Origin of the sequence: Marinobacter mangrovi, assembly GCF_016798325.1 — a bacterium.
Taxonomy (GTDB): domain Bacteria; phylum Pseudomonadota; class Gammaproteobacteria; order Pseudomonadales; family Oleiphilaceae; genus Marinobacter_A; species Marinobacter_A mangrovi.
Map to the genome: position 1 here is coordinate 1 of NZ_JAERVO010000002.1, position 57,161 is coordinate 57,161.

Genomic DNA, 57,161 nt, shown 5'->3' on the forward strand with positions numbered 1-57,161 from the left:
CAGAGCATTGGGCCGTCATCTTGTCCGAGTGATCTGGCAGATGATGAAAACAGGTCGGGGATATGAGCTCAGAGATCGCCAGAGTGAGTAATCTGGCTTGAAAATCCTAGAGGGATGTTCAGAGTGCATAGTTAGTGATCAACTCTGACTCCATAGCCTCGTAGACAGAAAACCGAGTCTGATCGTTTTTTCGCCACTGATCATTGAAGCAGCAGAGCTTCACTCTGCTGCTTCCGACTCATAATTTTCCTCATCTTGCTCTTTAGCAGACTGCCTCTTTTCGATCTTCGGAGGCGGCGGTGTCCAGGCCTTCAACCACTGGCCGGCTTCTTGATAGAAATGCGGCACCGCCTTCTCAAGCTCTTCAACGAATACCTTTCGCCCACTGAACTTCCCTGCCAAGTCGACCTCATACACCACTTCGAATGTTGTGGCGGTGGTGTTTGATGTTTCGGATTCGATGAGTTCTGGGGCTTCTCGAAGATCCTTTAACGGCTGGTATGTGGCTTCGGCTTTCCCTGGGCGAGTTGCCCTAATGAAGAACCCAGCCGGATTGGTCTTCTTTAGCTGGCGTAGAAGCCAGTTGGCTCGAGCTTTGGTGCTTTGTTTGTCTTTAGGGGCAGCGAGTCGCATGGAGCAATAGATCATCCGCCGTTGGAGATCGGCGGTCACTTCGAGATCCGCAGCCGTGTTGATGATGCTGAGTGCACATTGGAGAGAAGGGGCTTTGCTGAACGCTTCTGCGTCATCTTTAACGCGCTTTGCAGGATCAAGGCGGTGATCGTTCTTCAGTTTTAGCGAGACATCGCTACCGGTAAGTCGAGACATGATTAGGCACAAATCACGCTGCTCCTGATGCCAGGCCGCGATGGTGTTTTGTACTTCGTCGCTCGTTTTGGCCAGCGAGGCGTTGCTTTTGACCTTGTTGACCACGTCCTTCCACTCTGCATTCATTTGATCGAAGTGGCTGATGCCGGAGCGATCGCTCTCGAAGTAACGCTGGATTTCGTTGAGGATGAAAATCTGATCCTCGTCTTCAACGCCATCGTTTTTCAGGAGCAGGGCGCATTGGGTTCTCACAAAGGCCCAGGACCAGTGGAACAGACTGACCGATTTCGTGGCGTTCTTCGGTAATGAGACCGGGTGATGCGTTGGCAGGGCAGAGAACTGATTGGTGATGGTAATAACGGCATCGATTTTGTGAGCCTTCGCCTGCTGAAGATATCGAGAGATCTGCTCTTCAGTAACGGACTCGTTCCCGATTTTCGCTTCAATGAGCGCTCGCCATTCCTTCTTACCGGTTCTGAGAATCAAAAGCCCGTCGGGGCGATCTTTGGGTTTGGGGGCCTTCTTGTCAGAGCTCTCGAAGACGACTTCGGTCCATGCCTCCAGCGTTGCCCTTGACCCGACTCGAATGCCAATCGACTTCAGCAAAGCCTGCCGGAGCTCGTAGACGGCTCGCATGCCTGCCAACAGCACGGAAGCGGATTTTTGTTCCCGTGCGCTATCGGCAACGATGGGGATAAGACGGGCGGGTTCTCCACTTGCGAGAAATTCGGGACGGTCAGACACAGCATGCTCCTTTTTGTTATTGATACCTTCCTAGTCTGTAGCCTAGTACGGCATTTGAGCGTTTGCTTGGATTTTGAGCTGTTCAGTGAAAAAGGATGTAAAACCGCGAAATGAGGTTTCTCCTGCTTCTAGGAGGATAAAAGCCTCAAAGTTCTGAACTGTTGAGGCTTAATTCATGGCCAGACCCCGAGGTTACTTACCAACGGCATAGGTCGTTGCTGCAACGGCCGCAGTCGCGGCGACCAGTGTCCAGAACCAGTTCCCGTCGGTGGCTTTATACGTAAAGTAAGCAGCGGTTGGAGCAGTGATGCCGCAGGCCGCAATTTGATGGCTCTTGGGCTCCAATCCAGCTACTCGACGAGCAAATGCTTCACAGTTTGAGCTGAACAAACAGTACTTCAACTTGCCGATGTGTTGCCGTGCTCTGAGAACAATGATTTCGGGGGGCAGCATTGATTGGAAAGAAGCTCTGGATACCGGCTTGTTTCCAACTGCTTCATTCCAAGTGCGTTCTTGTACTAAACCCTTCGCAGCGGAGTTGTCAATAACCATCGGTGCACCAGTCTCGTCATACCTATCCGACACGATACCGTAGTGTGTGTAGGTTGAATGTCGAACGGCGATGATAGAGCCCGGTTTGTGCGAATTTTGAGTCATGTTTTTTTACCTTTTTTGCTGTAAAATATGCCTATTAAGTTAATACGCGCCAATTTTCCAAAGATGCCTCACAGGCAAAAATGCCTGTGAGGTTGGGTTGATTGTGTATCAATTGGAGGTTACGTGCAAGCAGGATCTACATACGCGGCTGTGGTCGGCGCAGTAATTGGGAAACTTAGGTCCGAACGAGCAATTGGTCAGGGGGATTTAGCGGCTGCTGTAGGGGTGGGGCAGCCAGCTTGGTCACGTATCGAAAAGGGAGGCAGTGCATTGACGGTTGACCAGTTGGCTAGGGCGGCAGCGGCGTTGAACTGTTCACCTTCTTATATCCTCGAAATGGCCGACAAAACTGTCTCGGAGATGAGGAATCAGAACTTCCAAGTTTCCTATGAAAAACCAAAAAGGGAGTCTCCCGAGAAGGACAATACTGGCCTGCTGTTATTGGGGGGAGCTGCGCTTGCTGCTTTGATAATTGCCGCAAATAAGAACAATTAAAGGTGTGTAGTTGAGTGCGAAAAAACCGGAACAGATTTATTTTTCGTAGCTCGCGTCCGGGTCACCGCCTCCTTTGGTATTGCTCAGGGCCAGCCGACGAGCGTGACACCTAATCCCTGTTCTGAATGGCTCGCCGACCGCGCAAATTCTGGCTGGCCGGGCCCGCTAAATCCGGTACCCTTGGGGCATAACCCATTCCCCGCCAGGGACGACGTCGAGCCATGTGCGAACTGCTGGCCATGAGCGCCAACCATACGCGGGGTCAAGTCTTGCGTTTTGCCCCGCCTTGCCATTTCGTTGTGATGACCGCAGTCTATTCTCGCCCAAAGTAGAACCACGGAAGGAGCCAAGGAATGGCCAGACCGTTGCGACTGGAGTTTGCCGGCGCGTTGTATCACGTGACGTCTCGCGGAAACCGTCGGGAGATGATTTACGAATCAGACGGCGACCGCCGCGCCTGGTTGTCGATCCTCGATGAGGTTTGCGAGATCTTCAACTGGGTATGTCACGCCTATTGTTTGATGGGCAATCACTACCACCTGCTAATCGAAACGCCGGAAGGCAATCTATCGAAAGGCATGCGCCAACTGAACGGCGTCTATACGCAGGTTTTCAATCGGCACCATGGCCGGGTAGGGCACGTTTTCCAGGGGCGTTATAAAGCGATTCTGGTCGAGAAGGACAGCTACCTGTTGGAGCTGTGCCGCTATATCGTGTTGAACCCTGTTCGTGCTGCGATGGTTCGGTCGGCAGTGGAATGGCCTTGGAGCAGTTACCGCGCGACGGCGGGTTATGAGCGGGATTTAAAGGCACTCAATGTTGATTGGATTCTTGCTGCCTTTGCTGAACGGCGGGATAGAGCCGTTGAGAGTTACGAGCAATTTGTTGCTGACGGCAAGAACCAGCCGTCTCCTTGGGAAAGCTTGAAGAACCAGGTCTATCTAGGGAGCGATCAATTCGTTGATGACATGCAGAGGCGAATTGAGGGGGCTGAACGTCTCAGCGAAATACCCACGAGTCAGCGCCGCCCCCTGGCCAAACCACTACAGTTCTATGTGGACTCTGCGTCGTCCCGAAACGAAGCTATCCGTTTGGCGTATGCAAGTGGCGGGTACGGCCTGAAAGACATAGGTGATTTCTTTGGGCTTCACTATTCGCGCGTCAGCCGAATTATCCGTGAGGCAAAACGCAAGACCTGACCCCGGCATGGACCCCATGGCCAGATTACCGGCTTCCGACCGGCGCCGGGTTACTACGAGCCGGTCGGCAGCACCGACAGCGAGGCGCTGTTCTGCGATATTCTGAATGACCTGCGACGTGACTGCGACCGTGATACCGCCACCGAGGTGATTGTCGGCCGGCTGGTCGAGCTGGCTCGTGGGTATGCCCGTCAGGGGGTGTTCAATCTCCTGCTCAGCAACGGGGACTGGCTCTTTACCTTCTGCAGCACCAAGATGGCGAGTATCACCCGCCGCGCGCCCTTTGGCCCGGCGCGACTGAAAGACGCCGATGTCATCGTCGATTTCGAATCGGAAACCACCCCTGACGACGTGGTCAGTGTGATTGTGACCGAGCCCCTGACCACGGACGAGGTCTGGGACATCTACCAGCCCGGTGAGTGGCGACTCTGGCGCCAGGGTGAAGTCATCATGCAGGGAAGCGCAGGCCCCAACTAATAGAGCGCCTGTGCATCGGCGGAGAATGATTTACGAATTAGCAGCGAGAATTTGCCTGAATTTTTGGAGGGTATGGACATAGACTTCAGGTACCATGACCAAGAAAATTTATGGATGAGCTTGTGCCCTTCTAAATTTGTAAAATTCCAAATTATTAGTTTTCCAGAACAAGGATCGTTCGATGCAGACATATGCAAGCACAGCTTGGTGCGGCGATAGACCTTTCAGTTGTGAATTTGCAGTTAGGCCTCCTCACGAAGAACGTTTGCCGGTTCCGGGTAAAGCCTGGCGGGTTACCAAAACGCTTCTCATGATTCTTCTAATCGCTGCACTGGTTGCCAGCATCATCCTCTTTGGTATGGCTGCGTTCGGTTCAGGTCTGAGGCTTTCTGTGATGATTGAAGACCCGCTATTTTCGGCGCTCTACGTGCTAATTGCCGCCATCGTCATGGTTGATGTTGTCGTCAGAATTGACGACAAAAAACAGAGCCAGTTACAGGCTAACGGGTTTCAGAGGCGTGCCAGTCATCGCCTTAAGTCGGAAGCAGCGAGATTGGAAATTCTTGATTTCGAGTGCCGGCCTAGCTCTAGATCTGCTTTGTTGTTTTTTCGTAGTGGTGATGTTAGGCCAAGCAAATGGCGAAAGTATATCAGTGGATTGTCCAACTTTAAGGGCGTGAAGTGGGATGAGGAGGAGCTCGCATATTTCTCACCTTCTTCCTTCCAAGGGAAGATGACTGGAGTACTATTCGTATGTTGGCCGATTATTGTTTTGGGTTGGCCGATCATCGTCCTGCATTTATTTTATCTCGATGTGGATGACATTAACGTTATCGGTTATGCCATTTTCTTTCTTCTGAGCGGAGGAGGGGTTTTTCATTCATTAATTTTCAAGAAACACTATCATGATCATGGTGGCACTAAGAAATTCGCGCTGAATCGGCGAACGGGACTGGTTACTTTATATGAGAGCGGTGAAGAGGTTTTTTGTCATCGATTCATTGATTTTAACTGCTATTTTAAACAAGAGTATTTCGGTGGCCGAACTGGGTGGGTGAGAAGTTTACATATGGCTTATCGAAATGAAGATTATCCCTATGACCATGTCGTGAATTTGGCGACATTCGTGAGCAATACGTCGGCCCGTGCCTATTTGGAGGTTTGGGAGATCATCAAGTGCTACATGAATACAGCGCTTCCACTTCCGGAGTCTCTGTTTCTGGCCTCAAGAAGACCGTTTGATCCCACGACCGCCGCTTACGATTCAGAGCATGAGACTTCCCCGCTCGTCACTTCAAATATGAGTGATAGCGAGTTTCAGCACCTTCTCCGTAAAGTTGATGATGTAGATAATGAATGTCGTCAGACCGCATATTAATTGACTAGTCTGACGCCTAGTTCCGCTACATTAGAATCCAGAATCCGCGCAAATGATAAAGGTGTCAGAACGCATATTTATTGCGGTATCAGAAACAGACAAAAGCCCCTCCTTTTGGAAGGGCTCACGGAGTGTGTGACTGCCAGTCGTCAATTCCCGAAAAAGCCTGCCAGTTGGCTGGCGACCGTGTCGGGGGCCTCTTCCGGCGGGAAGTGCCCGCACTGCTCGATCACGCCGCCCTCAACCCGGTCGGCGATATCCCGCATCGTGGTGTAGAGCCGGTTTCCGACTCCGCCGTCTGCACCCCAGGCCATCACCGGCATGGCCAGCTTTTTGTCGGCGCGCAGCCGGTTCTGTTCGAGTCCCCCGGCATTGAACAGCGTGCGGTAGTAGGCAAACGCGGCCCGCATGGCGCCCGGCGCGCTGAATAGGCGGGTGTATTCATCCAGGTCCGCCGGGGTGATGGCGGCGGGGTTGCGTGTCTTGGTTCTGAACAGCCAGTCGAGATAGGGCCGCTCGCGCCCACGGATCAACAGTTCCGGGAGGTCGTCCAGCCGGTTGAAGCCGAAGTGCCAGGTCCGCACGTTGGTGGTCTCATCGGGAATGCCGCCGGGGCCGGCCGGGCTGATGCCGGGCAGGGCTGCATCGTAGAGCGCCAGCCGGCGGATATCGTCCGGCCAGTCCGCGGCCCAGGCGTAGGCGATCCAGGCGCCGATATCGTGTCCGGCCACGTTCAGGGCGCCGTTGTCGGTCAGTCCCAGGTGCCCGGCAAACCGGTGCAGGTCGCGGGCGACCGTCGCCAGGTCATAGCCGCCGAGTGGTTTGTCCGAGTCACCGATACCCCGCGGGTCGACGGCAATCACCCGGTGGCCGCTTGTCGCCAGCCGTTCCATGACGTGTCGCCAGGTGTACCAGCTCTGCGGCCAGCCGGGGATCAGCAGGATGGGATCGCCCGCCCCGCCTTCGACATAGTGCAAGCGGATATCATCCAGAACGGCGTAGTTGCGGCTGAAGCGGTTCCAGAAAGAACCGGGGTCAAACGCAGGTAAGGGGGCCGTGGCGTGCGCGTTTTGCTGAATCTGTTCAGTCATGGGTAAAAGCCTCTGTTCTTCAAAGGTGAATCAAACGGGGGATGGCGCCCGGCGCCGAAGACGCCACAGGGCGAGCAGGGCGAAGGCAATCAACACCATGATGGCCGCCGTAAAGGTAATGCCGGCGTCCCGCAATCCAAATGCCTCGACGGCGAGCCCGAGGCTCACAATCGGTACCGAGATGGCCACGTAGGCAATCACGAACAGCAGCGAGGTCACCTCCGCCTTTTTCCCCGACGGGCTGGCGCCGGCCAACGCCGCGATACTGGCGGCAAAAATGGCGCCCTGGCCGGCACCGGCAATCAGCGCGGCGGCGATCAGTGCCAGCAGGGCGCTGCAGGCAATCGACAGCCCGAGCAGCCCGACGCCGACGAGCAGTGCCACGCAGGCCAGGGGCAGGCGCATCGAGTCCGGTATGCGACGCTGCACCGTCTGGCCGGCGAGGGAGGCGGCAAAGACGGTGAAGACCACCACGCCGATACCGGCCCGATTGGTCAGGCCCAGAACCTGACCCATGACCGCCGGAGCCAGCGAGGTAAACAGGCCAAGCACCGCGAAGCCGGCAAAGCAGCCCACGGCGGCCGGCAAGAACAGCGGGCGAACTTCCGGCGGCAACCCCAGGGGCTGGCGTCGCAATTGCAACCGGGGCGGCGGTGTCACGGTTTCGGGCAGCCGCCACAGCAGCACTGCGGCGACCAGGATCAAGGCCAGGTGCAGCAGGTAGGGGAGGTGAAGCGGCCAAAACGCATATTGGGAAAGGAGGCCCGAGATCAATGGCCCCATTCCCAGGCCGCCCATATTCGCGGCGCCGGCGGCCAGTGTTGCCCTGCCGCGTTGTTGCAGGGGCGCCAGCTCGATCACCGCGATGGTCGCCGTCGCAGTGAACAGGCCCGCAGAGATGCCTGACAGCAAGCGGGCCAGCAGCAGGACCGGGAGCGAGCCCTGGTACAGGAACAGCAGGGCGCTCAGGGCGGACGCGATCAGACCGGCGAAGAGTACCGGACGGCGCCCGACCTGGTCCGACCAGGGGCCGGTGGTCACCAGCGCGCCCAGAACACCCACGGCGTAGGTGGCAAAGATGATCGAGACGGTGAGATTGCTGAAGCCGAAGGCTTCCTGGTAGAGCGGATACAGCGGCGCCGGCACGGTGGTGCCCGCCATGTTGATGGCGAATATCAGCGCCATCAACAGAAAATAATGCGATGGGAGTGGCTGCGACTCTGTGTCGTCGGTGTGTCTGTTATCGACGGGCATACGGCCTGTTTCCTGTCAGGAGATCATCGTTGGTTCGATGGTCTGGTGTGCCACCGGTCAGGTGGCTGTTCGGGTGAGGTGAAGTGTCACCGATGCGCTACCTTGCCGGTAGACGGCTGACGGGAAAGACTGTTATACATCTGGTGTATGAGCGAACTGAATAGTCTGACAATAGACCGTATAGAGCTGATGCGGACATTCGTACGGATCGTCGATAGCGGCAGTCTCTCGGCGGCTGCCCGGCAGCTCGGCACGACCCAGCCCACCATCAGCCGCCGCCTGAAGACCCTGGAGAAACTGCTGGGAACCGAGCTGATCCTGCGCAGTACCCACGGCCGGAAGCTGACCGATGATGGTGAGCGCTGCTATGCCCACGCGAGAACGCTGATCGAGCAGTGGTCCGAGCTTGAAGACGGCCTGCGGGGTGCTGGAGAGGAACCGATGGGGCGCCTGCGGGTGCGCGCTCCCCATGCCTTTGGCCAGGATCAAATGATCCGGCCACTGAGCCGTTACCTGCAACGCTATCCCAGGGTGTCCATCGACTGGATGCTGAACGATCATTCGCCCGATTTTATCGCCGACAACATCGACTGCGCGATCCATGTGGGCAGCGTGACGGACCCGTCGGTGATCGCGGTCCTGCTGGCGGAGGTGCCGCGTATTGTGGTTGCGGCGCCGGGGTTGCTCGAGCAATCCCCGCCCATAGAACAGGTGCGGGACCTGGAACGGCTTCCCTGGGTTGCCTTGAGCACCTATTACCGCAACGAGGTGACCCTGGTCGATCGGCGGGCTGACCGCTCACAGCAACTCAATATCCGGCCCCGGGTCAGTACCGACAGCCTCTATGCCCTGCGCCAGAGTGCGCTCGAAGGATTGGGGGTCGCGATCGTGTCGACGTGGATTGTGCAGGAAGACCTGGAGGCCGGGCGCCTTGTCCGTATCCAGCCCCAGTGGTGTGCGCATCCGCTGCCCATTTATCTGCTGTACCCCTACGCCGCCTATTACCCGGCCCGGCTGCGCACCTTTATCGACCTGATGCGCGAGGTCATGCCAACGATGGCGGGCACACGCCCACCGGGTGTGTAGAGGCGGTTTTTGGCAAGAAGCCAATCATCGAGTGACGACTGGCTTCTTACCCCTGCGCGATGTCCAGAACCTGATGACGAAACCATTGGTGAGCCGGGTCGTCCTTCATGCGTGGGTGCCATAACGCGTAAAGCTCAATGGCTTCCATCTCGAGCGGCGGCGTAAACAAATCCAGCGTTGACTCGAAACGGCGTAGAAACCGGCCGGGCAACGTACAGAGGTGATCGCTGTTGGCGATGATCGCGGGAGCGAGCGCGTAGCTCTGTACGGAAAGGCTGACTCGTCGGGAACGACCCAGTTCGTCAAGGGAGCGATCCACGCTACCCGCATAGCCATGGCCGCTGTTTGACACCACGACGTGTTCGTAGCGGCAGAACTCGTCCAGCGAGATCGGGTGAGTGCCTCGAGGGTGATGGCGGCGCTGGGCGGTGACGAACCGATCCGTAAACAGCTTTCGAGCGATCAGCCCTTCATCCGCCATACCAGGCGATCCGATGACCAGGTCGATGTCGCCCCGGTCGAGCTTTTGCGCCATGGTCTCTGGATCGGGCAGTACGAACGTCGTCCGGATGTTCGGTGCCGTGCGGGTTAGAGCGGGGACCAGGTCCGGCCCCAGCATGATCGCCGGGTTGTCATAGCCGGCGATGACAAATTCGCGGTTGCTTTCAGCCGGGTTGAACGTTGGAGCATGGCCAACGAAATCGCGCAGATCGCTCAGCAGTTGGGGCAGCGTTCTCCCCAGCTCCTCGGCGCGAGGCGTCGGCACCACACCGCGGCCAGCCACCGGGACAAACAGCTGATCATCAAAGAGCCTGCGCAGACGGGTCAGCCGTCCGGAAAGAGCTGGCTGCGTGATACTGAGCCTTTCTGCGGCGTGGCTGACATTGCGTTCCTCCATCAGGGCTTCGAACGCTTTCAACAGGCCAATATCCATTTCATTCAGGCGATCGGGCATGTCGATGCTCTCTCCGTTTGTGGCCATGACAGGCCCGTCCTGAGGCTATCAATCCAGGTGATGCAAGGTATAACGCGGGTTGTTTTCTCAGCAAGCTCAGTCGTCTCTATGATCGGTTGCTGACATGCACCCAAATCAGGAAACGGAAAAATGGTAGTACGTTCGTTCATGCTTCTCACATTGGTGTTGGGCCTTTTTGCAACCGGGTCGGTTTTTGCGACGGAACCATTTTCGCCGGGAATAGCGCAGCAACGCCAAGGTGTCAACACCTACGCTTTCAAAATCGGTGATGTTCGCGTCACGGCATTGTCGGATGGCTCAGTGCCTCAGGACCTTCACAAGCTCCTGCATGGTCTCTCCGATGACGGGATTGATTCACGACTGGCGTATGCGTACCAGAGCAACCCGGTCGAAGTGTCAATCAATGCATTCCTGCTGGAGATCGGCGACAGACTTGCTCTTGTGGATACCGGTTCCGGTGAGCTGTTCGGCCCCGGTTTCGGAGGCAACCTGATTGATAGCCTGCATTCCGCGGGATTCAAGGCCGATGACGTGACGGATATTCTGCTCACTCATGTCCATTCCGATCACATGGGCGGGCTCACCCGAGAGGGTCAGATGGTCTTTCGTAACGCGACCGTTCATGTCGGCAAGCCGGATATGGACTTCTTTCTGGATCGCAAGAACGCGGAGCGGTCCGGCTATGACATGCACTACTTCAACCAGGCCATCCAGATCATGACGCCCTATGTGGATGCCGGGAAAATTAATGCCTTCGACAAGAGCACCGAAATCCTTCCCGGGGTCACCGCCGTTTTGCATCCGGGGCATACCCCGGGCAGCGCGTTCTTCAGGTTGGAGAGCAAAGGGCAGAGCGTGACATTCATTGGCGACATCATTCATGTGGCCGCGGTGCAGTTCCCGGATCCCTCGGTGACTATTGCCTACGATGTCGATCCGGATAAGGCCATTGCCGTGCGCTCCAAAGCGTTCTCAACTTTCGCCAAGCAGTCTGAATTGGTCGCTGTGCCCCATATGCCCTTTCCGGGTGTTGGCCACATTCGAAAAGCACGGGAAGGCTACGATTGGGTGCCCATCAATTATGGCAACCGTGATTCCAGGTAGTCGATCGAACCGGATTCCCCTGTTTGGCGGGGGACATCCAGGACGCCGGGTCATCTGACCCGGCGTCGGATGGAGCAACTCCGGGCGGCAACCCCGGCGAAGCCATCATGCCCGAATCCCTGCCGCCTTGGGGGTGTTGGGGCGGTCTTTGAGGTCGACCAGCGGTGCGGTGAAAGGTTGACCGTTCTTCGTGATGACATGCCAGAAGGTTCCCGTGACGATCACACTCTCGTGGTCGGATACGTGAGGCGTCATCACGTCAGATGTGGTCTCTGTGGGAAACCCGGACCAGCGGTTATTCAGCTTAGACCTTCTTCATCAAGTGCACGGGCTACGGAGGGCAATCGCTTCATGCGTGAATAATAGCGTTGCAGCCCTTGCGAGAGTTCGAGCCCCGTTCTCGACGATGCCATCAGGATCCAGAAAAGGTAGAAATCGGCAATCGTAAGCTGCTCGCCTATGAGATAGTTTTTATCGCCCAGTTGGTGGTCTAGCAGGGAGAACGCTTTTGCCAGCTTTTCTCGAGCCCGCTCTTTTTCCGTATCCGGAAAGTTCCTGAAGAAGGGGGCATAGCTGCCATGGATTTCGGAAGACATAAAAGCCAGTGCTTCCAACGTTCGCCATCTTAAGAGGTTTGTTTGGGGAAGAAGCTTGCCGCTGATCTCCGCAATATATTGAAGGATAACCATATTCTCCGTGAGTATTTCTCCATCGTCGAGCTCAAGGGCCGGGATGTAGCCTTTGGGGTTGATTGACAGAAAATCACGGTGGTCTTCGGTTTGTTTCTCAGGGGTAATGCTGATCAGCGTGTAGTCCAGGCCCGCTTCGATAAGTGCCATATGATCGGCAAGGCTGCAGGCGCCCGGGAAGTAGTAAAGAATCATCGTGGTCTCCATATCATGGTCGTCGTCCCCATCGGTTCAATTTGAGGACGCTTCGTGAGTGGGAAGCTCAAACGTATGGAGAGCCATAAATCCCGTCAAAGCATATATTTAGGAGTAAGTCAGATGAATATGACTACCTCAAAAGCGGGTGCTGAATGCAACGGTATAAAAGAAATGCTCAGCCGGGTCGGAGAGAGATGGACCGTTCAAGTGGTGGCGACCCTTCATACCGGCCCGCAACGCTTTAACGAGATCGTGCGGAAGGTTAATGGCATCTCACAACAGATGCTGACGAGAACGCTTAAATCCCTGGAGCGTGATGGCCTCCTGGATCGAGTCGTTCTTACAGGCTCGCCACCCGGGGTCGAATATTCCCTCACTTCACTCGGCTATTCCTTGGCCGAGCACTTGCGGCAACTGGCCGAATGGACGATCACGCATCAGGAAAGGATCGAGAGGAATCGTCTTCAGTACGACAACTGCGGGCAGGCGTAGCTGGGCTCGTTGACCAGGGGCCAAGACTGCAGAACTGGGGCGGATTTGTTTTTCACCAAAGGCGTCACTTCGTCGTTGCCCCCGCCTGTCCCTCCCTCCAGCTGAATTCCACCTGAACCCCAACATCTGTCGGGTACCGACGTGTTCCGGACATCGTTATGTTTGGCGGAATAACGAATGCTGTCAGGGAATACTCGAGAATGTTGTTGTCGCAAGCGTGGTTCAGGGGTTTTTACGTGGTGTTGTTGGCCGCGGTATTGAGTGCGTGTGGCGGTGGTGGATCGGGCGGCTCGTCGGATGCGTCCACGTCGACCCCGCAAGCTGCACCGACCGTGAGTTTTAGCATTGAGTCGGTCAAGACTTTCCGGTTTGACTGGGCGGATGTGGCGGGTGCGACGGAGTACCGGTTGCTGGAAAATCCGGACGGCATGTCCGGGTTTACGCAGGTGGGCGCGGCGATCGAGCCTGGCACGGAGACGCTGGGGCTGACGGTGCCGCTGTATGCCCGGGTCAATGCGCAGTACATCCTGCAGGCCTGTAATGCCGGGGGATGTGTGGATTCGGACACGCTGTCGGTCAGTGGTCACCTGGTGTCAGGGATTGGCTATGTCAAGGCGAGTAATACCGATGCCGGTGATCTCTTTGGCGTTGCGGTCAGCTTGAGCGCGGATGGCACCACGCTGGCGGTGGGCGCCTATTTTGAGGACAGCGCAGCGAAAGGCGTGAATCAGGATCAGGACGACAACTCGGCCGATAACTCCGGTGCCGTGTATGTGTTTGCGCGCGAAGCCGGCACCTGGTCGCAGCAAGCCTATCTGAAGGCCTCGAATACGGACGCCGGTGATGGCTTTGGCTACGCGGTCAGTTTGAGTGCGGATGGCGCCACACTGGCGGTTAGCGCGATGGGTGAGGCCAGCGCTGCGCAGGGCGTGAATCAGGATCAGGACGACAACTCGGCCGATGACGCCGGTGCTGTCTACGTGTTTACCCGGGAATCCGGCACCTGGTCCCAGCAGGCCTACCTGAAAGCCAGCAATGCGGATGCCTCCGATGCCTTTGGCAATTCGGTCAGTCTGAGTGCGGATGGCAGTACGCTGGCGGTCGGGGCCTTTCATGAGCGCAGTGCCGATCGCGGTGTGAACGCGGATGGGAGTGACAACTCGGCCGCCGAAGCGGGCGCCGCGTACGTCTTTATCCGTGATGGCGACACATGGTCTCAGCAGGACTACCTGAAGCCCAGCAATATGGATGCCCATGATGCCTTCGGCGCGGCTGTCAGTCTGAGTGCGGATGGCAATACGCTGGCGGTTGGAGCGGAGCAGGAGGCCAGCGCTGATCGAGGCGTGAATGCCGATCAGAGCGACAATTCGGCCGAGAGGGCCGGTGCCGTGTATGTGTTTGTCCGCGAGGCCGACACCTGGTCGCAGCAGGCTTATCTCAAGGCCAGCAATGCGGATACCTACGATTACTATGGCACGGCGGTTAGCCTGAGTGCGGATGGCAACACGCTGGCAGTTGGTGCGAATTGGGAAGATGGCGGCACGACCGGTGTGAATGCTGATGAGAGCGACAATTCCGCTGACTCATCGGGCGCCGTGTACGTCTTTATCCGTGATGGCGACACATGGACCCAGCAGGCCTACCTGAAGGCGAGTAATACGGACGCCGATGACGAATTTGGCGATGCGATCAGTTTGAGTGCGGATGGCGACACACTGGCGGTCGGGGCGAATCAAGAGGCCAGCGTCGCGACAGGCGTTGATAACGACCAGAACGACAACTCGGCCCACTATGCTGGCGCCGTGTACGTCTTTACCCGAGAAGCGGGCACCTGGTCGCAGCAGGTTTACCTGAAGGCGAGCAATACGGATGCGGGGGATTCCTTTGGCAGGGCGGTCAGCCTGAATTCGGATGGCACCACGCTGGCGGTAGGCGCGTACAGTGAAAGCAGCGCCACGACGGGCGTGAATGACGACCAGAGCGATAACTCGGCAGGCGGAGCCGGTGCGGCTTATCTGTTCTGAAAATGGGGTAGGCCCGGTAGCGGCTGCCCGGTAGCAATGAGTCTGACTCGGGAAAACTTTGGCCCTCACGCTTTGCGTTGAGGGCTTTTTTGTGGGCCATGAGTGGGCTCGGGTTGCTGGCCCCCATGCGCCTTTTACAGGCAGGTACCGGCACCTTTACCCTTCCCGGAGATCATGGCGCGTTCGCCTGTGGTGAGCTCCACGGCAAACATGAAGCGGTTACTGGAGGCGGCATTTACCACCAGCGCCCGGTGGCGGTTCGCATCAACAATGAGGGAAAGTGGGTCTATGATGTCATGACGATGTGTTGACTGCGCCAGTTCAGGAACGTCGTATCGCTGGACAACAAAAACAGGGTGGCCGATCTCCGGGCCGCCAACCGCGAGATAAGGAGAACGTGATGCCATCAGCCGAAGCCTTCAAAGCCGCACGCCAGCAGTTGCTGGACCTGCGCGAAGATTACGACCGCGCCTACGAGACCTTCAAATGGCCAGAGCTGGACCAGTTTAACTGGGCACTGGACTGGTTTGATGATTACGCGAAAGACAACGACAAGATAGCGCTCTGGCTGGTGGATGCCGACGGCACCGATCAACGCTACAGCTTCGAACAGATGCGGCAACGCTCCAACCAGGTGGCGAATTTCCTGCGCGGTAATGGGCTCGGTCGGGGCGATACGTTGCTGATCATGCTCGATAACGTCATCGAACTCTGGGAAACCATGCTGGCCGCCATCAAGCTGGGTGCGGTGGTCATTCCTGCCAGTACGCTGCTGTCGCAAAAGGATCTCGGAGACCGCCTCGCGCGCGGCGGCGTCACCCACATCCTCTCCGCCGACGACTACGTGCAAAAATTCGAGGGCGTGGCCAAGGGCCTGACCCGTATCGTGGCCGGTGAGGCCAGCGGATCCTGGATTGGCTACGACGCCTCGTATCAGTCGCCCGTCACATTCCAGCCAGACGGCGTGACCCTCGCTACGGACCCGATGCTGCTTTATTTCACGTCGGGCACAACGTCGCAGCCCAAGCTTGTGTTGCATACCCACCAGAGCTACCCCGTGGGGTCGTTGTCCACGATGTACTGGCTGGGCCTGCAGCCGGACGACATCCACTTCAACATCAGTTCCCCCGGCTGGGCCAAGCATGCCTGGTCCAATCTGTTCGCGCCGTGGGACGCCGGCTGTACGGTCTTTATCTACCGGCAGCCACGCTTTGACGCGCCCGCCACGCTGCAGGTGATCGCCGACAAGGGCGTGACCTCCCTGTGTGCACCGCCCACGGTCTGGCGTATGCTGATTCAGGAGGATTTGTCAGCCTACGACGTCAAGCTCCGGAGTCTGGTGGGCGCGGGCGAGCCGCTCAACCCGGAAGTCATTGCACGGGTTGAGAATTACTGGGGACTGAGAATCCGGGACGGCTATGGCCAGACGGAGACCACGGCCCAGATCGGTAATCCGCCCGCCCAGAAGATGAAGTCCGGCTCAATGGGCCGGCCATTGCCCGGCTATAAGATTGCCCTGCTCGATGCCGACGACAACGAGCAGAACGAAGGTGAGATTGCCATTGATGTGCGCCAGCAGCGTCCGCTTGGCCTGATGCAGGAGTACCGCGACGACCCGGCACGCATGGCAAAAGCGCTGCACGACGGCTTTTATCGCACCGGCGACGTGGCCAGCCGTGACGAGGATGGCTACTACTGGTACGTCGGCCGAGCGGACGATGTGTTCAAGAGCTCGGACTATCGGGTCAGTCCCTTCGAACTGGAGTCCATCCTCATTGAACACGAATCCGTGGCCGAGGCGGCGGTCGTGCCCGCACCCGATGAGGTGCGGCTGAGCGTGCCCAAAGCCTATGTCGTGTTGCGCCGCGACTACGAGCCCGGCCCGGAGGCGGCAAAGGCCCTGTTCGCGTTCGCCCGCGAGCGCATGGCGCCGTATATGCGGATCCGGGAGCTGGAGTTCGCGGAATTGCCCAAGACCATCTCCGGCAAGATCCGTCGTGTTGAGCTGCGCGCCCATGCCGCGAGCGGGGACCGCGGAGACTATGCCTATACCGAAGCCGATTTCCCGGATTTGAAGGGCTGATCCGCGAGAATCAAGGCCCCGAGTCCCCTTCGAAAGAGGGGCCGGGGCGCTTCGCCGGATAGTCCTGTGTAGACTGGCGGCTCAGGACAGAACCTGCCCGCCATCCACCACCAAGGTCTGGCCGGTCATCCACCGCGCCATATCGGAAGCCAGGAACAGCGCCACGTCGGCGACTTCCTCTGGCGTGCCGAGGCGACCGAAGGGAATCCCCTTGCGAATATTCTCGTAGAGCTCCGGATTGTGCTGGCGGGCCTGATCCCAGACGCCACCGGGAAACTCGATCGAGCCCGGGGCAATGCCATTCACCCGCACTTTATGCGGGGCCATGGCCACCGCCAGACTGCCCGTGTAGTGGGCGACGGCGGCCTTGATAGCGGCGTAGGGGGCGGTGCGTGTCGAGGCGTGTAAGGCAGCGATGGAGGCAATGTTGATGATCGTGCCTCCGGATTCCTTGAGCGCGGGCAGGCAAGTGTGGCCAGCGCGCACCGTGCCCATCAGATCCACCTCAACACTGCTCAGCCAGCCCTCCTCGTTGTCTTCCCGGCCAAACGCGGAGGCGCAATTGACCAGCACGTCCAGGCCGCCCAATTCGCTTATGGCGTTTTGTAGATAGGTCTCCAACGCGGTCTTGTCGCCAATGTCGCAGGGCGCCACATGCAGCGCCAGCCCTTCGTCGGCCGCTTCTTTCGCCAGAGCATCCAGGGACGCCTGCCCGCGGGCACACACGGAAACGGTGGCACCAGCGCGGGCAAATCCCAACGCGATGGCCCGGCCAATACCCTTGCTGCCGCCGGCGACGATGACGCGCCGGCCCTGGAAATCAAACGTCATTGGATGCTCCTGTTGTTCGCTAAGTTGGGGCTCGCCTCTGGACGTGCCAGCGGCTCGAATCTCCAGCTACTTTACGACAAACCGGTTGTCACAGTGCGGCAGAATTCGCAAGGCTAAAGGATTTGGCTTCAACGTGGATCAGGATTTCACAGCCACTGCGCGCCTTCGACGGGCCGGGGATGCAGAGGATTCCCGGGGCATCAGTGTGGGTAATGTGCGCTGGATAAGCTCGGCAGGCGGTTGAGGGGCCAGCAATAATTCAATAGCTTGCATGGCGATGTAGTCGAACGGCACCCGGACCGATGTCAGTGGTACCGGCAAGCGGCTTACCAGCGGGATGTCGTTGTAACCAACGAGCGACAGATCCTTCGGGATGATCAGCTTCAATCGATGGGCCGCTGACATGACGCCGATCGCCAGGTTATCGTTGACGGCAAAGATGGCACTTGGACGATCCGCCCCCGACAGCAGCCGCATCCCGGCCTCTTCGCCGGATTCTATCCCGAACCCGGACTCGCAGATCCACTCTTCGCGACAGGGCAGGCCGGCTTCTTCCAGGGCTCGTCGATAACCCCGTTGCCGGTCACGGGCACTGGAGGTAAAGCTGGGACCTGCCACCAGGCCGATCTCCCGGTGGCCCAAATCAATCAGGTGGCGAGTCGCGAGATAACCACCCTGTTCATCGTCACCCAGGGAAGAGCGACTGACACCATCGGTCCTCAGAACCAGGGTGTGGGCAATCTCCTGCTGGCGGAGCTGACTGGGAAGTTCGTCATCAAGTCGGCTGGTGGCCAGGATGAGACCGTCGACCCTTCGACCCAGCAACGATTCCGCCGCTTTCTTCTCTTCCTCTGGATCGTCACCGCTGCTGGCCACAATCGTAAAGTAGCCCATGCGATGCGCGGCCCGGGAAATGGCTTCATACATCAATGCCATCACGGTATCGCTTAAGCGGGGTACCAGCACGCCGATGGTCCCGGTGCCGCCCCTGCGCAAGCTGGACGCGACGATGTCACGCCGGTAGCCCAGTTCCCTGGCGACCTGCCGGACCCGTTCTGCCGATTTGCTGCGAGACGGAGGGAAGCGTTCGTCCAGCACCCGCGACACGGTCGAAATGCTCACGCCGGCCGCCTTGGCCACATCGTGCATGGACACCGGTTTGTCAGCAGTCCTGCGACTAACGGCTGGTTTCTGCGGCGATTTATTGGGCATGACGTCCTTGATCGTTGGGCTTCAGATGGGAATTGAGTGTAATGGCGGCCCTGCGACCCGGCAACTGTGGAAGTGGTGAGCCGATCCGGATTGCCGGGCTCCCACGTTGCCCCGAGAGAGGCGGTTTTCATTGGGATGAGCGTCCTGGTCAGAATTTATGGCACCCACGCCTGATTTTTATTTCTTTAGTGATCAATCACTTTGGGGATTTCTGCCGGATTCGATGACGTCGCTTTCTGGAAATTCCGGCCATTCGGTTTGACAGCTCAAAGAGGTGAGGCATATATTGTGAAAACGTTTGCAGAAACGATTGCATGAACGTTTTCAAATTGAGCCGATCTTTTGAGGTGAACAAGATGAACAATATTGATCTGAAAGGCTTGGTGCCTGCGCCCGTAACCCCGTTTACCCGCGATGGTGAAGTTGACCATGACGCGATTCAGCGTCTGGGCCGCTGGTTAGGGGGGATTGAGGGTGTAAAGGGCCTGGTGGTTCTGGGGCATGCCGGTGAAGGGACCTTCCTGACATCCGACGAGCAAACCGCCGTTATCGAGAGTTTTGCGGAATCCGTCAGTGGGTCTATTCCCATCATTGCGGGCATCACCGGTGAAGGAACCCATGTGGCGGCGAAAGAGGCTCAGCGGGCGGTCAAGGCCGGAGCCTCAGCCGGTCTGCTTTATCCTTCCCACGGTTGGTTGCGGTTTGGCTACCAGAAGGGGGCGCCCCAGGACCGGTATCGAGCGATCCACGAGGAAAGTGGCTTACCGCTGATCCTGTTCCAGTATCCAGATGTGACCAAGGCCACCTACGATCTTGAAACCCAACTTGAAATTGCCGCCCAGCCGGGTGTATTTGCCATGAAGAACGGCGTACGCAATATGCGCCGCTGGGACACCGAGATCCCTGTGATCCGTCGCGAGAATCCCGAGCTGCAGGTGCTGACCTGTCACGACGAGTACCTGCTGCACACAATGTTTGATGTGGATGGTGCCCTGGTCGGCTATGGCGGTATCGCGCCGGAGCCCCTGATCGAGCTCATCGCGGCCGGAAAGGCACGGGATTACGAAGCGGCCCGCGCTATCCATGACCGCCTGATGCCGGTGACCAAGAGCGTCTATCACCGCGGTTCCCATATGGAAGGTACCGTGGCGCTGAAGCATGCCCTGGTTGCGCGTGGCATCCTGGATCATGCCACCGTGCGGTCGCCATTGCTGCCGCTGGCCGACGGGGCCGACCAGGAAATTGCCGACGCCCTGCGCTCCGCCGGGTTGGTTTAGAGGCGGGTTACGCCATGCCCCGGTCCTTTGGGGCGGGGCATGGCGGATCCGGAACGCGCATGTTGCAGTGAGAAAGAGGCATCAACAAGACTCAGGCCCAAACTTCATCAACCGGATTCGGGACACTTGCCTGACGGCCAGGACCGGCATTCGGGACGCGACATGACGTGACTGCTGTATTGCATACAACAACAATTTGCGCCAGATACAGGAGAACACCATGAAAACCTCGCCGGAAGAGAGCGTGGCAACCTCGCTCGCGGAAAACAAGATGGCCGGACCACCCAAAAACAGATTGGGGTTAACCATTCCTCAGTCCCTTGCCCTGATTGGCCCTGCTTTCGTGGCCGGGGCGTGGCGATTTGGCCCCGGCGCCCTGACGTCTGCGGTTCAGGCCGGCAGTCAGTTTGGCTATGCCCTGTTATGGGTGCTGGTGGTATCGACCATCCTGATGTTTATCTTCAACGACATGGCAGTCCGTATCGGGCTGGCCACCGATGATTCCCTTGTTCAGACCACCAAGCGGACGCTAGGTCGCCCCGTCGGGGTGCTGGCCGGTTTCGCCGTATTCGGTATCACCCTGATGTTCGCGGTGGGTAACGCTGTGGGCTCCGGCCTTGCACTGAAAATGCTGTTTGGCGGCTCGATGGTGGGGTGGACATTGGCCTGCACCGTGGCCGTCGCCATCCTGATCGCCCTGCCCAACACCTATAAAATAATGGAACGTCTGCTCGTTGCCCTGATCGGGTTGATGTCTGTGGGGTTCCTGGCATCTGCCGTGCTCACGGATCCGGACTGGTCTCTTGCGGCGTCCGGTTTTATTCCCCGGATTCCGCCGGAAGCTGGTTTCCTGCTGATCGCCATCGTGGGGACGAATTTCTCGATTAATTCGGCGTTCTACACCGGCTATGCCATCCGCGAGCGGGGACTGAAGCCATCTCAATATCGCAGCATTACCCTGGCCGACACCATTCCCGGTAACGTGGCGACCGGCGTGATGGCCATGTTGATCATTATCGTCTCTGCCGCCGTGTTCAATGCCTCCGGCGTTGTGGTGCACACCTTCCCGCAGTTGGCCCAGGTCCTGGAGCCGGTTGCCGGTAAAATCGGCTCGGTCCTTTTCGGGATGGGCTTCTTTGCGGCCGCTTTCTCGTCCATGGCGGCCAACGCCTCCGCGGGTGGCACCCTGTTGGCTGATGGCCTGGGATGGGACAACACGCTGTCATCGCCCCGGGTCAAGGCGCTGGTCTACGTGATACTGGCCTGGGGGGCGGCAGTGACCATTCTGGCCAAGGGTTCCCCGATACAGCTCATCATCGTGGCCCAGGCGATGACGGTGCTGGCGGCTCCCTTCCTCGGCATTCTGCTGTTTGTCCTGTCATCGCGGCGCGATGTCGTTGGCAAGCTCTCTAATCGCCCCTGGCAGAAAGTGCTGGGGCTGATCGGGCTGATTGCCATCTTCTCGCTCTCTATCCGCTTGATCGTGAAGCTCTTCAGTTAACCGAAGCGGCCTGCTTCCAGGCGGGCCGGCTCTCCGTTTAGCAAAAACAGATCACAACAAGAATCAGAGGTTTCTATGACTATTTATCGGTTTGCATGCCGCGCGGCGGCTGCAATGGCTTCGCTCGGCCTGGTGATGACCGCCCAGGCCGCCCACGCCCTGAACTTGGGGGAACTGGACACCAAGGCTGCTTTGTACGGCTACGCCAAACTGGACATGCTGTATGACATTGGCGATGTCAGCGGCGGTAGTCAGGGTGTCGGCGACAGTATCAAGTTCTCGAACATTGCTGTTGATGGACAGCAAAGCCGCAGCGGTTTTTCCAACCTCACGGCCAACGAATCCCGTCTTGGCCTGAAGACCACGACAGACACGGGCAAAGGCGACCTGACGACGGTGATCGAAGGGGACTTCTGGGGCGGCGCGTTTCGTCTCCGGCAGGCCTACGGGCGCTGGAACGGCATTACCGCCGGCCAGACCTGGAGTAACTTCCACACTTTCGTGGGCACGACGGAAACCCTGGATTTCACCGGTCCCATTGGTCGCGACTCGGTGCTGCGCCAGGCCCAGTTGCGATACAGCACCGGTGACCTTCATGTGGCCCTGGAGGATCCCAGCGGCGCCTCATCCGGCAAGTCGTTCACCGGGGGCTATACCGGAACAGCAAACGGCCAATCCATTGCCGGTCTGGATGTCGATCGCAAGGACTCGCTGCCGGATCTCTCCATTCGGTATGAGACCCGCTACGGCGACTTGCGTTTCTCATCGGCTGCCCTCGTTCGTGAGGTCGGCTTCGACGACGGTACGCATAGCGACTCGGCAATAGGGTGGGGCGGCTTTGTTGCCGGCAGCTATCCGTTGACGTCATCCCTGGTGTTGCGCGCGCAGCTTACCGGCGGTGAAGGGATCGGTGGCTATATGAAAGGCAACCCGGCTCCGGCGGCCTATCGCCTTGGCGATAACCTGCACGCATTGCCCGCATGGGGCGGGACGCTGGGTGCCACCCTGAAGGTCGGACCAGGCGCGTTCAACGTCGCATACTCCTACACCCATACGGATTGGGGCGACGCCATCGATGATGGGTTGGTGGTGGTCAATAACGACGCCAGCGACAACTTCGTCAACGCCTATGACGAGACTTACCAACTGGTCCATCTCAACTATCTGTGGCATCCCGTCGAGCAGGTGACATACGGGATCGAGATCGCCCACGCCCAGCGTAAGACAGTGGACGGTCGGGACGGTGCGATCACCCGGTTTCAGGGCAGTGCGATCTATAAATTCTAGAGAAAATACGAAGTGTTTGTTGAGGTGGTGCTTGCCCGCGGAATGCGGGCTTTTTTATGGAATCCGGAAGGGTGAGACCATCTTCTAGCCGTTCAATACACAGGGCCAGTCGTTGATCCAGCCAGACGAGACCGTCAGCGATTCATCGGCTTGGCGGAGCGACAATTACCCCGCCAAGCTGACGTTCCTCAGGCCCAGTCACCCAGCCACTTCTTCTTGGCCTTTTCCACCAGATCCCGGGCGTCGTGGTTCCAGGGGTGGAAGTTGCGGCTGTAGAACCGGAAGTAGGAGGGCAGCAACTTGCGGAACACGCCGGGTTTGCCCCACATGTAATTCACGGCGCCCAACCAGGATTTCACGTTGCCCAGTTGGCCGTCTTCTTTCATCAGTTGCACCACGTGCAGGGTGCTGAACAACGGGAACATGATGCTGACCTGCATCATCTCCGTCACCCGGACAAACTCGCTGCCGCCAATGGCCTTGTAAACGTCAAAGGCGACGGCCTTGTGCTCGGATTCCTCGATGGCATGCCAGGCCCAGATGGGGGCCATGCGCGGGTCCATCTGGTCCAGGGCGTCGTACTTGAGCAGGAATTCCTCGGCCATCAGGGCGGTGAAGTGCTCCACCGCCACCGTGTGGGCCAGCTGGCGTTCCGGGCTCAGGTTCTTGCGCATCCAGTTCATGAAGGCCTGGATTTCCCGGTCCAGCCGGGCCAGGTTCACGCCACGCTCCTGCAGGAAGCCGTTCATCTGGTCGTGCTCCCGGGAGTGGTGCGCTTCCTGGCCGATAAAGCCTTTCACGGCCTTTTTCAGTTCCGGGTCGGTGATGCGGTCCTGGTAGTGGCGCACTGAATCAATGAAGAAGCGCTCCCCCGCCGGGAAGCTGGCGGACAGGGCCGCCAGCAACAGGGTTTTTACCGGGTCGTTGTCCCACCAGTAGCGCGGCACGCTGTCGCCACTGCCGGCAAAGTCGAAACCGGGACGGCGGACCTTGGGAATGTGGACCTTGGGCGATGTGGGCGCGGGGCGGGGGGAATCGGCCTGGCGTTTATCGGCGGTTTTCTTGAGGTGTGGGGGAACCACGGCATTCATATCGGTGCTCCTTTCTCAAGCCCGGTAACGGGTTGTCACTCAATATGGCCTCTACGGTACTGGTGAATGCCCGGTCAGCGTGAGATTCTGCACGGACATTGTACTTATCATTGGTGGCCAAGTGATGGCTAACACTCTGTTAACGCAGACCAAGGAACAGATGGCCGCTCTGCCGGCCTGGGCGCGCCAGCGCAATCAGGCGTCCACGTATCCCCGTGCGTTTCTGGATGTCGCCAACGCTTACGGGGTGGCCCGGGAAGATCTGCTGGCGCTGGCGGGGGTCTCGGCGGAACGGGTGGATGATCCCGGCGGCAAGGTGTCGCTGCAGGATGTCTGGTGCATCGCCGCGGCGGTAGTGGTGCGGACTGGCGACGAGTCGCTGGGGTTTGCCACCGGCGACCGCATGCCGCTCACCGCTCACGGCAGTCTGGGATATGCGCTGTTGTGTGCCGGTACGCCCCGGGAAGCCATCCGCATTCTCGAGCGTTTCTGGCATCTGCGTGGGCGCGGAGCGCTGTTATCCGTGGAAGAACGCGATGACGGCGGGTTTCTGGAGCTGATGCCGGAATTCGCCGTGCCGGCCCGGATCAATCAGGTGATGTTCAGCTCCATGCTGACCAGTGTCTACCGTGGCATGGCGTTTCTGCTGCCGGGCATGCCGGTGACCGTGTCGATCTGGTTGCGTGGCTCCCAACCGGCCGGCTTTGAACGCTGGCAGTCCCGTTTGCCGGAAGTACGTTTCAACATGCCGCGGGCAGGGCTTTCCCTGCTGGGTGACACCCGCGTGCTGGACCGGCCCCAGCCTACCGCAGACCCGGAGGCGCTGAGCGCAGCACTGCTGCAATGTGAACGGGAAAGTGCCCTCAGCGAGGAGGCCGACAATACGTTGCGCAGCACCCGCGCGGCCCTGGTACCAGGGCTGGCGGGTTATCCATCGCCGGAGGATCTGGCTGAGACCCTGCACCTGACCCAGCGCACCCTACGCCGCCGATTGCACGAACAGGGTTACAGCTATCAGCAACTGCTGGAAGAAGCGCGCCGGCGCGACAGCTGCCAGCTGTTGCAGGACCCGGAACTGGAAATTCGCCGCATCGGCGAAACCCTGGGCTATCTCAACCCGGCCAACTTCACCCGGGCCTTCAAGGGCTGGACGGGGCTGTCGCCGCGGGAATGGCGCAAGCGATACGCGGGGGGGTGAGTGGGGTGCCTGTTCAGCCAGGTGGTTTCGTCAGACACGGCGCTGTCGGTTCAGGTGGGCTATGGGGTGTTTATAGTACTGGCGCACGTCGCCTGGTTCTCTTTGCTCAGTCGATTGATGGCGACCCGGGGGATGCAGCGGCGTCTGCAGTCGTTCGGGCGTTTACTTGATAAGGTCGTTGGTGCCTGCCTTGTTGGGCTGGGGATACGCATGGCGGTGGTTGGCTGAGGGAGTAACGTGATTGAGGGTTTGGAAAGAGCCGTCTCGCCCGCTCCACTTCAAATGGACAAGGCCCCGGGCAGAGGCCAAAAGTATCAGCTCTCATATCATGTCGCTCAAACTATTGACTCTTCATGCCGAGAGTATGCGAACGCATATTTTTTGGGGTGGGCGTGTCTCCACGAGCCTTTAAAATATCCGCTCGCATATAAAATTGACAAATGGTCGTCTTTAGCCAAAAAATATATCAGTTCTAATATTTTTGGGTGGCTGCTGTGAAGGTAAACATCTCAAGTGTTAAAGAAGCTGGCATGCTGGTCCGCGCCGTCCGTAAGAGTGAACGAGTTCGGATGGATGACTTGGCCGGGGCCGCGGGTGTTGGTTATGTCTTTGTAAGTGACGCCGAACGCGGAAAAGAGACGATTCAATTTGGTCGATTCCTCCGGCTCTTGGATGAACTTGGCATTCGAATGGAGTTTGATGTGCCCGAATCGGCCATGCCCATCTACCGCAAGCTACAGGAAAAAGGTCGGAAGGCGCCGGCCATCGAAGAGAAAGGGCCGGCCAGCAGGTCCGGTATATGAGACAGCTCAACGTTTTCTTCAACACGTTGTTGGTGGGTATCCTTAAGGAAGAGAACGACCTTTGGCAGTTCCAATACGCAGAGGCGTGGTGCGACTACCCCGACGCATTTGATCTCTCTCCGGCTCTCCAGAGGACCCAGGGGCTCATAAGGGATGGTGCTTCGGATCGGCCGGTCCAGTGGTATTTTGATAATCTCCTGCCTGAAGAAAGGCTGCGGGATATTGTGGCCAGGGAAGCTAATATTCCCTGGGAAGATTCATTTGGCCTGTTATCGCACTACGGTGCTGAATCCGCCGGGGCTTTGGTTCTCTTACCGCCGGATGTGGATAACGCCCTGCCAACCGGCAAAAATCGGTTGACCTACGAGGCGCTCAGTCAGCGCATTCGATCCTTGCCCCAGGCTTCGCTTCAGAGGGATTCACCTAAGCGGATGTCGTTGGCGGGTGCGCAGCACAAGATGCTCGTCGTTGTTGAGGGTGAGGCCATCTACGAGCCTGAGGCGGGTACGCCTTCCACTCACATTCTCAAACCCGATCATCCTGATCAGGATGGATACCCTGCCTCCGTCTTGAATGAGTATTTCACCATGCGTTTGGCGGGGAAGTTGGGCCTTGATGTGCCCCCCGTTAAACTGCTTTGCGTGCCGGAACCGGTATATATTGTCGAGCGCTTTGATCGGCAGAGGGGAGCGCAAGAATCAATAGAACGGGTTCACGTCATCGATACATGCCAACTCCTGAACCGCGCTCGCACATTCAAGTACAGTGGAGCGAATATCGAGTCTCTGCAGCGCTCAATATCACGATGCCGTTCAAAAGTTGCCGCGCGCAGGAATGTCTTCCGATGGCTCATTTTCAACGTATTAACCGGCAACAGCGATAACCATCTCAAGAACCTTTCCTATATCGTGGATCAGGAAGGAATCAGGCTTGCTCCAGGGTATGACCTGTTGGCAACTTCGGTCTATGACACACTCTCGATCGCCGACGACCGGGCTCGATGGCCAAATACAGAGCTCGCACTCCAAATCAGCACCGCTCACCGCACATTTGCGCAATTAACGCGAGAAGACGTATTGGATGCGGGCGAGGCCATAGGATTGGCCCGCAAAACAGTCGAAAGAGAGCTGGATCGGCAATTGGATGCCGTTTTACCCAGCGCAGATCGACTTTTGGAAGAGATTGAAGCTGAATATAGCCATTTGGCGACACAGTCGCCGGATCCCGAGATGGCTCGCAGGCACTGGGGCATACAGGAAAAAGTTCTGCGTAGTATCCGTCACATTATTATTAAGGACATGCACGGGCGGTTAAGTTGAACCATTCATGAACGCTCCTTTCAAGCTGCGTCCTTACCAACAGGAAGCGGTCGATGCCACGTTGCGGCATTTCCGCCAATCCGACGAGTCAGCCGTGATTGTGCTGCCGACCGGCGCAGGGAAGAGCCTGGTGATTGCCGAGCTGGCCCGCCTCGCCAAACGCAAGATTCTGGTGCTGACCCACGTCAAGGAGCTGGTGGAGCAGAATCACGCCAAATACGAGAGCTATGGGTTAACGGGCGGCATCTTCTCGGCCGGGCTGAAGCGCAAGGAAAGCCGGCATCAAGTGACCTTTGCCAGTGTGCAGTCGGTGGCGGCGAACCTGGATCAGTTCCGGGATGAGTATTCATTGATCATCATCGATGAGTGCCACCGGGTCAGCGGGGATGACACCAGTCAGTATCAACGGATCATCGAACTGCTGCGGCAACAGAACGACGCCCTCAAAGTGCTCGGGCTGACGGCCACACCCTATCGTCTGGCCATGGGCTGGATCTATCGCTATCACTACCGGGGCTTTGTCCGCGGCAGCGGTGATGACCAGGAAAAGCCCTTTCAGCATTGCATCTACGAACTGCCGTTGCGCTACATGATCAACCGGGGGTATCTCACCAAACCCGAGCTGGTGAACGCGGCAGTGGCGCAATACGATTTCTCCGCACTGCCCCAGGACCGTTTTGGCGAATACGCCGAGAAGGACGTCAACCAGTTGCTGAGCAAACATCAGCGCGTGACCCGGGCCATCATCGAGCAGGTGATGGAGCTGGCCGAGGCACGCCAGGGGGTGATGATCTTTGCAGCCACGGTCGATCATGCGCGGGAGATCACCGGCTACCTGCCGGAACACCAGACCGCCCTGGTGACCGGCGCGACCGACCTGACCGAACGGGCGTCGCTGATCCAGTGCTTCAAACAACGGCAGTTGAAGTACCTGGTGAACGTGTCGGTACTGACCACGGGCTTTGATGCGCCCCATGTGGACTTTATCGCCATCCTTCGCCCGACCCAGTCCGTCAGCCTGTATCAGCAGATCGTGGGCCGTGGTCTGCGTCTGGATGAGGGCAAGCAGGATTGTCTGGTGATCGATTACGCGGGCAACCACGTGAACCTGCATCACCCGGAGGTGGGGGAGCCGAAACCGAACCCCGACAGCGAGCCGGTGCAGGTGTTCTGCCCGAGCTGTGGTTTTGCCAATATCTTCTGGGGAAAGACGGACAGCGAAGGCCATGTGATCGAACACTACGGTCGTCGGTGTCAGGGGCTGCTGGAGCCTCAGGAAAATGAGAGTGATACCGCGCAGAACCGCCGTCCGCAACAGTGCGATTACCGTTTCCGCTTCAAGGAATGCCCCCACTGCGGTGGCGAGAACGACATCGCGGCCCGCAAATGCCAGCATTGCCAGAACGCCATCATCGACCCGGATGATCAGCTGCGGGATGCCCTGAAACTCAAGGATGCCATGGTGATCCGCTGCGCCGGGATCTCGTTGAGTGTCCACAGCGGGAACCTCGATGGCAACAACGAGAGCAAGCTGAAGATCACCTATCACGGTGAAGATGGGGAAGAGCTCAGCGAGTCGTTCGACTTTAGCAAGCCACCCCAGCGCCATATCTTCAACAAGCTGTTCGGGCGTCGTTTTGCGAACGGTCAGGCGCCAAAAACGTTCAGAAGGGCAGATGAAGTGCTTGAGATGCAAGCCTTGTTGTCAGCACCGGATTTCGTCATTGCCCGCAATCAAAAGCGCTATTGGCAGGTGCAGGAGCGGATCTTTGATTACCAGGGGCCTTATCGTAAGGCGAATGAAACCTAACCTCCGAGGAGGTCGGGGAGCGCTCAGATCGCTGCTATTTGCCGCCATGCCCGGCTCTCCCGCCAAACAATTTTTCTCTGAATCGCCTATGATGGGTATTGAGGTTGGTGAATCGGCCAACCCTTAACCCGGAGAATACCATGAGCAAGAAACCCGAAAAGGCGACATTGACGACGGCCATGATCGAGGAACAGACGGCTGCTTTTTTAAAGGCCGGTGGGTCTATTGAATACGTCGACAAGGGCAAAAGCGGGCAATACGACGCTCAAGGTTCAAAGCAGGTTAAGCTGAAAGCGCGGTGACCATCGGGACGGATTGCGGCTGACGTTTTCCGCGACTATCCACATCGACTCGCCAACGTTATAAAACGTTGTGGCGTGGCGTTCTGTGCCTGTTTTCCGGGGACTCTTGATTTACAAAATGTTTTTGTCCCTGATCTCCATATCAAAGAGCTCGCTGGCCCGGATGAGGCCATTCGGCTCTTTGCACTCCTATGCAAAACGTCCGGGTCGGATGCAGTGATTTAAAGCATCAGCGCGCCTACGGGGGGTAATGACTGCCACCTCGGCAGGGCCAAGGTGGCAGGATGCTTCCAGCGACCTCAGCCGCAGGCCTTCTCCAGCGCCTGGGTGACGTCGGCAATAATGTCATCCACATGTTCAATGCCGATCGACAGTCGCACCAGGTCTTCGCTCACGCCGGCGCTGGCCAACTCCTCGGGGTTGAGCTGGCGGTGGGTGGTGCTGGCCGGGTGGCAGGCCAGGGATTTGGCATCGCCGATGTTGACCAACCGGTAGATCAGTTGCAGGGCATCGATGAAGCGTGCGCCGGCATCACGGCCACCCTTGATGCCGAAGCTGAGGATGCCTGAGGCACGTCCGCCGCATATCTTCTGGCAGGTGGCGTGGTACGGGCTCTTGGTCAGGCCGGCGTAGTTGACCCATTCCACGTTGGGGTGCTGTTCCAGGTATTCCGCCACCTTCTGGGCGTTTTCGCAGTGCCGATCCATGCGAAGGGCAAGGGTTTCCAGCCCCTGCATGATCAGGAACGAGTTGAACGGCGACAGCGCGGCGCCGGTGTTGCGCAGCGGCACCACCCGGCAGCGGCCAATAAACGCGGCGGCACCCAACGCCTCTGTGTAGACCACGCCATGGTAGGACGGATCCGGCTCGTTGAGCATCGGGAACTTGTCTTTGTGGGCGGCCCAGTCGAACTGGCCCGAATCCACCACGACACCGGCCACGGTGGTGCCATGGCCACCGATGTACTTGGTCAGGGAGTGGACGACAATGTCTGCGCCGTGTTCGAAGGGGCGGCACAGGAATGGCGTCGCGACGGTGTTGTCGACAATCAGGGGAACGCCGTGCTTGTGGGCAATCTCAGCCCAGCGCTGGATATCCACGATGTTGCCTGCCGGGTTGCCGATGGATTCGCAGAACAGGGCCCGGGTGTTGTCGTCGATCGCTTTTTCCACCGCGTCGAAATCATCGTGCGGGGCGAATCGGGTCTCGATGCCCTGGTTCGGCAGCGAGTGGGCGAACAGGTTGTAGGTGCCGCCGTAGAGTTGGCTGGTACTGACGATGTTGTTGCCCACTTTACAGATGGTTTGCAGGGCGTAGGTGATCGCTGCCATCCCGGACGCCACGGCCAGCGCGCCCACACCCCCTTCGAGTTGGGCCAGTCGCTCTTCCAGCACCCCGTTGGTGGGGTTCATGATGCGCGTATAGATGTTGCCCTGGACCTTGAGGTCGAACAGGTCGGCACCATGCTGGGTGTCGTCGAACGTGTAGGAGGTGGTCTGGTAGATCGGGGTGGTGGCCGCGTGAGTGGTCGGATCGCCGCTGAAGCCGGCGTGCAGGGCAAGGGTTTCAGGTTTCATCGTTTCTTCCTTTTTTCTTGGTTTGAGGCATTCCTGATCGTTGGCATGGGGCAGTATGGCACGGTCCCGGGGATGTTCTGAAAGGCTGGATCGTTTCTGTGACCAAGATTCTGATAACACCGGAACGGTAGCAGACCGGGGCGCTGAGCCTGGCTCGATAACACGCTTTCCGGTCAGCCGTGCGGCAGGTTTCGCCGTTAAATCGCCCGCCGCAGATAGCGCCGATACCGAGGCCGCCAGAAGTTCTTTTCAATGGCCCGGTGAATGGTGTCATCGTCGGAGCGCAAGGCAAAACCCTCTTCCTGTGCCTGCTTGGCCACATCGAAAGCAATCACTCGACTGATGTCCTGGATGCTGGCCAGGCTGGGCAACAGTTGTTCGCCCGTTTGCTGGACGATGGGGGCCTGTTTCGCCAGGGCATTGGCCGCGGCCATCAACATGGCGTCGGTCACCCGGGTGGCGCCGGCGGCAACGACGCCGAGGCCCAGGCCCGGGAAGATATAGGCGTTGTTGCATTGGGCAATGGGGTGGCTGTGGCCGTTCAGCTTCACCGGCTTGAACGGGCTGCCGGTGGCGACCAGCGCTTCGCCTTGGGTCCAGGCCAGGATGTCGTCGGGTGTGGCCTCGACCCGGGAGGTGGGGTTGGACAGCGGCATCACCAGGGGCTTCGCACAGTTCGCATGCATCGTCTTGATCACGTCTTCACTGAACAGACCACGTTGACCGGAGACGCCAATCAGCACGGTGGGCCTGGCTTCCTTCACCACGTCGATCAGCTCTCGCCCTGACCAGTCCCTGATTCGCTCCGGATGCTGGGCCAGGGCGGACTGGAAGTCCTGCAGGCCGGTCATATCAGTGGTCAGCAGTCCGTCACGGTCGACCATGTAGACCCGTTGCCGCGCCTCATGTTCTGACACACCCTCATCGGTCATGGCGACGATGATCTGTTCGGCGATGCCGCAGCCGGCGGATCCGGCGCCCAGGAAGACAACCGTCTGGTCGCTGAGCTTTTCGTCCTTCGTTTTGCACGCGGCCAGCAATGTGGCCAGGCATACGGCAGCGGTACCCTGGATGTCGTCGTTGAAGCAGCAGGCTTCGTCGCGGTATTGCTTCAGCAGGCGCATGGCGTTGGTCTGCGCAAAATCCTCGAACTGCACCAGGGCCTTGGGCCAGCGGCGCTGCACCGCTGTCATGAAGGCGGACACGAAATCGTCGTATTCCTTCTGGCCGATGCGCTTGTGACGCCACCCCATGTACATCGGGTCGTCGAGCAGCGCCTGGTTGTTGGTGCCCACATCCAGGACGATGGGCAGCGTGTTGGCCGGGCTGATCCCGCCGCAGGCGGTATACAGCGACAGCTTCCCGATGGGGATGCCCATGCCGCCGATGCCTTGGTCGCCCAGGCCCAGGATGCGTTCGCCGTCGGTCACCACGATGACTTTCACGTTGTCCTTGGTGGCGCTGCGCAGCAGGTAATCCATGTGCTCCCGATCGGGATAGGACACGAAGAGGCCGCGGTGGTTGCGATAGATGTTGGAGAACTCCTCGCACGCTTCACCTACGGTCGGGGTGTAGATAATCGGAAGCATCTCTTCCAGGTGATCTTCCAGCAGGTGGAAGAAAAGCGTTTCGTTGTCGTCCTGGATCGCGCGCAGGGTGACATGCCGGTCGAGATCGGTCTGGCATAATTCGTACTGTTTGTAGGCTCGCTCTGCCTGTTCCCCGATGGTTTCGACGTTATTGGGCAGCAGGCCGATCAGGTTGAAATCCCGACGCTCCTGTTGCGTGAACGCGCTGCCTTTGTTCAGCAACGGCATCTCCAGGAGGGAGGGGCCGGCGTAGGGAATGTACAGAGGGCGTTTTTCGTGTTTGCTCACAATCACCTCGTCGATCGATCGGGCTATGAAGAAACCAGACAATGGCGATCTGGCTCATCGCCAAATCCTGTCTATCAAGCGTAGCTGATGTCGCCTTCAGCCGCTGCTGGAGTCGGCTGGGGATGGTGTCGGAGCGACCTTCCAGAATGGGGTAAGACATGCGTGGCGCCCGCGGCATGAAAGACGCGACTGCACCATGATCACCCAGGGCCTGATCACCCTGAAATGGAAGTGGCATCCCGGTATAGAATCTATAAGCTCCCTAGAGACCGAAACGGATCCCGAGCAAGGTTTCATCAAAAGCATCAGCGCGCCTATGTCCAGAACCGAACGCCTCTTCGACATCCTCCAGATTCTTCGACGCCATCGCCGGCCGGTGAGTGGTGCCGTTTTGGCGGGGGAAACCGGAATCTCCTTGCGCACACTCTATCGGGATATCGCCACCTTGCAATCCATGGGGGCGGAGATCGAGGGTGAACCGGGAATGGGCTATGTATTGAGGCCGGGCTTCCTGTTGCCGCCGCTGATGTTCTCGCCTCAGGAGATCGAGGCCCTGGCGCTGGGCCTCAAATGGGCCGGGCAGCGCACCGACGGTCCCATGGGGCGGGCGGCGCGGGACGCCATGGCAAAGATTGGGGCGGTGTTGCCAGCGGAACTGCGTTTTCGCTTTGAGGACGATGCTCTGGTGGTTGTCCCCAACTGGCAGCCGCCGGAGCGGGAAGACCTGCCCCTGATCCGTCAGGCCCTGAGTGAGGAACGCAAGCTGGCCCTCGTCTATGCCGATCAGGAAGGGGCCAGGACAGAGCGGGTGGTGTGGCCTGTGAACGTGGGTTTCTTCGATTCCACACGTGTTTTGACGGCCTGGTGTGAGCTGCGTAATGCCTACCGCCACTTCCGTGTTGATCGCATCCTCGGGGCCAGTATGCTGCCCGAGAGAACGCCCAAACGCCGTCACCAAATGGTGAAGGAATGGCGAAAAACGCTGCTGACAAAAACTGACAGTGGTGAGCGTTAGAGTCTCCTGACACCCACCAAGTGGAAGGAGAACACCATGAGCAAGGAATTGATTTTCTACACCAATCCCCAGTCACGCGGTAATACGGTGCATTGGATGCTGGAGGAAGTGGGCCAGCCCTACGAGACCCGGGTTATGGGGTTCGGCACCACCATGAAATCTCCCGATTATCTGGCCATCAATCCCATGGGGAAGGTGCCCGCCATCCGTCACGGCGATGTGGTAGTGACCGAAGCGGCGGCGATCTGCGCCTATCTGGCCGACGCCTTCCCCGAGGCCGGCCTGGCGCCGGCACCGGCTGATCGTGGCAACTATTACCGCTGGTTGTTCTTTACCGCCGCCTGCGCCGAACCGGCCATGTCCGATCATGCCGCCGGCTGGAAAGTCGATACGGCCGAGATGCAGCGACAGTTTGGCTATGGGTCGTTCGAGATGACTTATGACGCACTGGCGGACTGGCTGGATGGACGCTCCTGTATCGCGGGTGACCGTTTCAGTGCCGCGGATGTCTATGTGGCTTCGTTGCTCAACTTCGGGATGGCTTTCAGCGTGATTCCGCGCAGGCCGGAATTCGAGGCCTACGTTACTCCGCTGCTGGAGCGTCCCGCCAAAAAGCGGGCCGATGCGAGAATTTCCGAGCTGATGGCCGAGTCTGATCCGGCCGTCATGTAGGTATACCGGGCCACTGTCCCAGTGGCCCGGCGCCAGGCGGACTTGGCGATCTGTCACTGTCTATGGGAGTCACTGGAGTCAGCGCCATGGCCGGCTATAATGGCCTCCCTAGAACCGGCGCGGAGAACCCTATGCCAATCGAAAAGAATCAGGTCGTCCTGTTTCATTACAGCGTCAGTGATGAGCAGGGCAATGTCGTCGAAACCTCCCGAGACGGTGAACCGAACGCCTACCTGCACGGCCACGGCGGCATTATCAAAGGCCTGGAGGAGGCCCTGGAGGGCCGCGACGCCGGCGAGACCTTCAGCGTGACCGTGCCTCCCGAGAAAGGCTATGGCCCGCGCAAGCCGGATGCGGTCCAGCGCGTGCCGATCAAACACCTGCGCGGTGCCAAGCGTTGGAAGCCCGGCATGATTGCCCAGGTGCAAACCGAACAGGGCCCACGCCATGTGGTCATCGCCAAGGTCGGCCACAAGTTTGCCGATGTGGACACGAACCATCCGATGGCCGGCCGAACCCTGACCTTTGATATTGAAGTCATCGAAGTGCGTGATGCTGAGCCGGAAGAGATCTCGCACGGTCATGTGCATGGGCCGGGTGGGCATCACCACTGAGGCGCTCATTAGGGCGTCATGTCCTCGCATGACAAGGGCCGGTTGATTCCCGATGGATCAACCGGCCGCCCGCAGCGAATAGCCAGGGATTGGCACAATGGGCCTGATATCCTCCTGGGGTGGCGTCTTCCGCCAGGGCTGGATACGCTCTGACTGACCCGAACAGAGCGACGGAAATGCCATGACTGAACAGCAAGTTGCTATTCCCCTGCCGTCAGGCCACGCCATGCGCGCCCGCTGGATCCGCCCGGCTTCGGCCAACCCTCACCAGGCTGCCATCATCGCCATTCACGATATCTTCGGCTACACCGACGACATTGAGCGGATCGGCCGACGGCTCGCGGACAATGGTTATCCGGTGCTGGTGCCCGACCTGTATGACCTGCCGGCGAGCAAGCCCTTGTGCGTGGTTAAAACCCTGAAAGCCCATGAGAGCGGCAAAGGCGAAGCCTTTGACCAACTGGAAGCCTGCCGTCGATGGCTGCTGGAACAGCGTGAGGAACCCATCAGTCAGGTGGGTGTCATGGGCTTCTGTATGGGCGGTCGGTTCGCGGTGCTGTACGCCAGCCGGGCGCCTGTGCAGGTGGTGGCGCCGTTTTATGGCGGCATTCCCAGGCAGGCTGAGGCCATTAAAGGGATTTGTCCCGCAGTGGGCGGCTGGGGCAAAGCCGATATGATCTACGGCAGTCACGGCGACCGGCTGGCCGGGCATATGGAAGCATTGGGCATCCCGCATGACATCAAGAGCTACGACAACGTCGGCCATTCCTTCATGAACAACCACCAGACGTTCGTGTTTAAAAAGCTGGGCGCCTTGCCGCCATTACGTTCCCGCTACGATGAAGCCGCGGCGGAGGACAGCTGGCAGCGGGTGCTGGCGTTCTTTGAGAAAGTATTTTCCGGGACGCTGGTGACGCCGCCTGGCGCTGTGGCTGGCCATTAAGATGAGTTAGGCTGTTACGTGGCGGTTGCTGAACGTTGATCGTCCCTGTTATCAGACTCTCAAATAAGATCGAACCGAAACACGGCAACAGCATGCACATCGGCGTCATCGCAGACACTCACAGCAAAATACGCCCGGAGGCCCTGGACATTTTAGAGGGCTCTGACCTGATCCTTCACGCCGGTGATGTCGGGCGGGATGAGGTTCTGGACACCCTGGAAGCGCTGGCGCCGGTGGTCGCGATTCGCGGCAATATCGACAAAACAGGCCGCGCCGCCGAGCTGCCCGATGTGCAGGCGTTGGAATGCCTCGGCCACGCCATCTATATGCTCCACGATGTCAAAACCCTCGATTTCGATCCGCAGGGCAATTATCAGGTGGTGATCGCCGGCCATTCCCACAAACCCCGGAACGAGAGGGTCGATGGTGTGCTTTATTTCAATCCCGGAGGCGCGGGCCCCCGGCGTTTCACGCTGCCTATCACGGTTGGGCGATTGGTAGTGACCGAAAATGATGTGGTCGGTGAGATCATCGAGCTGCCGGTTTGATCGGTCGCTGATTCTCAAATAATTGAAATCATCTCCGGCAATCCTATGACCTTGATCTGTATTTGATGTACCTTCGAATACCTTTTGAATATTCAACCATCCTTAAATCTATACAGTACTGCTTCCAATACATCGGTCTCAAAGTCGATCGGGATCTGCAGCAAACTGCTGGAGATATGACGCTTCAGCCAGCTAGTAGCCCGTCGTTGTTGGGGGGAATATCGGTATGCTGGCATCTATGAAGGGATTGAAGATTGCAAATAGGATCATGGCTGAGTATGTTATTGCGAAATTCTTGGTCGCATCGATGGGGGTGATCACAGTGGCCATCACATCGAACGGATACGCATACCACTCACTGTATTCCCGCCTGACTTCAACTTTGTAACCGTAATCCGTCTTTATCTGCCTGGCTTTAAATATTGCCGGGTCTCCATTCAGGGTACCGCTGACCTCACTCCATGTTGATGTAAGCTCGTTAAAGGGGATGCGAACCAAACCGCCTTCACCTTTTTCAGCGGTGCTAATGGATGTCTGAAATGCCAGTGAATAGAAGAAGTTGTTTTCGACATTAAACTCATAAACCTTTGTAGGGATCGGATAGTCTTCTTCCAGATCCCTTACGATGACTTCGCCACTTTGTTCACGCTCACCAACAGTGTCCAGAGTATTTTTCATCGTCAGAGCGCAGCCTGAGTTAAGCATGAATCCAAGTGCTATAATAGGCGCTGCCAGACAGTAGAATATGCGCTGTCGTATTGAGGTTGGCTTGGGCATGTGTGGCGTCCGTTCCGCATGAATGGTTGGTGCCCGTATCGTCCCCCTTCCTAGATGGTGCGAGAAGACGTTGGGGCACTGCGTGGGATGGTCTAAAAACGCAGGGTTTCTGGCCAAGGGTGTTTATTTGAGGTGCTTGAGAAAGCCTTAATGGCCTTTCTGATAATCATCAAGTCATCTCTGCGCGTTGGAGAGGGAAGATATGTATCGCCACATGGTCTGCTGTTTGCGCTGGGTAATCCAGCTGGCAAGCCAGTAAGGTATTGGTCCACCCAGTAGGGGGTATAATACGGCGCGGGCTGTTTTTTTCAGGACTGAAAGGTCTTCTGAACGGCCATCGGGCTCATTGATATGACCGTCCTTTTTCAGGTTATTGCTCTCGAGGGGAGGGATTTCTTCATTCATGAAGTCTTGTATCGCTCGCCATGCACCCAGAGCTGCACTAGTGGAAAAGAACTTCAAACGTATTGAGGCTCTGTCATCGTAGTTCCGATCCATTGAAGCCAGCTCAAGAAACGTTTCGCTCATTGGCCATCCATATTGAGTCATCCATTCTTTCGTCTCTACCAATGAATAGAGATTTTTCCAGTCAGTCGATAATATTTCAGAGGATTTGTCATAAAACAGAACCTTTTTTTGGGTCTGGTCGAAGATGATGGCACAACCTGGTCCGGATGCCAGCTGGTATATGATTAAGATGACTAGAGAAATGGGAAGCGTGAATAAGATGAGTTCACCAAATGGCCACATGTCCCAGAAAATATCATTGCCTACAATGAGAGCTTTTTCGGTATATCCAAAAAGGGTTCCGAAAATGAGGAACAGGAGAGGCGGAATCCCGCAAAGCAATATTATGAGCCCCGAGTAAAGGCCGAAAAGCAATTTGAAGTTAATGTCATAGAACGTTACGTCTGACGCCAATAGTCTGCTTTCTTTAATATCCTTGAAGTATCCGCAACCGGTCAACGGATCATGACTTTCTAATAAAATCAGAGGATCTAGTCTTTTCTGATTTTGATAGTCGCCCAGAATGTTTGATGAGGAATAATCTTGATCCTTTTCAGTTTTATTGTCGATAAGCTTGTGGCTTTCATTCAGAGCTATGACAAAGGCAAGGTCACCAATCATCACAAACTCGGCGTCGTTATTATCATCTTTTAGGAAGGGTTCGGCTGCTGTGGGAACAAGCACCTCCAGCCCGCCTATTGTCAAGTACCTAGAAATGATGCCTCGTGTCGTCTTGATCGTATGCTGTTCAGCTGGGCCTTCTACACGAAAAACCTGGCTGCCAACACTACCTGATTTATTATGGTAGTCCTCAAGATGTCTAGATCGAATCTCACGGTCAAAGCTGTCTTTAATTTGAAATTTCTCGTAGGAGGTTAGATCTCTGATGCTATTCTCTTTTTTTAGCATCATCTTAAGCGCATGACGGCTGTTCAAGCGTTTAAGATAATATCGGGAGAATACGAATAGTCCGACTATTATTATAGTCAGTAAAAGTAATAGGAGTGCTCCACTGCTATCACTTGATGCAACGTTATGAGAAGACAGGTCCGTCATTATCTTGGATCTTTGAATTGGGGGCTCCCGAGCGGCTTTGGCCAACTTGTGGAGGGAAGGTTAAGCTCCGAAACGATCGGAAGCATTGTTATCGCTAAGCCATTGATATCAAGTTTGCTTTTTTTAAACTCTCGGCTATAGACGATCTCCATCATCATATCTGCTCTGGGATGAATTGAGAGGAGGGTTCTTAATTTTCCGTTTAGTGTGGCGGTAGAGATACAAACGAGATGGCCTGCCTCTTCAGTTACTACTGCAAAGTCCCTCATTGGCCGGGCTTGGCCTAGCTTGACACCGTGCTTCAGGCAGTTGTTGTGACTCCTGATTCGGCTATCGCCGGAAGAAGATTTGGCCTCCTTGGGAAAAAATGGGCCTGATATCTCGGCGGTGCCGTCCAACGTAAAGTCTCTTGCAAAAGGGGAATCACCATCGAGAATGTAGGTGGATATGTTGAAGGTTGGGTTGCCGTAGGATCCGGTGCCCGTGTAGGAGACCCAGACTGAGTCGATGGTGCAGCCCCTTTCGCTCTCGATCAAATTTCCCAGGATCGGGCTTTGCGGCAATGTCTTTAGCAAGGGCGTCATTGAATAGCAATGACCTCGGCTTGCGTCAAACTCAGCTGAAGGAAGTGAATCAGCCGTGCATCCCGGTAACGATAATATGAGAAATATCGATGGCAGGTAGTGAAGCTTGAAGATGAACGTAATGTTCTTAGGGAGTTGGGGCATCAAGCAAGTCCTTGTCATTTCATATCCCCTGCTTAGTCCGTTGGCAGGTATGGGGTCTCAGCGCCATCGTTGGCCTGGACTTTATCTTAGTATGCCGAATCGGCCAAATGTTGATTTCAGTCACTTGGTCAAGTCGGTGTCCAGTTTCGTGAAGGGCCAACGGAGATACGGATGGGTACGTTCGACGACGCAGGCATATATCCTTGAAACGGGGTATGGACTCGTAAAGACTTTTAACGGCTTGCGCAGGGCATTCCCCCTGAGGATCAAGGGGTGCTTGATGGTGAGAAAAGGTTGGGTGCTTTGTGAAATAATCTGTTCGCCAATCCGATCGAAAGCCTACCGCCAGGCCATAGGTCTTTTCCCTTCCCACAAACAGGCGCCCTGTTGGTCTCTTCTTGACTTCTCCCTGTGTGGCGAAAGGTCGCCTCGACATCTCACTGAGCTCCACCATAATTGGGGGTAAACAATCACAGCAAAATGTTTCAATGTGTCGGTCGGTACAACCCGGCCGCAGGCAGGGATACCCTCGAACGTCGTATGTTGTGGCATGCGCAGATTTGTCGACAGAAGAGTATGGCTGTGTCCCGAATCGTATCTTTCGTCATCCTGCTCTGGCTTGGCATGATGCCGGCCTGGGGCGGTTCCCGTGTGGCTCTGTTCCTTCCCGACGATACCCCGTTCTGGAATCGCGTGGCGCTGTTTGCCCGGGCGGCCGCGGGTGATCTGGATGCCCAACTGACGGTGTTTGATGCCGATGCCGACCGGCTCAAGCTTCTGCGTCAACTCAAGCAGGTGTCGAGCACGCCGGATCGTTTCGACGCGTGGCTGTTTCCCAATTTTCTCCGGACGGCCGGCCACTTCCTGGTGCAGTGCCAACGCCTGGAAACACCCTGCATATTATTCAACAGTGGTCTGGCCGACGATCAGCTCGGAGCGCCTCGTCGTCCCAATCCCCAATGGATTGCCCAACTGATTCCCGATGACACCGGTTCCAGCATGGAGATTACCCGGGAGCTGATTCAGCAGGCGCGGCAGAACAACTCTGATCGCCCGATTGCGATCGCCGCAGTCAATGGATACCAGGCGGACGCCCCGGCCATCAAGCGGGAAGAGGGGCTGCGGCAGGTGGCGGAAACGACCGATGGTGCCAGGCTCAAACAGGTGTTTTACACCGATTGGGGCGCTCAGCAGGCCTATGTCCGCACCGCTGGGTTGCTGCGTCGCTATCCTGCCGTCAACGTGATCTGGTCAGCCAACTACCGCACGACGAACGGCATACTAGAGGCGCTCGATGACGCCGGACGGACGCCGGGGCGTGACGTGTTGGTGAATGGCTACGACATCAATCCCCAGGCCCTGAGCCAGGTGGCTGACGGCCGAGTGGCGGTCACGGCGGGCGGACACTACGTGGAGGGCGCCTGGGCGGTGATCCTGGCCCACGATTACCTGACCGGAAAGGATTTCCAGGACCAGGGGCTGGTATTCCACACGCCGCTTCTGATCGTGACGCGCGACAACGTGGAGAACGTCCAGACGGTGTTGGGGCGGATCGAAAAGGAACCGGACAGCCTTTATCGGGTGGATTTCTCCCAATACTCCCGCGCCGAAAACCCGAATCTGAAGGATTATGATTTTTCCCTGCGGGAGGTGCTTCGGGACTACCAGGATGCGTCGGCTCCGGAGCGCTGAATTTGAATGGACGTGCTCTCGTTTTCTGGCGTTGAGATAAACCGCTAAATCAACCCCGACCGAATCATGTCAAACATATCCAGAATCCGGGCCACGTACTGGTCTTTGGGGCGAAAGCTGTTTTGGGTGCTGAGTGACACGTCTCTTTCCAGGTGATCCAACAGCTTGTTCAGGCGCCGGCGGTGCAAACCCGTCGCTGCCTGAACAGGATCGGAAATCACACCGGATAACGCCGCAATCGCCGCCAGGGCGGCCATGACCGCGACCATGACACCGGCTGTCGTTGCCAGGGTGGGTTCCGGTGGAAACCAACTGTAATACCACCCGCCGATCGTTTCACCCAATATGAAGTCCCTGGCCGCCATGAACTTGGCCAGCATGGAGGCGAGCACCACACCGAGTCCGATCCCGCCCGGGGTAAATTTCTGGAACGCAAACGCGCCCAAAACCGTGCAGGAAATGCTGTTGGTGATGTCGGCGGACGCCGTGCGGGTAATCCGGTACTGGCTGAGAGCATCGGCAAGCAACGGTTCGATCAGCGTGGTGAAGCGTTGGCGATCAACCGGCTCACTGGCATGGCGCGAATAGACGGTCTCCAGGGCGTCGACCAGATAATCTTCCAGCAGCAAGCCGGTCCGACCGTCGTTCAACAGATCCGTCAGGATCAGGGCCGAGATGTGCTGCTGCACCTGGGTGGTAAAACCGGCGGGGACATGATCGGCCAAGCGATACAGCCACGTCGGTCCGGCGCGATGTCGAACCAGAACCTTGACGAGGCACGCCAGGGCGTAAACCGGCGCCCAAAGCAGATTGAAGGGCGCGCGCAGCATGTCCCATCCCAGCGCCTTCCGATTGGTCTCGATAGCGCCGGGGTAATGGAAGTGGCGGTCAATAAAGGCGGGGATCCGCGTCCGGCAGTCCTCGAAGTAGCGTGCAATGCCAAGCTGGATGGCCTGCTCGATCTCGCTTTCAGAGACAGTCGACTGGGGCGATGTGGCTTGGGGCATAGAGTCAGGCGTATCAGCAGGTCAGGGTGTGGCTGGGGTATTAGACCGCAATGGGGCGTTTCAGGACAATTTTCCTGGGCATTGATCGTGAAAGGCGCCAGTAAGCCAAAATGGTAACGTGCCGCGATACAGGCTTGCCCGCCAAAGTTGCTACACTGATGTCAGGTGCGCCGGGAGTCTTGCGTGCACATGGATCGAAGAGAGTTTTGAGTGAGGCAAGCCTGGAGCATATTCATGTGGCGCTGTTCGGCGTTGTTACTGGCGGGGGCCGGGTTTCTGGCTGCGCCGGTGGGCGTGGAGGCGCAACCCGTACCGATGGAATCACGGATGGTCACGGTAGTGACGGGCGACTGGCCTCCCTACGTGATCCAATCGGGATCCCCGCACGGCCCAATGGCGGAAGTGATCGATCGCGTCTTCAACGACGCCGGCTATCAGGTCAAGTACGTCTTCCAGCCCTGGAAACGCAGCAAGGATCAGGTCCTTGAAGGCGATGCCGATGTCCTCATGCCAGCATACTGCTCGCCGGATCGGGCGGATGTCTATCTCTGCAGTGACACGGTCATTACTGGCAAACAGGTTCTGTTCCATCGCGTCGATACGCCCCTGGATTGGGCGTCGGTGGACGACCTGCGTGGCTATGTCATTGGCGGCACGCTCGGCTATTACTATGGCAAGGCTTTTGAAACGGCGGAAAAGCAGGGCAAGCTGCAGATCATGCGCATTGCCAGCGATGCCACCAACATGCGCCTGCTGATGAAAGGGCGTATCCAGGTATACCCCCAGGATAAGGCCGTTGGATTTGCGATGCTTCACGAGCTCTATCCGCCGGAGCGATGGGCCGAAATCACCTGCAATGAAAAGCCGCTGCACAAGCAGTCGCTGCATCTGCTGTTTACCCGGGCAACGCCCCGGGGCGCCAAGTTACAGAAGGTCTTCAATAAGGGCCTGCTGCGTTTGCGACACACTGGTGAGCTATCGCAGATCATGAACAACCTGACCCGGCGCAATGAAATTATGCCCGTGGGGACCAGCCAGCAAGGGGCGAGGCCGGAGGCCCCGTCTTCCGGCACCACCCTGAAAAAAGCGGGACGACCCCCTCAGCTGGCGCCAAAGGAATAAAAGGCGCCAGGGATCGCAGGCATCAGCCCCGCCGCGCCGCCTCAATCGCTGCTATGTCAATCTTTCCCATCTGCATCATGGCCTCGAACGCCCGCTTGGCGGCAGCGCGATCCGGGTCCGTGACGGCTTCTGTCAGCGCCATTGGTGTAATCTGCCAGGAGAGCCCCCATTTGTCCTTGCACCAACCACAAGCGCTCGCCTGGCCGCCGTTGCCCACGATGGCGTTCCAGTAGCGGTCGGTTTCCTCCTGATCGGCGGTGGCCACCTGGAATGAAAAAGCTTCGCTGTGCTTGAACGCAGCACCGCCATTGAGTCCGAGGCAGGGAATGCCCATCACCGTGAATTCGACGGTCAGCACGTTGCCTTCTGCGCCCGCCGGATAGTCACCCGGGGCGAGGTGTACGGCATCAACCGATGAATCGGGAAAAGTCTCCGCATAGAAGCGTGCGGCCTCTTCGGCGTCGCCGTTGTACCAGAGGCAGATTGTATTCCTGGCGTGATTCATGATGTCAGTCTCCTGTGATGGGGCTGGGTTTTACAGGTTGTCGAGCGGTGACGCCGAGGATCGACAGGGCCGAGAACATTTATTGACCTTATGCATATGATCGCGCGCGTATTCGGAATCTCCAGGTTGGGCCACACGGACGGGGATGGCTCAGGACGACGGGGCTAATCCTGATGCGTCATCTGTATTGGCTGTTTGCGGCGCCGCTTGTAGGCCAGCCAGTCTTCCGCCGTGACCATCAACGCCTGTTTGCCGCGATAGGGGTATATCTCGGTGGCGATTTGGGCCAATGGGCTGTCGGTGCTTCGAGCGTAGAAAATCAGGCAGGCTTCAGGATGCTCCGCAGCCCACGAGTCGAGTGTGGGTTCCCGGATTTCCAGGAGTGGCTTTTCCAGCCGTCCGGCGAACTGGTACTGGTCGTGGTATTTGTCCACATTGACGACGATGACGCCCTGGTCCTGGAGCGCCTTGATCCGCTGGGCGAGAGGCTGGACATCCTGTAGCCGGAAGATGGTCACAAAATTCATCAGCAGGCCCAGAAACAGAGCACCCGATGTGATGGCGATCCAGGCCATCCGTGGTCCGGCGTCCGGTCGGGCACGCAGCAGGACGAAACCGATGGCCAGGGGGAGCAGGGCGCCTACGCGCGGGGAACTTGTGCAGACCTCTTCGACGCCACTCAGTTCGCACCATTCCGGTGTGAACAGCAGCGCCAGGCCTGCCAGAATTGAAATGCCTCCCAGAGATACCTCGCTCACGCGGGTGATGGGGCGGTCGGCATACCGTGCCGCGAGCCAGAGCGCGATGGCGGGCAGGGTGGGGATCAGGTAATGGACCTGCTTGCCGCTGATCAGTGAAAACGCTATCAGGGAAACGCCAAACCAGGCGACGCAGAAACGCTCTCCCGGGTCGCGCCAGAGTCGTCCGCGCCAGGCCTTCTCCCAAACCAGCACGCCCCACGGGAAAAGGAGCAGCGGTAGCAGCACCAAGTACCAATACCAGGGATGGGCATGGGCAAACGACTCGGCGATTCGACCTGCCGTCTGCTTCCAGATCAGTTCATGGGAGAAGGTTGGTCCGCCCCGCAGGATGGCCGGATAAACCCAGGCCAGCATGATGGCGGCTCCGGTGACGACGGCCAGTGCCAGGCCGGCGTACCAGCGGTCCAGCGGCAGCCGGTTCTCCGAGCGGCGCCACCATGGCATCAGCAGCAGGACCGGCAATGTGCTCAGCAGGATCGCCGGACCTTTGGTCAACAAGCCGGCACCCAACATGATCCCGCAAACTGCAAACCAGGCGATGCGTCCCGAAAGCGACGCCCTGACACCTGCCGCGATGGCGGCCAAGGCAAACACGCCCAACAACACGTCGAACATGAGCGTCGTGCTGTACACCAGCCAACACAGGAAGCTGGCCAGTATTAAAGGCGCATAGTTCCTGATAATCGGACGCTCCGGCCACAGGTTGGTGGCCAGGTTCGAGACCAGTGGCAGGGAAACCAGCGCACACCCGAGAGAAATCAGGCGCGGTGCATAGGCGTTGACACCCAGCACGGCCCACTCCGCGTGGATCAGCCAGAACAGCAGCGGGGGCTTGTGCGTGTAAGGATCGCCATTGAGGGTGGGCAGGATAAAGTCGCCTTTCTGCCACATTTCCCACGCGACAGACAGGTAACGCGTTTCATCGACGGGAAGGAGTGGGCGTAGCCAGAGGCTGGCCATACTGGCGGACAGTAACAGACCGATCGCGACCCAATGGGACCGGCGATTCCCAAACATCGGGATGTCCTCCCTGAAGCCAAGAATCTCTTTCAGCGTAGCGCAGTTGGCGGGCAGTGGGGATCTGGATTGAGATGAATTGGCCGCTTCAAGGGCCTGGGTCAAAAAAGACAGTTAAAAGGTGCCGGTCGGCGTGTATTCAGGACGGGTCAACGGCAATAAAAAAGGCAGCCGAAGCTGCCTTTTTTTGAGCGGGTGGTGGCTAATCAGACAGCAACCACGTTTTCCGCTTGCGGGCCTTTCTGGCCCTGGGTCACGGTGAACTCAACCGCTTGGCCTTCGGCCAGGGTCTTGAAACCGCCGCCCTGAATGGCGCTGTAGTGAACGAAAACGTCCGGGCCGTCTTCGCGGGTGATGAAGCCAAAGCCTTTGGTTTCGTTGAAGAACTTAACGGTACCGTTAGTGGTCGACATAATAATCAATCCTGTATGCAAAAATTTAGAGTGCCTTCGGCGCATCGACAGGATGCCCGATCGGCGTTGTGCGGAAACTAAAAACGCGCGGAATCAAAAACAGGACGGTGCACGACTCACTACGACAATGTAACGTCTTATTCTGAAATGCTTTGCTCTATCGTTTCTACCCGATGCACTCTACGCCGTTGTTTCGATAATTGCCAATCTTATTTAATAGGCATTATCCGTGAGCGCCCCGGCGATGCCAGGCGCTCATCGGCAAGCCTGTCGAAGCGTGAATCTCCTGATCCGGAGTTGCGGTTCAAGATCGTCACGGCAGCGCGATGGGTTATCCGGCCAGAGCCGCCCGGACCTTCTTGCTCAGGTGGCCCATTTCCACGCGTCCCAGCACTTGCGGGCGCAGTTCGTTCATCACCTTGCCCATGTCGGCCATGCCCTGGGCATCGGTTGTGCTGATCGCCTGGCGGATGAGGCCGTCCAGCTCGTCCTCGGTGAGTGCGGCGGGCATGAATTCCTCAATGATGACCATCTCCGCCCGCTCCTTGTCGGCCAGTTCCGGGCGGCCGGCGTCGTCGTACTGACTGGCCGCATCGCGGCGCTGCTTCAACATCTTGTCCAGCACCTTCAGCACTTCGTCATCGCCCAGATCGCGGCGTTCATCGATCTCGATCTGTTTGACCGCAGCCTGGGCCATACGCAGGGTCGTCAGTCGATCCTTATCCTTGCTACGCATCGCGTCCTTGACGGCGCTGGCCAACTGCTCTTTGAGTGATGGGGCAGCCATAACGCATCTCCTGTATGGGGTGTTGGGGTTGCTACCTTAGCGCAAAATGGCCCGGTTGGGGCGAGTGCGGTATCGAAAATCGGGAGGGCGCGAGGTACGGCCCGGGGTTCGACAGTCCGGATCACCTGTTCGATACTGAATCAGCGCGTACATGACATCCGGCCATCGTCGGGAGGAGGGTAATCCGCATGTCAGGACAGGAATCGCTGGTGAGCCGAGTGACCGAAGAAGGAATCACGACGCTCACCCTGAACCACCCGCAGCGTCGCAACAGTTTGTCGATGGCCATGCTTGAAGCCCTGTCGGTCGAACTGGACGCCATTGCGGGTGACGCGTCGACCCGAGTCGTCATCCTGGCCGCACAGGGGCCGACGTTTTGCGCTGGGCATGACCTGGGCGAAATCCGGGAGCAATTTGATAACCCGGATTTCCAGCTGGCCCTGTTCAACCAGTGCAGCAAAGTGATGCAGCAGATCGTGTCGTTACCGAAGCCGGTCATTGCCCGGGTGGTGGGCGTGGCGACGGCCGCGGGCTGCCAGTTGGTGGCCAGCTGTGATCTGGCGGTGGCCGCTGATACCGCGCGCTTTGCGACGCCCGGCGTCAACATCGGGCTGTTCTGCTCCACGCCGATGGTGGCGTTGTCCCGGAACGTGTCCCGCAAGCACGCCATGGAGATGCTGCTCACGGGGGAAATGATCAGCGCCGCGCGGGCCGAGGACATCGGTCTGGTGAACCGGGCGGTGGACGAGCAGGTCCTGGACGACACGGTGCACAAAATGGCTCGGACGATTGCCGACAAATCCGGCCACACGCTGAAAATCGGAAAGGAAGCGTTCTACCGGCAGCTGGAAATGCCTTTGGCCGAGGCCTATGCATACACCGCCACCGTGATGGCAGACAACATGCAGGCCCACGACGCCCAGGAGGGCATCTGTGCGTTTCTGGATAAGCGCAAGCCGGACTGGAAAGATCACTGATTCTTCCCCCGGCGGCTGCCATCCGGCGGCCTGAAAGGAGGCCGGCATTGACACAGGAACGTCATTAAAAGGTCAACTGAGGGCCATCATTCGGTCATGTGAGTGTTCCAGAGTGGAGGCGTTTTTTCTGCGCCCCCTTGGAGAATGTCATGACCGGATGGATCCGATTTCGCCCGCTGTTTGCTCTCGCTCTCACCCTCCTCTCCGCCAGTGTCCTGGCGACGCCCTACACCTGGAATTACCCGGCTCCCCTCAAAACGCCAGCGGCTGGTAACAGCAACGGCAAAGTGGTGATGTTTGACGTGTCCCACGGCGGCACCGAAGGTAACGCCGACTGGGTCATCAACGGTGGGTTCTCCGACTTTGCCGATGCCCTGGTGGCCGAGGGTTACACGGTGCAGGAGTATCGTGGCGTCGACAAGAATGGCGACGGCGTGATCCAGTTTGTGGATGACTACACGGCACCGGGCAACGCCGCCACCAGCGCCAACGAGGCGGTCATCACGGCTGCCGGTATCAGCGCGGCGGACGTACTGGTGCTGGCCGAGAGCAATCGACCGTTTACCCAGGCCGAGCAGTCGGCGCTGGCGGATTTTGTGGCCAGCGGGAAAGGCGTGTTTTTTATCGCCGACCACTACAACGCCGACCGCAACCTCAACACCTGGGACAGTACGGAAGTCTTCAACGGCTATAACCGCGCGACCCTGAGCCAGTTCAATATCGGCGGCGCCTATGGCGACCTGCGCAATCCGGGACAGGCCGGCGCCGGCTGGCTGGCCCAGACCTTCGGTCTGCGTTTCCGCTTCAATGCCATCGATTGGCTCTCCGGCGTCAGCGGCATCGTTGGCAGCGGTCAGGGGGAGGGGATTACCCAGGGCGTTGATCCGATCCTGATGGCCGGTGGCGCCACGCTGGCGATCACCGATCCGTCCCGGGCCAAGGGGCTGGTCTATTTCTCCAATGCAGACAGCCCGGCCCGCTGGAGCCATGCGGTGGATTCCGGTGTTTATTTTGGCGGCCGGGATGAAGGGCCTTATGTGGCCATTTCCAAAGCTGGCGCCGGTAAGGCGGCTTTCATCGGGGATTCCAGTCCCATCGAGGACGACTCGCCGCTCTATCTGCGACAGGACTCCGGTTCCACCAAGTCCACCTATCCCGGCTGGACCGACGCCGGTAATGCCGCCGTCCTCGCCGTCAATCTGGTGAACTGGCTGGCCCAGCCGGAAAGCTACACCCACTTCGACAGCAGTGCCCATCCGGCCGGTGACGCCACACCCAACCCCATGGCCAGCGAGGAGCAGAGCGATCCGGACGGCGGCCAGGCCTGGAGCACGCCTTCCGGCGGCTATAACCCATGGGATGCCGCCACCTTCGCCGACGGTGCCTACGGGGCGGCCAATCCGGCCGGGGGCGGCAGCACCACGCCGGGCGGCGACGCCATCAGCGTCAGTGCCGCACTGGCCCAGCCCAATGGCACGGACGTGACCGTCACCGGCACCATCACTCAGGCGATCAACGGAGAGTACGCACTGGAGATCGCCGATCCGCAGGACGCGTCCGCCACCCTCTACGTCAAGCTGGACAGCCAGTACCGGGACACCTTCAGTCCCCAGAACGATCCGTCGCTGGTGGGCCAGACCCTGCAGGTCTCCGGAACGCGGGACGACTATATGTCCGAGCCCAGCGTGGAAAACGTCACGGACATGCAGCTGGTGAGCAGCGGTGGTGGTTCGACCGCCGACTGCGGATCCGCCGATGCGGTGTCGGTCAGTACCGCCTACGCCAGCTCAATCGGCACGCCCCTGACTGTGATCGGCACCGTGGTGCAGGGCATCAACGACCCTTACGCCCTGGAACTGGCTGACCTGGACGGTTCCACATCGATCTACGTCAAGCTGGAAGCCGACCAACGCGCCTACTACAGCCCGGCCAATAACCCCGGAGTGATCGGTCAGGTGCTGGAAGTGGACGGCCAGCGCGACGAGTACATGAGCACGCCCAGCGTGGAATCGGTCACCCAACTGACGTTGCCCAGCGGGTGCCCTTGAGTGCCGATCGTGAGCAGGCCTCTCTCAACCCTGAAACCAGCATAAGAAGGAACTTGAATGCGTCACTTTGTCCGAATCCTGCCCCTCTGCGTGATGGCCGGCGCCGCTTTGCTGAGCGGGTGCAATTCCGATGATGACAGTACGGCCAGCGAGGCCACCGTCGACCTGCGGTTGATGGAGACGACGGATATCCATTCCAACGTGATGGACTACAACTACTACAGCGACGTGCCGGATCCCCAGATCGGACTGGTCCGCACGGCCAGCCTGATCCGTCAGGCCAGGGCCGAGCTGAGCGAGCCCGGCAACTACGTGCTCGTGGATAACGGCGACCTGATCCAGGGGAGCCCGATGGGCGACTGGCGTCAGGCCGCGGGGCTGGCGCCGGGCGAAGTGCATCCGGTCTACAAGGCGATGAACCTGCTGGACTACACCGTCGCCAACTACGGCAACCATGAGTTCAACTACGGTCTCGACTACCTGGCCGAAAGCGTCAACGACGCCGACTTCCCGTACATCAGCGCCAATATCTTCAAGGACGATGGCGATGACAATCCGGACAACGACGAGCCGTATTTCAGCCCCTACAAGCTGGTCGATAAAACGGTCCAGGATCGCGACGGCAATGTGCATGAGCTGACGATCGGCTTTATCGGCTTCGTGCCGCCCCAGATCATGCAGTGGGACAAGTCCAACCTGCAGGGTCACGTCATCACCAAGGACATCCGGGCCATGGCGGAGCGCTATGTCCCGCAGATGAAGGCCGAAGGCGCCGACGTGGTGGTGGCGATCGCCCATTCGGGCATCAGCACCAAGCCCTATGATCCCGCCGCCAAGACCGAGAACAGCAGCTGGTACCTGGCGGACGTGCCGGGCATCGATGTGATCATGATGGGTCACAGCCACCTGGTGTTCCCGTCCGACACCTTTGCGGACACCCCGGACGTGGATGTCGACAAGGGCACCATCAAGGGCGTGCCCGCGGTCATGCCGGGTTATTGGGGCGACCATCTGGGCGTCATCGACCTGACACTGGACTACCGTGCGGGCGACGATGCCTGGACGATCACCGACAGTCAGGTGGCGGCACGTCCGGTGATGGTGGATGGCCAATCGGTGGTGGAAGCGGACAGCACGATCACCGCCGCGGTCGCGAGTGACCATCAGGCGACTCTGGATTACATGAGCACGCCAATCGGTTCCTCGACGGACGATATGTTCAGCTTCCTGGCGCTGGTGAAGGACGATCCCTCGATCCAGATCGTGAGCGACGCCCAAAAGGCCTATGTGGAGGATCTGATTCAGGGGGACGTCAACCTGCAGGACTTGCCGGTACTGTCGGCGGCGGCACCTTTCAAGGCCTGTGACCGCAACGGCGATTGCAGCGACGAAGGCAGCTTTACCACCGTGCCCGCGGGCGAGCTGACCCTGCGCAACGCGGCGGATCTGTACCTTTACCCCAACACCCTGGTGGCGGTGAAGGTCACCGGTGACGAGCTGAAGGGCTGGCTGGAATGTTCGGCCTCCCAGTTCTACCAGATTGACACCGGCAGCAGCGCCCCCCAGGAACTGGTCAATTACACCGGCTTTCCCACGTACAACTTCGACGTGATCGACGGCGTGACCTACGAGATCGACGTGACCCAACCACCCCGGGACGACCGGGACTGCAACGTCATCAACGACGGCGCCCATCGCATCCAGAACCTGCAATACCAGGGTGCGGCGGTAACGTCGGATCAGGAATTCATTGTCGCCACCAACAACTACCGTGCCAACGGCGGGGTCTTCCCCGGCACGGGCAGCGACCACATCGTCATCAATTCGCCCGATGCCAACCGCACCATCCTGGCGGACTACATCCGCAACAACAGTCCGGTGACGCCGACGGCCGACGGCAACTGGTCGTTCGCTACCATCAGCAGCGGAACGTCGGTCAAGCCGATCTTCCGGGTGCCCAATACCAACCGGGCCCTCAACTTTGTGGCGGATAAGGCCCCGAACGCGACTTTCCTGGAGGTTAACGCCAACGACGAGCGCGTCTACGAATTGAACCTGCAGTGATCGGGCCATGACGCGACTCTGACGTTACCCGGAAATCCCGGTTGGTGTGGACACCGGGATTTCCGCCCGTCAGGCATCGGCACGAATATTCGCCCGAACCGCCGCGCTGATCGGCATCGAACCGGCATTGAGCTCCAGAATCTGCCGGCTGATCCGGGATTCGTGGATCAGCTCTGCTAGCGTGCGGGCCACGTCTTCGCGGGCAATCTGGTCGTGATGCTCCGCCGGACCGAGGGAGACAGTGCCTGAGCCCGGTTCATCGGTCAGCATGGATGGTCGCAGGATCACCCAGTCCAGATCGCTCCGGCTGAGTATCACATCCGCCCTTTTCTTGATGGCGAAGTAGTACTCCACGTCGTCGCCCAGTGTCCGTTCCCGCCAGGATTCAGGTAGCACAGATACCGAAAGGAAGCGGTCGACGCCGGCGATGCGGGTCGCCTTGATGGCCTTCTCGATGCCGTCGCCGTCAATCGCCTTTGTGGTTTCCCGGCTGCCACCGTTCGAACCCGCGCTGAAGACAATCGCGTCCATATTGTCAAAGGCTGCTGCGAGTTCGTTCACCGTTATAATCGACAGGTCGCACACGGCGGTGGTCAATCCTTCTATTTCCAGTTCGGCCTGCTGCTCCCGCTGGCGGACCAGCCCATAGACGCCATCTCCCCGTTCTTGCAGCTGACGCGAAAGCAGGCGGCCGACGCCGCCATTGATACCGATGATAAAGACGTTCACTTGGATGCCTCCTGTTCCGTTTGCGATGGGTGCTGACGATGGCGGCCCGGACGAAGTGAGCTGCGCTGGCGCCTGCCTGGCCTTGCCGGGCCGCCAATGCGTCACGCTGCGGCCGGAATGCGGGCGATGACCTTGATCTCGAAATCAAAGCCGGCCAGCCAGTTCACGCCGACCGCCGTCCAATTGGTGTAGGGCGGTTCGCCGAACACTCTCTGCCGGACGGTGTCGATGGCGTTCCATTGTGCTTCCGGGTCGGTGTGGAACGTGGTGACGTCGACGATGTCGTCGAAGGTGCATCCGGCGGCCTTGAGAACGGCTGCCAGATTGTCGAAGGCGAGTTGAACCTGCTTTTCGAAGTCGGGCTCGGGCGAGCCGTCCTCAAGGCTGCCGACCTGGCCGGAGACAAACAGCAGGTCGCCTGAACGAATGGCTGCGGAGTAGCGGTTGATGTCGTAGAGGGCCTGTCGCCCTGCGGGAAAGATGGCGTCGCGTTGAGTCATGGTTTCAGTTCCGATCAAAGAGGATGGTTTGAAAGGCCGGCCGGCGGATAACCAGAGACCTTTCGGGCTTTCACTGCCTCGATATCGTCATTAATATACGAGGCGTATGTCAGTATAATCTTACATACGCGGCGTATGTCAATTAGCATACGAAGCGTATGCGATCGCAACAGGAGCACGAATGGCTGCAAGAAAACGCGCACAGATGGTCGAGGAAACCCGGGCCAAACTGATTCAGGCTGCCCGCAAGGCGTTCGCAGCGAAGGGTTACGCGGCATCCTCCATGGATGACCTGACCGCCGCAGCCGGCCTCACGCGGGGCGCGCTCTACCACAACTTCGGCGACAAGAAGGGTTTGCTGCAGGCGGTGATCGATCAGATGGACGCGGAGATGCTGGTGCGCATGCGCGCAGCACGTGAAAAGGCGGACGGCGCCTGGCTGGGCTTCATGGAGGAAAGCATCGCTTATATGGAGATGGCCCTGGAGCCGGAGATCCAGCGCATCATGCTGCTGGACGGGCCGGCGGTGCTGGGTGACCCGTCGCAATGGCCAAACCAGAACGCCTGCCTACGCACCACCATGGAAACGATCCAGGCGCTCATCGAAGAAGGCACGGTACGACCGGTGGATGCCGAAGCCGCGGCCCGCCTGCTCAACGGCGCCGCTCTCAATGCCGCGCTGTGGATTGCCGCGGCCGATGATTCACGAGCCGTGTTTGAAAAGGTGGTGGATGCTTTCCGCTCCCTTGCGGAGGGGTTGCTGCGCAAACCCTCGCACGCTGGCGATTGAGTCCGAGTGCCCCTTGACCCACGCTCAATCACGCATAGGGTTAATAAAGGCATCCCTATTTGATTTCCATGTATCGACTCACAGGACAAGCGAAAGGAGAACGCGATGGGCAATAAGATTCCGGTGGATTCGCCGCTGGTCATCCTCCACGGCGACGAGATGGCCCAGGTGGCTTTCGAGGCACTCCTGAAAACGTTCGTGACGTCGAGGCTGGACATCAAGCTCAAGGAAATCGACCTCTCCGCCGAGAATCGGCTGGCCACCAACGGCCGGGCGGTGACCGAAGCCATCGAGGCGATCAAGGAATACGGCGTTGGCATCAAGAACGCGGGGATTACCGTCAACCGCAGCCAGCTGGAAGACCTGCTCAAGAAATACCCGGACGTTGACGGCGACGCCCTGGATCCGCTGGCGACCAAGTCCCCCAACGGCGCCATCCGCAAGGGCATCGGCGGCAACATCACCCGGGAGGACATCCAGTTCCGCAATCTCCGTGTGCGTCGTCCTGAATGGATCGATCGTGACATCGAAGTGATGACCATGGACAACGGCGGCATCAAGGACAGTTTCAACGAACTCGCCCGCGCCACCGGCATCATCAAGCTGATGTTTGTGGGCAGCAGCGGCGATCCTGAAGAATTGCATCGCCGGGAGATCAACAAGGGCGACCCGCTGTTGCTGGCGACCAACGATATGGCCGATATCCGGGACTGGGCCCGCCAGTTTTTCCAGCATGCCATCGACGACAAGCGGGACATTTACCTGGGTCTCAAAGACACGGTAATCCCGGGCTATGACGGGGCGATGCGTTCTGCGATCGAGGATGTCTACAAGAACGAGTATCAGGACAAGGTGGAAGCCATCGGTCTGGAGTTCCACTACGAGCTGATTGACGCCCAGGCGGCGCGGATCGTCTCCAATCCGCCGGAACGCGCCCTGTGGGGCGTGCCGGACAACACCACGGGGCGCAAGCTGTTCAAGTTGGTGAATCAGCTCAAACGCTACGGCATTCCGGACCGTCACGTTCACGTGTCGATTTCGCGCATGAGTGCCGGCGGCGGTGACCAGTACGGCAGCTTCAACGCGCCGGCCCGGGAAGACGGCATCGTCAAGGTGGTGGTGGACGGTGAAGAGCGGCACGCCCGGCACGTCAGGAAAGGCGATCCCATGCTGCTGATGTCCAATGACCGCGAAGCCATCAAGGACTGGGTCAGCCAGGTGTTCCGCGATGCCTCACGCAAGGATAAGGAGGTCTACTTCGGCCTGAAGCGGGAATACATGGAGTACGACGAAGTCTTCAGCGAGGTCATCACCGAGGTCCGCCGGGAGCTGGCCAAAGAGGACACGCCGCCGCCGTCCTTCATGATCATGCGGCCGTCCCGCCAGTTGATCAAGATGATCACCGACCCGCCCCGGAACGCGCTCTATCCGTCACAGAACCTGGACGGAGACATCTTCTCGGATATCTCCGCCGCCCTGGGCGGCAGTCTGGCCACGGCCAGCTCGATCATCGAAAGCAAGGACGGCGCGATGCTGTTCGAAGCGCCGCACGGCACCGCCCATGACCTGTACATCAAGTATCAGGAGAGCGGCGGTAAAGAGGCCCATTTCAACCCGTCGGCCTTGATCTACGCGCTGGGCAACGCCCTGGAAACCCTCGGCGAACGGGACGGCAACCGGGAACTGGCCGATTACGCCGGCCGGCTCAAACAGGCCTTGAAAGACACCGTGGCCGATGGCGTCATCACCGCTGATTTGAAAGGTAAGATCACCAACCCGGAATCGGAAAAGGTGGTGGATCTGTATGGGTTCATTGAGGCGCTGCAGGAGCGACTTTAACGTGAACTAGGAGAGCGTTAAACGTTCCTCGATTGCCAGACAGGCGGGTGTCGAATGGCCGCCCGCTGATTCGACTAGACCGTGCCTCTCAACAAAAAGGCACTCGTGAACTCAATCAGGAGAAGCACCATGTCTGGCAATACCATCCGTTTACACCGCGTTCTGCGCGGCAGTCCTGACCGCGTCTATCGTGCCTTTATCGATCCGGATGCCCTGGTGAAGTGGATTCCGCCCCACGGGTTTTCGGGCCACATCGACGCGATGGACGCGCGCGAAGGCGGTGGCTATCACATGTCATTCACCAACTTCACGACCGGGACGAAGCATTCGTTCGGCGTGCGTTTCCTGGAACTCAAACCGGGGGAACTGATCCGTCATGCCGATCAGTTCGATGATCCCAACCTGCCAGGGGAAATGCAGGTCACCATTCAACTGAAGCCGGTCTTGTGCGGCACTGAACTGACCATCGTGCAGGAGGGTGTTCCCGAGGCCATACCGGTGGAGTTCTGTTACCAGGGATGGCAGGAATCACTGCATCTGCTGGCGTTGCTGGTTGACCCCGAAATACCCGACCAGGGCTGATCGGGCGTTTTGAAAACGGGGTAGGACAGGGAGAAGGGGCTCGGCGGATGCCGGCGCCCCCATGATGGATCACCCCTCTTTCTGGGCGGCCAGACTGCTCCGGATCAACGGCTTGATGCTGGACCCCTGCACGATGATGGAGAAGATCACCACGATGTAAGTGATCAGCAGCAGCAGGGTGTGCAGGTCAACGCCGTTGAAGAAGATTTTCCCCGCCGGGATGGACGCCGCCATCGCCAGCGCCAGGCCACCGCGCAAACCGCCCCAGGTGAGGATCAGCACGGAATGCTTGTCGTAGCTTCGGAACCGCCGGAACGCCAGGTACGGCAGACTGATGCTGATGAAGCGGGCCAGCAGCACGGTCGGAATGGCCAGCAGGCCCAGGACAATCTGCTGCCAGGTTACCGGCAGCGTGACCACCAACAGGCCGATCAGCAGGAACAGGAAGGCATTGAGAACGCCATCCACCGCGTGCCAGAAGTTGCGGATGTTGCGAATGCTGCTCAGGCGGGCCATCGATGCGGCTTTGGCGCGCGTGACGTTACCGACGAAGATCCCCGCCACCACCATCGCCAGGGCGCCGGAAACCCCCATCATGTTCGCCAGGG

The 57,161-nt window shown here is 58.5% G+C and carries 53 protein-coding genes and 1 pseudogene (1 of these 54 running past the window's edge); 31 read left to right on the forward strand and 23 right to left on the reverse strand.

Features of this window, described 5'->3' with window-relative positions:
* Positions 1–219 precede the first annotated feature (219 nt).
* On the reverse strand, positions 220–1,572 hold the full coding sequence (locus JL474_RS05995; RefSeq protein ID WP_328797786.1) for a hypothetical protein: 1,353 nt from the start codon (positions 1,570–1,572) through the stop codon (positions 220–222).
* Positions 1,573–1,764: 192 nt separating this feature from the next.
* Positions 1,765–2,229, reverse strand: coding sequence for a lecithin retinol acyltransferase family protein (locus JL474_RS06000; protein WP_123635109.1), 465 nt, complete (start codon positions 2,227–2,229; stop codon positions 1,765–1,767).
* Positions 2,230–2,352: 123 nt separating this feature from the next.
* Between JL474_RS06000 and JL474_RS06005 the strand changes: the two genes are divergently transcribed.
* The 4 genes and pseudogenes from JL474_RS06005 (at position 2,353) to JL474_RS06020 (ending at position 5,778) form a co-directional block, all read left to right on the forward strand.
* Positions 2,353–2,724, forward strand: coding sequence for a helix-turn-helix domain-containing protein (locus JL474_RS06005; RefSeq protein WP_203141328.1), 372 nt, complete (start codon positions 2,353–2,355; stop codon positions 2,722–2,724).
* 353 nt (positions 2,725–3,077) lie between these two features.
* Entirely contained in the window at positions 3,078–3,923 is an 846-nt protein-coding gene (locus tag JL474_RS06010) for a transposase (RefSeq protein ID WP_236012091.1), read from the forward strand.
* 15 nt (positions 3,924–3,938) lie between these two features.
* A pseudogene (locus JL474_RS06015) lies at positions 3,939–4,400 on the forward strand (class II glutamine amidotransferase); the annotation flags it as partial.
* Between the two features lie 181 nt (positions 4,401–4,581).
* Positions 4,582–5,778, forward strand: coding sequence for a hypothetical protein (locus JL474_RS06020; protein WP_123635111.1), 1,197 nt, complete (start codon positions 4,582–4,584; stop codon positions 5,776–5,778).
* Between the two features lie 149 nt (positions 5,779–5,927).
* On the opposite strand, the gene JL474_RS06025 is transcribed toward JL474_RS06020, so the two are convergent.
* Positions 5,928–6,869 (reverse strand): alpha/beta fold hydrolase, encoded by a 942-nt coding sequence (locus tag JL474_RS06025; protein ID WP_203141329.1) that lies wholly within the window; start codon positions 6,867–6,869, stop codon positions 5,928–5,930.
* A 30-nt stretch (positions 6,870–6,899) separates the two neighbouring features.
* Positions 6,900–8,123: an MFS transporter gene (locus JL474_RS06030; RefSeq protein WP_236012092.1), complete on the reverse strand. Its 1,224-nt coding sequence runs from the start codon at positions 8,121–8,123 to the stop codon at positions 6,900–6,902.
* 189 nt (positions 8,124–8,312) lie between these two features.
* Between JL474_RS06030 and JL474_RS06035 the strand changes: the two genes are divergently transcribed.
* Positions 8,313–9,209 (forward strand): LysR family transcriptional regulator, encoded by an 897-nt coding sequence (locus tag JL474_RS06035; RefSeq protein ID WP_203141330.1) that lies wholly within the window; start codon positions 8,313–8,315, stop codon positions 9,207–9,209.
* A gap of 46 nt (positions 9,210–9,255) precedes the next feature.
* Here the strand turns inward: JL474_RS06035 and JL474_RS06040 are convergent, their stop codons facing one another.
* Positions 9,256–10,164: a LysR family transcriptional regulator gene (locus JL474_RS06040; protein ID WP_203141331.1), complete on the reverse strand. Its 909-nt coding sequence runs from the start codon at positions 10,162–10,164 to the stop codon at positions 9,256–9,258.
* A 150-nt stretch (positions 10,165–10,314) separates the two neighbouring features.
* On the opposite strand from JL474_RS06040, the gene JL474_RS06045 reads away from it, so the two are divergent.
* A complete protein-coding gene (locus tag JL474_RS06045; RefSeq protein WP_203141332.1) occupies positions 10,315–11,289 on the forward strand; it encodes an MBL fold metallo-hydrolase in 975 nt (324 codons plus the stop codon).
* Between the two features lie 299 nt (positions 11,290–11,588).
* Here JL474_RS06045 and JL474_RS06050 read toward each other — a convergent pair whose 3' ends face one another.
* The gene (locus JL474_RS06050; protein ID WP_203141333.1) at positions 11,589–12,173 is read right to left on the reverse strand and encodes a glutathione binding-like protein; all 585 of its coding nucleotides are present in this window, start codon (positions 12,171–12,173) and stop codon (positions 11,589–11,591) included.
* 123 nt (positions 12,174–12,296) lie between these two features.
* Here JL474_RS06050 and JL474_RS06055 point away from each other — a divergent pair, with 123 nt between their 5' ends.
* A complete protein-coding gene (locus JL474_RS06055; protein ID WP_203141334.1) occupies positions 12,297–12,668 on the forward strand; it encodes a winged helix-turn-helix transcriptional regulator in 372 nt (123 codons plus the stop codon).
* Positions 12,669–13,000: 332 nt separating this feature from the next.
* Entirely contained in the window at positions 13,001–14,692 is a 1,692-nt protein-coding gene (locus JL474_RS06060) for an FG-GAP repeat protein (protein WP_203141335.1), read from the forward strand.
* Between the two features lie 134 nt (positions 14,693–14,826).
* On the opposite strand, the gene JL474_RS06065 is transcribed toward JL474_RS06060, so the two are convergent.
* Positions 14,827–15,099 (reverse strand): hypothetical protein, encoded by a 273-nt coding sequence (locus JL474_RS06065; protein WP_203141336.1) that lies wholly within the window; start codon positions 15,097–15,099, stop codon positions 14,827–14,829.
* Here JL474_RS06065 and JL474_RS06070 point away from each other — a divergent pair.
* Entirely contained in the window at positions 15,093–16,775 is a 1,683-nt protein-coding gene (locus JL474_RS06070; protein ID WP_236012093.1) for an AMP-binding protein, read from the forward strand. The genes JL474_RS06065 and JL474_RS06070 overlap by 7 nt on opposite strands.
* A gap of 81 nt (positions 16,776–16,856) precedes the next feature.
* On the opposite strand, the gene JL474_RS06075 is transcribed toward JL474_RS06070, so the two are convergent.
* Positions 16,857–17,606 (reverse strand): SDR family NAD(P)-dependent oxidoreductase, encoded by a 750-nt coding sequence (locus tag JL474_RS06075; protein WP_203141338.1) that lies wholly within the window; start codon positions 17,604–17,606, stop codon positions 16,857–16,859.
* A gap of 138 nt (positions 17,607–17,744) precedes the next feature.
* Complete coding sequence (locus JL474_RS06080; RefSeq protein ID WP_236012128.1) at positions 17,745–18,755, reverse strand: LacI family DNA-binding transcriptional regulator; 1,011 nt, start codon at positions 18,753–18,755, stop codon at positions 17,745–17,747.
* 419 nt (positions 18,756–19,174) lie between these two features.
* Here JL474_RS06080 and JL474_RS06085 point away from each other — a divergent pair, with 419 nt between their 5' ends.
* From JL474_RS06085 to JL474_RS06095, 3 genes are all read left to right on the forward strand, one after another.
* Positions 19,175–20,095, forward strand: a complete 921-nt coding sequence (locus JL474_RS06085) for a dihydrodipicolinate synthase family protein (RefSeq protein ID WP_203141340.1) — start codon at positions 19,175–19,177, stop codon at positions 20,093–20,095.
* Between the two features lie 220 nt (positions 20,096–20,315).
* A complete protein-coding gene (locus JL474_RS06090; protein ID WP_203141341.1) occupies positions 20,316–21,596 on the forward strand; it encodes an Nramp family divalent metal transporter in 1,281 nt (426 codons plus the stop codon).
* Between the two features lie 114 nt (positions 21,597–21,710).
* On the forward strand, positions 21,711–22,883 hold the full coding sequence (locus JL474_RS06095) for a DcaP family trimeric outer membrane transporter (RefSeq protein ID WP_203141342.1): 1,173 nt from the start codon (positions 21,711–21,713) through the stop codon (positions 22,881–22,883).
* 188 nt (positions 22,884–23,071) lie between these two features.
* Here JL474_RS06095 and JL474_RS06100 read toward each other — a convergent pair whose 3' ends face one another.
* Complete coding sequence (locus JL474_RS06100) at positions 23,072–23,974, reverse strand: metal-dependent hydrolase (protein ID WP_203141343.1); 903 nt, start codon at positions 23,972–23,974, stop codon at positions 23,072–23,074.
* A 124-nt stretch (positions 23,975–24,098) separates the two neighbouring features.
* Here JL474_RS06100 and JL474_RS06105 point away from each other — a divergent pair, with 124 nt between their 5' ends.
* From JL474_RS06105 to JL474_RS06130, 6 genes are all read left to right on the forward strand, one after another.
* On the forward strand, positions 24,099–25,172 hold the full coding sequence (locus JL474_RS06105) for an AraC family transcriptional regulator (protein WP_203141344.1): 1,074 nt from the start codon (positions 24,099–24,101) through the stop codon (positions 25,170–25,172).
* The gene (locus JL474_RS06110; RefSeq protein ID WP_203141345.1) at positions 25,173–25,400 is read left to right on the forward strand and encodes a LysE family translocator; all 228 of its coding nucleotides are present in this window, start codon (positions 25,173–25,175) and stop codon (positions 25,398–25,400) included. It abuts the gene before it with no gap.
* A 266-nt stretch (positions 25,401–25,666) separates the two neighbouring features.
* On the forward strand, positions 25,667–25,975 hold the full coding sequence (locus JL474_RS06115) for a helix-turn-helix domain-containing protein (protein ID WP_328797787.1): 309 nt from the start codon (positions 25,667–25,669) through the stop codon (positions 25,973–25,975).
* Complete coding sequence (locus JL474_RS06120) at positions 25,972–27,294, forward strand: HipA domain-containing protein (protein ID WP_203141346.1); 1,323 nt, start codon at positions 25,972–25,974, stop codon at positions 27,292–27,294. Before JL474_RS06115 ends, JL474_RS06120 begins: the two co-directional genes overlap by 4 nt.
* A gap of 7 nt (positions 27,295–27,301) precedes the next feature.
* The gene (locus JL474_RS06125; protein ID WP_203141347.1) at positions 27,302–29,104 is read left to right on the forward strand and encodes a DEAD/DEAH box helicase; all 1,803 of its coding nucleotides are present in this window, start codon (positions 27,302–27,304) and stop codon (positions 29,102–29,104) included.
* 140 nt (positions 29,105–29,244) lie between these two features.
* Complete coding sequence (locus JL474_RS06130) at positions 29,245–29,406, forward strand: hypothetical protein (protein ID WP_203141348.1); 162 nt, start codon at positions 29,245–29,247, stop codon at positions 29,404–29,406.
* A gap of 299 nt (positions 29,407–29,705) precedes the next feature.
* Here JL474_RS06130 and JL474_RS06135 read toward each other — a convergent pair whose 3' ends face one another.
* Complete coding sequence (locus JL474_RS06135; RefSeq protein WP_203141349.1) at positions 29,706–30,983, reverse strand: bifunctional O-acetylhomoserine aminocarboxypropyltransferase/cysteine synthase; 1,278 nt, start codon at positions 30,981–30,983, stop codon at positions 29,706–29,708.
* Positions 30,984–31,180: 197 nt separating this feature from the next.
* On the reverse strand, positions 31,181–32,866 hold the full coding sequence (locus JL474_RS06140; RefSeq protein WP_203141879.1) for an NAD-dependent malic enzyme: 1,686 nt from the start codon (positions 32,864–32,866) through the stop codon (positions 31,181–31,183).
* Between the two features lie 190 nt (positions 32,867–33,056).
* On the opposite strand from JL474_RS06140, the gene JL474_RS06145 reads away from it, so the two are divergent.
* The 5 genes from JL474_RS06145 to JL474_RS06165 all read left to right on the forward strand — a co-directional run bounded on the left by JL474_RS06145 (position 33,057) and on the right by JL474_RS06165 (position 36,652).
* A complete protein-coding gene (locus tag JL474_RS06145; protein WP_203141350.1) occupies positions 33,057–33,875 on the forward strand; it encodes a helix-turn-helix transcriptional regulator in 819 nt (272 codons plus the stop codon).
* Positions 33,876–33,911: 36 nt separating this feature from the next.
* Positions 33,912–34,547 carry a glutathione S-transferase family protein gene (locus JL474_RS06150; RefSeq protein WP_203141351.1) on the forward strand — a complete coding sequence of 212 codons (636 nt, stop codon included), beginning with the start codon at positions 33,912–33,914 and terminating at the stop codon, positions 34,545–34,547.
* A 131-nt stretch (positions 34,548–34,678) separates the two neighbouring features.
* Positions 34,679–35,161 carry an FKBP-type peptidyl-prolyl cis-trans isomerase gene (locus tag JL474_RS06155; RefSeq protein WP_123636646.1) on the forward strand — a complete coding sequence of 161 codons (483 nt, stop codon included), beginning with the start codon at positions 34,679–34,681 and terminating at the stop codon, positions 35,159–35,161.
* A gap of 181 nt (positions 35,162–35,342) precedes the next feature.
* Positions 35,343–36,104, forward strand: a complete 762-nt coding sequence (locus tag JL474_RS06160) for a dienelactone hydrolase family protein (protein ID WP_203141352.1) — start codon at positions 35,343–35,345, stop codon at positions 36,102–36,104.
* A 92-nt stretch (positions 36,105–36,196) separates the two neighbouring features.
* On the forward strand, positions 36,197–36,652 hold the full coding sequence (locus JL474_RS06165) for a metallophosphoesterase family protein (RefSeq protein WP_203141353.1): 456 nt from the start codon (positions 36,197–36,199) through the stop codon (positions 36,650–36,652).
* Between the two features lie 192 nt (positions 36,653–36,844).
* Here the strand turns inward: JL474_RS06165 and JL474_RS06170 are convergent, their stop codons facing one another.
* The 3 genes from JL474_RS06170 to JL474_RS06180 form a co-directional block, all read right to left on the reverse strand.
* Positions 36,845–37,429 carry a hypothetical protein gene (locus JL474_RS06170; protein WP_203141354.1) on the reverse strand — a complete coding sequence of 195 codons (585 nt, stop codon included), beginning with the start codon at positions 37,427–37,429 and terminating at the stop codon, positions 36,845–36,847.
* Positions 37,430–37,603: 174 nt separating this feature from the next.
* Positions 37,604–38,992, reverse strand: a complete 1,389-nt coding sequence (locus tag JL474_RS06175) for a hypothetical protein (protein ID WP_203141355.1) — start codon at positions 38,990–38,992, stop codon at positions 37,604–37,606.
* Entirely contained in the window at positions 38,992–39,720 is a 729-nt protein-coding gene (locus tag JL474_RS06180) for a hypothetical protein (protein ID WP_203141356.1), read from the reverse strand. Before JL474_RS06180 ends, JL474_RS06175 begins: the two co-directional genes overlap by 1 nt.
* Positions 39,721–40,302: 582 nt before the next feature.
* On the opposite strand from JL474_RS06180, the gene JL474_RS06185 reads away from it, so the two are divergent.
* Positions 40,303–41,412, forward strand: a complete 1,110-nt coding sequence (locus JL474_RS06185) for an ABC transporter substrate-binding protein (RefSeq protein WP_203141357.1) — start codon at positions 40,303–40,305, stop codon at positions 41,410–41,412.
* Positions 41,413–41,456: 44 nt separating this feature from the next.
* Here JL474_RS06185 and JL474_RS06190 read toward each other — a convergent pair whose 3' ends face one another.
* Positions 41,457–42,419 (reverse strand): DUF6635 family protein, encoded by a 963-nt coding sequence (locus tag JL474_RS06190; RefSeq protein ID WP_203141358.1) that lies wholly within the window; start codon positions 42,417–42,419, stop codon positions 41,457–41,459.
* Positions 42,420–42,653: 234 nt separating this feature from the next.
* Between JL474_RS06190 and JL474_RS06195 the strand changes: the two genes are divergently transcribed.
* Complete coding sequence (locus JL474_RS06195; protein ID WP_203141359.1) at positions 42,654–43,541, forward strand: substrate-binding periplasmic protein; 888 nt, start codon at positions 42,654–42,656, stop codon at positions 43,539–43,541.
* Positions 43,542–43,563: 22 nt separating this feature from the next.
* On the opposite strand, the gene JL474_RS06200 is transcribed toward JL474_RS06195, so the two are convergent.
* The 4 genes from JL474_RS06200 to JL474_RS06215 all read right to left on the reverse strand — a co-directional run bounded on the left by JL474_RS06200 (position 43,564) and on the right by JL474_RS06215 (position 47,024).
* Positions 43,564–44,046 carry a VOC family protein gene (locus JL474_RS06200; RefSeq protein ID WP_203141360.1) on the reverse strand — a complete coding sequence of 161 codons (483 nt, stop codon included), beginning with the start codon at positions 44,044–44,046 and terminating at the stop codon, positions 43,564–43,566.
* A gap of 164 nt (positions 44,047–44,210) precedes the next feature.
* On the reverse strand, positions 44,211–45,824 hold the full coding sequence (locus JL474_RS06205; protein ID WP_203141361.1) for an ArnT family glycosyltransferase: 1,614 nt from the start codon (positions 45,822–45,824) through the stop codon (positions 44,211–44,213).
* A gap of 206 nt (positions 45,825–46,030) precedes the next feature.
* Positions 46,031–46,237 carry a cold-shock protein gene (locus JL474_RS06210; RefSeq protein WP_203141362.1) on the reverse strand — a complete coding sequence of 69 codons (207 nt, stop codon included), beginning with the start codon at positions 46,235–46,237 and terminating at the stop codon, positions 46,031–46,033.
* 331 nt (positions 46,238–46,568) lie between these two features.
* A complete protein-coding gene (locus JL474_RS06215) occupies positions 46,569–47,024 on the reverse strand; it encodes a GatB/YqeY domain-containing protein (RefSeq protein ID WP_123636657.1) in 456 nt (151 codons plus the stop codon).
* Positions 47,025–47,212: 188 nt separating this feature from the next.
* Here JL474_RS06215 and JL474_RS06220 point away from each other — a divergent pair, with 188 nt between their 5' ends.
* From JL474_RS06220 to JL474_RS06230, 3 genes are all read left to right on the forward strand, one after another.
* On the forward strand, positions 47,213–48,001 hold the full coding sequence (locus JL474_RS06220; protein ID WP_203141363.1) for an enoyl-CoA hydratase: 789 nt from the start codon (positions 47,213–47,215) through the stop codon (positions 47,999–48,001).
* A gap of 149 nt (positions 48,002–48,150) precedes the next feature.
* Positions 48,151–50,049, forward strand: coding sequence for a DUF6359 domain-containing protein (locus tag JL474_RS06225; protein WP_203141364.1), 1,899 nt, complete (start codon positions 48,151–48,153; stop codon positions 50,047–50,049).
* A 57-nt stretch (positions 50,050–50,106) separates the two neighbouring features.
* Entirely contained in the window at positions 50,107–52,113 is a 2,007-nt protein-coding gene (locus JL474_RS06230) for a bifunctional 2',3'-cyclic-nucleotide 2'-phosphodiesterase/3'-nucleotidase (protein WP_203141365.1), read from the forward strand.
* A 69-nt stretch (positions 52,114–52,182) separates the two neighbouring features.
* On the opposite strand, the gene JL474_RS06235 is transcribed toward JL474_RS06230, so the two are convergent.
* Positions 52,183–52,842, reverse strand: coding sequence for an NAD(P)H-binding protein (locus JL474_RS06235; RefSeq protein ID WP_203141366.1), 660 nt, complete (start codon positions 52,840–52,842; stop codon positions 52,183–52,185).
* Positions 52,843–52,943: 101 nt separating this feature from the next.
* A complete protein-coding gene (locus JL474_RS06240; RefSeq protein ID WP_203141367.1) occupies positions 52,944–53,342 on the reverse strand; it encodes a RidA family protein in 399 nt (132 codons plus the stop codon).
* 181 nt (positions 53,343–53,523) lie between these two features.
* Between JL474_RS06240 and JL474_RS06245 the strand changes: the two genes are divergently transcribed.
* The 3 genes from JL474_RS06245 (at position 53,524) to JL474_RS06255 (ending at position 56,553) form a co-directional block, all read left to right on the forward strand.
* A complete protein-coding gene (locus JL474_RS06245; RefSeq protein ID WP_123636663.1) occupies positions 53,524–54,132 on the forward strand; it encodes a TetR/AcrR family transcriptional regulator in 609 nt (202 codons plus the stop codon).
* Between the two features lie 105 nt (positions 54,133–54,237).
* A complete protein-coding gene (locus tag JL474_RS06250; protein ID WP_203141368.1) occupies positions 54,238–55,971 on the forward strand; it encodes an isocitrate/isopropylmalate family dehydrogenase in 1,734 nt (577 codons plus the stop codon).
* 129 nt (positions 55,972–56,100) lie between these two features.
* Complete coding sequence (locus JL474_RS06255; RefSeq protein ID WP_203141369.1) at positions 56,101–56,553, forward strand: SRPBCC family protein; 453 nt, start codon at positions 56,101–56,103, stop codon at positions 56,551–56,553.
* Positions 56,554–56,622: 69 nt separating this feature from the next.
* On the opposite strand, the gene JL474_RS06260 is transcribed toward JL474_RS06255, so the two are convergent.
* Positions 56,623–57,161: the 3' portion of a cation:proton antiporter gene (locus JL474_RS06260; RefSeq protein WP_123636666.1), read on the reverse strand. 742 nt of this gene lie beyond the right edge of the window; only the last 539 of its 1,281 coding nucleotides appear in the window; its start codon lies beyond the right edge, outside the window — the gene reads right to left on this strand; its stop codon occupies positions 56,623–56,625.

Excerpts from the sequence above, each read along its gene's own strand:
- JL474_RS06230 (WP_203141365.1), top strand. The coding sequence starts at position 50,107 with ATGCGTCACTTTGTCCGAATCCTGCCCCTCTGCGTGATGGCCGGCGCC.
- JL474_RS06255 (WP_203141369.1), top strand. The coding sequence starts at position 56,101 with ATGTCTGGCAATACCATCCGTTTACACCGCGTTCTGCGCGGCAGTCCT.
- JL474_RS06225 (WP_203141364.1), top strand. The coding sequence starts at position 48,151 with ATGACCGGATGGATCCGATTTCGCCCGCTGTTTGCTCTCGCTCTCACC.
- JL474_RS06125 (WP_203141347.1), top strand. The coding sequence starts at position 27,302 with ATGAACGCTCCTTTCAAGCTGCGTCCTTACCAACAGGAAGCGGTCGAT.
- JL474_RS06100 (WP_203141343.1), bottom strand. The coding sequence starts at position 23,974 with ATGAATGCCGTGGTTCCCCCACACCTCAAGAAAACCGCCGATAAACGC.
- JL474_RS06155 (WP_123636646.1), top strand. The coding sequence starts at position 34,679 with ATGCCAATCGAAAAGAATCAGGTCGTCCTGTTTCATTACAGCGTCAGT.
- JL474_RS06250 (WP_203141368.1), top strand. The coding sequence starts at position 54,238 with ATGGGCAATAAGATTCCGGTGGATTCGCCGCTGGTCATCCTCCACGGC.
- JL474_RS06200 (WP_203141360.1), bottom strand. The coding sequence starts at position 44,046 with ATGAATCACGCCAGGAATACAATCTGCCTCTGGTACAACGGCGACGCC.
- JL474_RS06070 (WP_236012093.1), top strand. The coding sequence starts at position 15,093 with ATGCCATCAGCCGAAGCCTTCAAAGCCGCACGCCAGCAGTTGCTGGAC.
- JL474_RS06035 (WP_203141330.1), top strand. The coding sequence starts at position 8,313 with ATGCGGACATTCGTACGGATCGTCGATAGCGGCAGTCTCTCGGCGGCT.
- JL474_RS06010 (WP_236012091.1), top strand. The coding sequence starts at position 3,078 with ATGGCCAGACCGTTGCGACTGGAGTTTGCCGGCGCGTTGTATCACGTG.
- JL474_RS06205 (WP_203141361.1), bottom strand. The coding sequence starts at position 45,824 with ATGTTTGGGAATCGCCGGTCCCATTGGGTCGCGATCGGTCTGTTACTG.
- JL474_RS06245 (WP_123636663.1), top strand. The coding sequence starts at position 53,524 with ATGGCTGCAAGAAAACGCGCACAGATGGTCGAGGAAACCCGGGCCAAA.
- JL474_RS06160 (WP_203141352.1), top strand. The coding sequence starts at position 35,343 with ATGACTGAACAGCAAGTTGCTATTCCCCTGCCGTCAGGCCACGCCATG.
- JL474_RS06120 (WP_203141346.1), top strand. The coding sequence starts at position 25,972 with ATGAGACAGCTCAACGTTTTCTTCAACACGTTGTTGGTGGGTATCCTT.
- JL474_RS06065 (WP_203141336.1), bottom strand. The coding sequence starts at position 15,099 with ATGGCATCACGTTCTCCTTATCTCGCGGTTGGCGGCCCGGAGATCGGC.
- JL474_RS06090 (WP_203141341.1), top strand. The coding sequence starts at position 20,316 with ATGAAAACCTCGCCGGAAGAGAGCGTGGCAACCTCGCTCGCGGAAAAC.
- JL474_RS06105 (WP_203141344.1), top strand. The coding sequence starts at position 24,099 with ATGGCTAACACTCTGTTAACGCAGACCAAGGAACAGATGGCCGCTCTG.
- JL474_RS06020 (WP_123635111.1), top strand. The coding sequence starts at position 4,582 with ATGCAGACATATGCAAGCACAGCTTGGTGCGGCGATAGACCTTTCAGT.
- JL474_RS06055 (WP_203141334.1), top strand. The coding sequence starts at position 12,297 with ATGAATATGACTACCTCAAAAGCGGGTGCTGAATGCAACGGTATAAAA.
- JL474_RS06180 (WP_203141356.1), bottom strand. The coding sequence starts at position 39,720 with ATGCCCCAACTCCCTAAGAACATTACGTTCATCTTCAAGCTTCACTAC.
- JL474_RS06085 (WP_203141340.1), top strand. The coding sequence starts at position 19,175 with ATGAACAATATTGATCTGAAAGGCTTGGTGCCTGCGCCCGTAACCCCG.
- JL474_RS06135 (WP_203141349.1), bottom strand. The coding sequence starts at position 30,983 with ATGAAACCTGAAACCCTTGCCCTGCACGCCGGCTTCAGCGGCGATCCG.
- JL474_RS06080 (WP_236012128.1), bottom strand. The coding sequence starts at position 18,755 with ATGCACGATGTGGCCAAGGCGGCCGGCGTGAGCATTTCGACCGTGTCG.
- JL474_RS06190 (WP_203141358.1), bottom strand. The coding sequence starts at position 42,419 with ATGCCCCAAGCCACATCGCCCCAGTCGACTGTCTCTGAAAGCGAGATC.
- JL474_RS06220 (WP_203141363.1), top strand. The coding sequence starts at position 47,213 with ATGTCAGGACAGGAATCGCTGGTGAGCCGAGTGACCGAAGAAGGAATC.
- JL474_RS06130 (WP_203141348.1), top strand. The coding sequence starts at position 29,245 with ATGAGCAAGAAACCCGAAAAGGCGACATTGACGACGGCCATGATCGAG.
- JL474_RS06150 (WP_203141351.1), top strand. The coding sequence starts at position 33,912 with ATGAGCAAGGAATTGATTTTCTACACCAATCCCCAGTCACGCGGTAAT.
- JL474_RS06215 (WP_123636657.1), bottom strand. The coding sequence starts at position 47,024 with ATGGCTGCCCCATCACTCAAAGAGCAGTTGGCCAGCGCCGTCAAGGAC.
- JL474_RS06045 (WP_203141332.1), top strand. The coding sequence starts at position 10,315 with ATGGTAGTACGTTCGTTCATGCTTCTCACATTGGTGTTGGGCCTTTTT.
- JL474_RS06240 (WP_203141367.1), bottom strand. The coding sequence starts at position 53,342 with ATGACTCAACGCGACGCCATCTTTCCCGCAGGGCGACAGGCCCTCTAC.
- JL474_RS06195 (WP_203141359.1), top strand. The coding sequence starts at position 42,654 with ATGTGGCGCTGTTCGGCGTTGTTACTGGCGGGGGCCGGGTTTCTGGCT.
- JL474_RS06030 (WP_236012092.1), bottom strand. The coding sequence starts at position 8,123 with ATGCCCGTCGATAACAGACACACCGACGACACAGAGTCGCAGCCACTC.
- JL474_RS06175 (WP_203141355.1), bottom strand. The coding sequence starts at position 38,992 with ATGACGGACCTGTCTTCTCATAACGTTGCATCAAGTGATAGCAGTGGA.
- JL474_RS06170 (WP_203141354.1), bottom strand. The coding sequence starts at position 37,429 with ATGCCCAAGCCAACCTCAATACGACAGCGCATATTCTACTGTCTGGCA.
- JL474_RS06210 (WP_203141362.1), bottom strand. The coding sequence starts at position 46,237 with ATGTCGACCACTAACGGTACCGTTAAGTTCTTCAACGAAACCAAAGGC.
- JL474_RS06040 (WP_203141331.1), bottom strand. The coding sequence starts at position 10,164 with ATGCCCGATCGCCTGAATGAAATGGATATTGGCCTGTTGAAAGCGTTC.
- JL474_RS06145 (WP_203141350.1), top strand. The coding sequence starts at position 33,057 with ATGATCACCCAGGGCCTGATCACCCTGAAATGGAAGTGGCATCCCGGT.
- JL474_RS06165 (WP_203141353.1), top strand. The coding sequence starts at position 36,197 with ATGCACATCGGCGTCATCGCAGACACTCACAGCAAAATACGCCCGGAG.
- JL474_RS06050 (WP_203141333.1), bottom strand. The coding sequence starts at position 12,173 with ATGATTCTTTACTACTTCCCGGGCGCCTGCAGCCTTGCCGATCATATG.
- JL474_RS06000 (WP_123635109.1), bottom strand. The coding sequence starts at position 2,229 with ATGACTCAAAATTCGCACAAACCGGGCTCTATCATCGCCGTTCGACAT.
- JL474_RS06095 (WP_203141342.1), top strand. The coding sequence starts at position 21,711 with ATGGCTTCGCTCGGCCTGGTGATGACCGCCCAGGCCGCCCACGCCCTG.
- JL474_RS06075 (WP_203141338.1), bottom strand. The coding sequence starts at position 17,606 with ATGACGTTTGATTTCCAGGGCCGGCGCGTCATCGTCGCCGGCGGCAGC.
- JL474_RS06025 (WP_203141329.1), bottom strand. The coding sequence starts at position 6,869 with ATGACTGAACAGATTCAGCAAAACGCGCACGCCACGGCCCCCTTACCT.